The organism is Dermacoccus sp. MPR-E5 (assembly GCF_058809565.1).
Genome location: NZ_JBXASS010000008.1, coordinates 104,111 through 157,909 on the forward strand (window position 1 = coordinate 104,111; position 53,799 = coordinate 157,909).

Annotated in this window: 56 protein-coding genes and 1 pseudogene (1 of these 57 running past the window's edge); 38 read left to right on the plus strand and 19 right to left on the minus strand. The window is 68.1% G+C overall.

The window, feature by feature from the left end; all coding sequences use genetic code 11:
- The 17 genes from rpsH to truA all read left to right on the plus strand — a co-directional run.
- Positions 1 to 168, plus strand: partial view of a 30S ribosomal protein S8 gene (rpsH, locus tag AC1RS9_RS08030; protein WP_006946236.1) — the end only. It extends 231 nt beyond the left edge of the window; the window shows 168 of its 399 coding nt (coding positions 232–399); the start codon falls outside the window, past its left edge; it ends in the stop codon at positions 166 to 168.
- A gap of 23 nt (positions 169 to 191) precedes the next feature.
- A complete protein-coding gene (rplF, locus tag AC1RS9_RS08035; RefSeq protein WP_006946061.1) occupies positions 192 to 731 on the plus strand; it encodes a 50S ribosomal protein L6 in 540 nt (179 codons plus the stop codon).
- A 3-nt stretch (positions 732 to 734) separates the two neighbouring features.
- The gene (rplR, locus tag AC1RS9_RS08040) at positions 735 to 1,109 is read left to right on the plus strand and encodes a 50S ribosomal protein L18 (RefSeq protein ID WP_006946162.1); all 375 of its coding nucleotides are present in this window, start codon (positions 735 to 737) and stop codon (positions 1,107 to 1,109) included.
- A 37-nt stretch (positions 1,110 to 1,146) separates the two neighbouring features.
- Positions 1,147 to 1,794, plus strand: coding sequence for a 30S ribosomal protein S5 (gene rpsE / locus AC1RS9_RS08045; protein WP_062258619.1), 648 nt, complete (start codon positions 1,147 to 1,149; stop codon positions 1,792 to 1,794).
- Positions 1,794 to 1,976 (plus strand): 50S ribosomal protein L30, encoded by a 183-nt coding sequence (rpmD, locus tag AC1RS9_RS08050; RefSeq protein WP_038567114.1) that lies wholly within the window; start codon positions 1,794 to 1,796, stop codon positions 1,974 to 1,976. Before rpsE ends, rpmD begins: the two co-directional genes overlap by 1 nt.
- Before the next feature lie 2 nt (positions 1,977 to 1,978).
- The gene (gene rplO, locus AC1RS9_RS08055; protein WP_006946289.1) at positions 1,979 to 2,443 is read left to right on the plus strand and encodes a 50S ribosomal protein L15; all 465 of its coding nucleotides are present in this window, start codon (positions 1,979 to 1,981) and stop codon (positions 2,441 to 2,443) included.
- A 197-nt stretch (positions 2,444 to 2,640) separates the two neighbouring features.
- Positions 2,641 to 3,954 (plus strand): preprotein translocase subunit SecY, encoded by a 1,314-nt coding sequence (gene secY, locus AC1RS9_RS08060; protein WP_144707953.1) that lies wholly within the window; start codon positions 2,641 to 2,643, stop codon positions 3,952 to 3,954.
- The gene (locus AC1RS9_RS08065; RefSeq protein WP_006946273.1) at positions 3,954 to 4,532 is read left to right on the plus strand and encodes an adenylate kinase; all 579 of its coding nucleotides are present in this window, start codon (positions 3,954 to 3,956) and stop codon (positions 4,530 to 4,532) included. The genes secY and AC1RS9_RS08065 overlap by 1 nt, the downstream gene beginning before the upstream one ends.
- Positions 4,532 to 5,455, plus strand: a complete 924-nt coding sequence (locus AC1RS9_RS08070) for a type I methionyl aminopeptidase (protein ID WP_006946128.1) — start codon at positions 4,532 to 4,534, stop codon at positions 5,453 to 5,455. Before AC1RS9_RS08065 ends, AC1RS9_RS08070 begins: the two co-directional genes overlap by 1 nt.
- 216 nt (positions 5,456 to 5,671) lie before the next feature.
- Positions 5,672 to 5,893 (plus strand): translation initiation factor IF-1, encoded by a 222-nt coding sequence (gene infA / locus AC1RS9_RS08075; RefSeq protein ID WP_006946284.1) that lies wholly within the window; start codon positions 5,672 to 5,674, stop codon positions 5,891 to 5,893.
- Positions 5,894 to 5,981: 88 nt separating this feature from the next.
- On the plus strand, positions 5,982 to 6,095 hold the full coding sequence (rpmJ, locus tag AC1RS9_RS08080; RefSeq protein WP_006592630.1) for a 50S ribosomal protein L36: 114 nt from the start codon (positions 5,982 to 5,984) through the stop codon (positions 6,093 to 6,095).
- Positions 6,096 to 6,362: 267 nt separating this feature from the next.
- Entirely contained in the window at positions 6,363 to 6,737 is a 375-nt protein-coding gene (rpsM, locus tag AC1RS9_RS08085; protein WP_006946278.1) for a 30S ribosomal protein S13, read from the plus strand.
- Between the two features lie 65 nt (positions 6,738 to 6,802).
- Positions 6,803 to 7,210, plus strand: a complete 408-nt coding sequence (gene rpsK / locus AC1RS9_RS08090; RefSeq protein WP_006946182.1) for a 30S ribosomal protein S11 — start codon at positions 6,803 to 6,805, stop codon at positions 7,208 to 7,210.
- A 44-nt stretch (positions 7,211 to 7,254) separates the two neighbouring features.
- Positions 7,255 to 7,863: a 30S ribosomal protein S4 gene (rpsD, locus tag AC1RS9_RS08095; RefSeq protein ID WP_006946058.1), complete on the plus strand. Its 609-nt coding sequence runs from the start codon at positions 7,255 to 7,257 to the stop codon at positions 7,861 to 7,863.
- Positions 7,864 to 8,018: 155 nt separating this feature from the next.
- Complete coding sequence (locus AC1RS9_RS08100; RefSeq protein ID WP_006946192.1) at positions 8,019 to 9,038, plus strand: DNA-directed RNA polymerase subunit alpha; 1,020 nt, start codon at positions 8,019 to 8,021, stop codon at positions 9,036 to 9,038.
- Between the two features lie 78 nt (positions 9,039 to 9,116).
- Positions 9,117 to 9,632, plus strand: a complete 516-nt coding sequence (gene rplQ / locus AC1RS9_RS08105) for a 50S ribosomal protein L17 (RefSeq protein ID WP_006946084.1) — start codon at positions 9,117 to 9,119, stop codon at positions 9,630 to 9,632.
- Positions 9,633 to 9,722: 90 nt separating this feature from the next.
- Complete coding sequence (truA, locus tag AC1RS9_RS08110; protein ID WP_473956958.1) at positions 9,723 to 10,571, plus strand: tRNA pseudouridine(38-40) synthase TruA; 849 nt, start codon at positions 9,723 to 9,725, stop codon at positions 10,569 to 10,571.
- Between the two features lie 135 nt (positions 10,572 to 10,706).
- On the opposite strand, the gene AC1RS9_RS08115 is transcribed toward truA, so the two are convergent.
- Positions 10,707 to 11,276 (minus strand): winged helix-turn-helix domain-containing protein, encoded by a 570-nt coding sequence (locus AC1RS9_RS08115; protein ID WP_239304039.1) that lies wholly within the window; start codon positions 11,274 to 11,276, stop codon positions 10,707 to 10,709.
- 285 nt (positions 11,277 to 11,561) lie between these two features.
- Here AC1RS9_RS08115 and rplM point away from each other — a divergent pair, with 285 nt between their 5' ends.
- The 4 genes from rplM (at position 11,562) to AC1RS9_RS08135 (ending at position 15,370) form a co-directional block, all read left to right on the plus strand.
- Complete coding sequence (gene rplM / locus AC1RS9_RS08120; protein WP_006946227.1) at positions 11,562 to 12,011, plus strand: 50S ribosomal protein L13; 450 nt, start codon at positions 11,562 to 11,564, stop codon at positions 12,009 to 12,011.
- Positions 12,012 to 12,042: 31 nt separating this feature from the next.
- Positions 12,043 to 12,552 (plus strand): 30S ribosomal protein S9, encoded by a 510-nt coding sequence (gene rpsI, locus AC1RS9_RS08125; protein ID WP_006946115.1) that lies wholly within the window; start codon positions 12,043 to 12,045, stop codon positions 12,550 to 12,552.
- Positions 12,553 to 12,667: 115 nt separating this feature from the next.
- Complete coding sequence (glmM, locus tag AC1RS9_RS08130; RefSeq protein WP_492921090.1) at positions 12,668 to 14,023, plus strand: phosphoglucosamine mutase; 1,356 nt, start codon at positions 12,668 to 12,670, stop codon at positions 14,021 to 14,023.
- 162 nt (positions 14,024 to 14,185) lie between these two features.
- Complete coding sequence (locus tag AC1RS9_RS08135; RefSeq protein ID WP_459109566.1) at positions 14,186 to 15,370, plus strand: aminotransferase class I/II-fold pyridoxal phosphate-dependent enzyme; 1,185 nt, start codon at positions 14,186 to 14,188, stop codon at positions 15,368 to 15,370.
- A 140-nt stretch (positions 15,371 to 15,510) separates the two neighbouring features.
- Here the strand turns inward: AC1RS9_RS08135 and AC1RS9_RS08140 are convergent, their stop codons facing one another.
- The 3 genes from AC1RS9_RS08140 to AC1RS9_RS08150 form a co-directional block, all read right to left on the minus strand.
- Positions 15,511 to 16,494: a malate dehydrogenase gene (locus tag AC1RS9_RS08140; RefSeq protein ID WP_459109565.1), complete on the minus strand. Its 984-nt coding sequence runs from the start codon at positions 16,492 to 16,494 to the stop codon at positions 15,511 to 15,513.
- A 222-nt stretch (positions 16,495 to 16,716) separates the two neighbouring features.
- On the minus strand, positions 16,717 to 17,337 hold the full coding sequence (locus AC1RS9_RS08145) for a carbonic anhydrase (protein WP_492921093.1): 621 nt from the start codon (positions 17,335 to 17,337) through the stop codon (positions 16,717 to 16,719).
- A 30-nt stretch (positions 17,338 to 17,367) separates the two neighbouring features.
- The gene (locus tag AC1RS9_RS08150) at positions 17,368 to 19,101 is read right to left on the minus strand and encodes a fumarate hydratase (protein WP_074045769.1); all 1,734 of its coding nucleotides are present in this window, start codon (positions 19,099 to 19,101) and stop codon (positions 17,368 to 17,370) included.
- Between the two features lie 267 nt (positions 19,102 to 19,368).
- Here AC1RS9_RS08150 and AC1RS9_RS08155 point away from each other — a divergent pair, with 267 nt between their 5' ends.
- The 4 genes from AC1RS9_RS08155 to AC1RS9_RS08170 are packed head-to-tail and all read left to right on the plus strand — an operon-like array spanning position 19,369 to position 23,815.
- Positions 19,369 to 20,682 carry an extracellular solute-binding protein gene (locus tag AC1RS9_RS08155; RefSeq protein ID WP_040014836.1) on the plus strand — a complete coding sequence of 438 codons (1,314 nt, stop codon included), beginning with the start codon at positions 19,369 to 19,371 and terminating at the stop codon, positions 20,680 to 20,682.
- Between the two features lie 14 nt (positions 20,683 to 20,696).
- Positions 20,697 to 21,653, plus strand: coding sequence for a carbohydrate ABC transporter permease (locus AC1RS9_RS08160; RefSeq protein WP_006946255.1), 957 nt, complete (start codon positions 20,697 to 20,699; stop codon positions 21,651 to 21,653).
- Positions 21,653 to 22,519 carry a carbohydrate ABC transporter permease gene (locus AC1RS9_RS08165; RefSeq protein WP_006946055.1) on the plus strand — a complete coding sequence of 289 codons (867 nt, stop codon included), beginning with the start codon at positions 21,653 to 21,655 and terminating at the stop codon, positions 22,517 to 22,519. The genes AC1RS9_RS08160 and AC1RS9_RS08165 overlap by 1 nt, the downstream gene beginning before the upstream one ends.
- A gap of 27 nt (positions 22,520 to 22,546) precedes the next feature.
- Positions 22,547 to 23,815: an ABC transporter ATP-binding protein gene (locus AC1RS9_RS08170; protein WP_038567148.1), complete on the plus strand. Its 1,269-nt coding sequence runs from the start codon at positions 22,547 to 22,549 to the stop codon at positions 23,813 to 23,815.
- A 260-nt stretch (positions 23,816 to 24,075) separates the two neighbouring features.
- Here the strand turns inward: AC1RS9_RS08170 and AC1RS9_RS08175 are convergent, their stop codons facing one another.
- Positions 24,076 to 25,008: a carbohydrate kinase family protein gene (locus AC1RS9_RS08175; protein ID WP_492921096.1), complete on the minus strand. Its 933-nt coding sequence runs from the start codon at positions 25,006 to 25,008 to the stop codon at positions 24,076 to 24,078.
- A gap of 53 nt (positions 25,009 to 25,061) precedes the next feature.
- Positions 25,062 to 26,066: a class II fructose-bisphosphatase gene (gene glpX, locus AC1RS9_RS08180; RefSeq protein ID WP_006946101.1), complete on the minus strand. Its 1,005-nt coding sequence runs from the start codon at positions 26,064 to 26,066 to the stop codon at positions 25,062 to 25,064.
- A gap of 221 nt (positions 26,067 to 26,287) precedes the next feature.
- On the opposite strand from glpX, the gene AC1RS9_RS08185 reads away from it, so the two are divergent.
- A complete protein-coding gene (locus AC1RS9_RS08185) occupies positions 26,288 to 26,815 on the plus strand; it encodes a DUF4245 family protein (protein ID WP_376745320.1) in 528 nt (175 codons plus the stop codon).
- Positions 26,816 to 26,890: 75 nt separating this feature from the next.
- On the opposite strand, the gene AC1RS9_RS08190 is transcribed toward AC1RS9_RS08185, so the two are convergent.
- Positions 26,891 to 27,232: an exodeoxyribonuclease VII small subunit gene (locus AC1RS9_RS08190; RefSeq protein WP_131940643.1), complete on the minus strand. Its 342-nt coding sequence runs from the start codon at positions 27,230 to 27,232 to the stop codon at positions 26,891 to 26,893.
- On the minus strand, positions 27,229 to 28,662 hold the full coding sequence (gene xseA / locus AC1RS9_RS08195; RefSeq protein ID WP_131940645.1) for an exodeoxyribonuclease VII large subunit: 1,434 nt from the start codon (positions 28,660 to 28,662) through the stop codon (positions 27,229 to 27,231). The genes AC1RS9_RS08190 and xseA overlap by 4 nt, the downstream gene beginning before the upstream one ends.
- 164 nt (positions 28,663 to 28,826) lie before the next feature.
- Between xseA and AC1RS9_RS08200 the strand changes: the two genes are divergently transcribed.
- Positions 28,827 to 29,852 carry a 4-hydroxy-3-methylbut-2-enyl diphosphate reductase gene (locus AC1RS9_RS08200; protein ID WP_115296505.1) on the plus strand — a complete coding sequence of 342 codons (1,026 nt, stop codon included), beginning with the start codon at positions 28,827 to 28,829 and terminating at the stop codon, positions 29,850 to 29,852.
- A gap of 98 nt (positions 29,853 to 29,950) precedes the next feature.
- Here AC1RS9_RS08200 and AC1RS9_RS08205 read toward each other — a convergent pair whose 3' ends face one another.
- Both AC1RS9_RS08205 and AC1RS9_RS08210 read right to left on the minus strand, forming a co-directional pair.
- Positions 29,951 to 31,135: a DNA recombination protein RmuC gene (locus tag AC1RS9_RS08205; protein ID WP_038567159.1), complete on the minus strand. Its 1,185-nt coding sequence runs from the start codon at positions 31,133 to 31,135 to the stop codon at positions 29,951 to 29,953.
- Positions 31,136 to 31,250: 115 nt separating this feature from the next.
- Positions 31,251 to 32,267, minus strand: coding sequence for a DUF389 domain-containing protein (locus tag AC1RS9_RS08210; protein ID WP_062258639.1), 1,017 nt, complete (start codon positions 32,265 to 32,267; stop codon positions 31,251 to 31,253).
- Between the two features lie 84 nt (positions 32,268 to 32,351).
- Between AC1RS9_RS08210 and ychF the strand changes: the two genes are divergently transcribed.
- Positions 32,352 to 33,425, plus strand: a complete 1,074-nt coding sequence (gene ychF / locus AC1RS9_RS08215; RefSeq protein WP_006946293.1) for a redox-regulated ATPase YchF — start codon at positions 32,352 to 32,354, stop codon at positions 33,423 to 33,425.
- Positions 33,426 to 33,522: 97 nt separating this feature from the next.
- Here ychF and AC1RS9_RS08220 read toward each other — a convergent pair whose 3' ends face one another.
- Both AC1RS9_RS08220 and AC1RS9_RS08225 read right to left on the minus strand, forming a co-directional pair.
- Positions 33,523 to 34,467: a DMT family transporter gene (locus AC1RS9_RS08220; RefSeq protein WP_473956504.1), complete on the minus strand. Its 945-nt coding sequence runs from the start codon at positions 34,465 to 34,467 to the stop codon at positions 33,523 to 33,525.
- Entirely contained in the window at positions 34,464 to 35,030 is a 567-nt protein-coding gene (locus AC1RS9_RS08225) for a TetR/AcrR family transcriptional regulator (RefSeq protein ID WP_006946191.1), read from the minus strand. Before AC1RS9_RS08225 ends, AC1RS9_RS08220 begins: the two co-directional genes overlap by 4 nt.
- Positions 35,031 to 35,458: 428 nt before the next feature.
- Between AC1RS9_RS08225 and AC1RS9_RS08230 the strand changes: the two genes are divergently transcribed.
- Together AC1RS9_RS08230 and AC1RS9_RS08235 are read left to right on the plus strand one after the other, a co-directional pair.
- Positions 35,459 to 36,799 (plus strand): DUF262 domain-containing protein, encoded by a 1,341-nt coding sequence (locus AC1RS9_RS08230; RefSeq protein WP_492921101.1) that lies wholly within the window; start codon positions 35,459 to 35,461, stop codon positions 36,797 to 36,799.
- 1 nt (position 36,800) lies between these two features.
- The gene (locus AC1RS9_RS08235; protein ID WP_006946302.1) at positions 36,801 to 38,846 is read left to right on the plus strand and encodes a GmrSD restriction endonuclease domain-containing protein; all 2,046 of its coding nucleotides are present in this window, start codon (positions 36,801 to 36,803) and stop codon (positions 38,844 to 38,846) included.
- A gap of 153 nt (positions 38,847 to 38,999) precedes the next feature.
- On the opposite strand, the gene AC1RS9_RS08240 is transcribed toward AC1RS9_RS08235, so the two are convergent.
- Positions 39,000 to 40,160, minus strand: a complete 1,161-nt coding sequence (locus AC1RS9_RS08240) for a cation:proton antiporter (protein ID WP_074040640.1) — start codon at positions 40,158 to 40,160, stop codon at positions 39,000 to 39,002.
- 13 nt (positions 40,161 to 40,173) lie between these two features.
- Positions 40,174 to 40,473, minus strand: a complete 300-nt coding sequence (locus AC1RS9_RS08245; protein WP_006946179.1) for a hypothetical protein — start codon at positions 40,471 to 40,473, stop codon at positions 40,174 to 40,176.
- A gap of 471 nt (positions 40,474 to 40,944) precedes the next feature.
- Here AC1RS9_RS08245 and AC1RS9_RS08250 point away from each other — a divergent pair, with 471 nt between their 5' ends.
- From AC1RS9_RS08250 to AC1RS9_RS08275, 6 genes are all read left to right on the plus strand, one after another.
- Positions 40,945 to 41,241 (plus strand): nucleotidyltransferase family protein, encoded by a 297-nt coding sequence (locus tag AC1RS9_RS08250; protein ID WP_492921103.1) that lies wholly within the window; start codon positions 40,945 to 40,947, stop codon positions 41,239 to 41,241.
- A 14-nt stretch (positions 41,242 to 41,255) separates the two neighbouring features.
- Positions 41,256 to 41,375: a HepT-like ribonuclease domain-containing protein gene (locus AC1RS9_RS08255; protein ID WP_370447732.1), complete on the plus strand. Its 120-nt coding sequence runs from the start codon at positions 41,256 to 41,258 to the stop codon at positions 41,373 to 41,375.
- Positions 41,376 to 41,475: 100 nt separating this feature from the next.
- Positions 41,476 to 42,825, plus strand: a complete 1,350-nt coding sequence (gene gdhA / locus AC1RS9_RS08260) for an NADP-specific glutamate dehydrogenase (RefSeq protein WP_074040643.1) — start codon at positions 41,476 to 41,478, stop codon at positions 42,823 to 42,825.
- Between the two features lie 90 nt (positions 42,826 to 42,915).
- Positions 42,916 to 44,685, plus strand: a complete 1,770-nt coding sequence (locus tag AC1RS9_RS08265; RefSeq protein WP_074040644.1) for a circularly permuted type 2 ATP-grasp protein — start codon at positions 42,916 to 42,918, stop codon at positions 44,683 to 44,685.
- Positions 44,686 to 44,774: 89 nt separating this feature from the next.
- Positions 44,775 to 46,874, plus strand: coding sequence for a S9 family peptidase (locus AC1RS9_RS08270; RefSeq protein ID WP_492921106.1), 2,100 nt, complete (start codon positions 44,775 to 44,777; stop codon positions 46,872 to 46,874).
- The gene (locus AC1RS9_RS08275; protein ID WP_492921108.1) at positions 46,867 to 48,147 is read left to right on the plus strand and encodes an amidohydrolase; all 1,281 of its coding nucleotides are present in this window, start codon (positions 46,867 to 46,869) and stop codon (positions 48,145 to 48,147) included. The genes AC1RS9_RS08270 and AC1RS9_RS08275 overlap by 8 nt, the downstream gene beginning before the upstream one ends.
- A 133-nt stretch (positions 48,148 to 48,280) precedes the next feature.
- Here AC1RS9_RS08275 and AC1RS9_RS08280 read toward each other — a convergent pair whose 3' ends face one another.
- The 5 genes from AC1RS9_RS08280 to AC1RS9_RS08300 all read right to left on the minus strand — a co-directional run bounded on the left by AC1RS9_RS08280 (position 48,281) and on the right by AC1RS9_RS08300 (position 52,435).
- Positions 48,281 to 49,345, minus strand: coding sequence for an acyl-CoA dehydrogenase family protein (locus tag AC1RS9_RS08280; RefSeq protein ID WP_074040646.1), 1,065 nt, complete (start codon positions 49,343 to 49,345; stop codon positions 48,281 to 48,283).
- Positions 49,346 to 49,348: 3 nt separating this feature from the next.
- The gene (locus tag AC1RS9_RS08285) at positions 49,349 to 50,509 is read right to left on the minus strand and encodes an acyl-CoA dehydrogenase family protein (protein WP_006946290.1); all 1,161 of its coding nucleotides are present in this window, start codon (positions 50,507 to 50,509) and stop codon (positions 49,349 to 49,351) included.
- Between the two features lie 122 nt (positions 50,510 to 50,631).
- Complete coding sequence (locus tag AC1RS9_RS08290; protein ID WP_171969865.1) at positions 50,632 to 50,805, minus strand: hypothetical protein; 174 nt, start codon at positions 50,803 to 50,805, stop codon at positions 50,632 to 50,634.
- Between the two features lie 17 nt (positions 50,806 to 50,822).
- Positions 50,823 to 51,440, minus strand: coding sequence for an MBL fold metallo-hydrolase (locus AC1RS9_RS08295; protein WP_074040648.1), 618 nt, complete (start codon positions 51,438 to 51,440; stop codon positions 50,823 to 50,825).
- 116 nt (positions 51,441 to 51,556) lie between these two features.
- Entirely contained in the window at positions 51,557 to 52,435 is an 879-nt protein-coding gene (locus AC1RS9_RS08300) for a siderophore-interacting protein (protein WP_006946106.1), read from the minus strand.
- A gap of 130 nt (positions 52,436 to 52,565) precedes the next feature.
- Here AC1RS9_RS08300 and AC1RS9_RS08305 point away from each other — a divergent pair, with 130 nt between their 5' ends.
- Positions 52,566 to 53,354: an NAD-dependent deacylase gene (locus tag AC1RS9_RS08305; RefSeq protein ID WP_115296499.1), complete on the plus strand. Its 789-nt coding sequence runs from the start codon at positions 52,566 to 52,568 to the stop codon at positions 53,352 to 53,354.
- A pseudogene (locus tag AC1RS9_RS08310) lies at positions 53,351 to 53,799 on the plus strand (hypothetical protein); the annotation flags it as partial. The gene AC1RS9_RS08305 and the pseudogene AC1RS9_RS08310, both read left to right, overlap by 4 nt.

The window sequence follows — 53,799 nt, forward strand, 5'->3', positions numbered from 1 at the left end:
CGCCGCGTCTCGAAGCCCGGCCTTCGCGTCTACGCCAAGTCCACCAACCTCCCCAAGGTTCTCGGTGGCCTCGGCATTGCCATTCTTTCCACGTCCTCCGGTCTGCTCACCGACAAGCAGGCGGCGGCCAAGGGTGTTGGCGGGGAAGTCCTCGCCTACGTCTGGTAATCAGGAATTAGGAGGAGAAACAGATGTCACGTATTGGACGTCTCCCGGTTCCTGTCCCGTCCGGTGTCGAGGTGACCATCGACGGCCAGGACGTCACGGTTAAGGGCCCCAAGGGCAGCCTTGACCTGACGGTTCCCGCGCCGATCACCGTCGCCAAGGGCGAGGACGGATCCGTCGAGGTGACGCGACCCAACGACGAGCGCGACGCGCGCGCCCGTCACGGACTGACGCGGAGCCTGATCAACAACATGGTCGTCGGTGTCACCGACGGCTACACCAAGAAGCTCGAGATCCACGGCACGGGTTACCGCGTGACGGCGAAGGGCAGCGACCTCGAGTTCGCGCTCGGCTACTCGCACCCGATCCTCGTGAAGGCCCCCGAGGGCATCACGTTCGTCGTCGAGAACCCGACCCGCTTCTCGGTCTCCGGTATCGACAAGCAGCTCGTCGGTGAGGTCTCGGCCAACATCCGCAAGCTGCGCAAGCCCGACCCGTACAAGGCGAAGGGTGTCCGCTACGAAGGCGAGCACATCCGCCGCAAGGTCGGAAAGGCTGGTAAGTAAGCCATGGCAAAGATCGTCAAGCGTTCGACGAGCAAGTCCGCAGCTCGCGGCCGTCGTCACCTGCGCCTGCGCAAGAAGGTCACGGGGACCGCGGTTCGCCCGCGCCTGGTCGTCTCGCGTTCCAGCCGTCACGTCTTCGTCCAGGTCGTCGACGACACGGTCGGCAAGACCGTCGCGTCCGCGTCCACCATGGAAGCCGACCTGCGCACGTTCGAGGGTGACAAGTCCGCCAAGGCCCGCAAGGTCGGCGAACTCGTGGCCGAGCGTGCCAAGGCCCAGGGCATCGAGGCAGTCGTGTTCGACCGTGGCGGCAACCGCTACGCCGGCCGCGTCGCCGCGATCGCCGACGGCGCCCGCGAAGGTGGCCTGAGCCTGTGATGACCAACCAGAACAACGCCGAGAAGAGGAATGTCTGATGGCTGGACCCCAGCGTCGAGGCGCCGGTACCGCCCAGACGGGCGGCGAGCGCGACAACAACCAGCGTGACAACCGCCGCGATGGCGGTCGTCGTGACGGCGGCCGCGGCCGCGGCCGCGAGGAAGAGCGCAACCAGTACGTCGAGAACGTCGTCACCATCAACCGTGTCGCCAAGGTCGTCAAGGGTGGTCGTCGCTTCAGCTTCACCGCCCTCGTCGTCGTCGGTGACGGTGACGGCACCGTCGGTGTCGGCTACGGCAAGGCCAAGGAAGTTCCCGCAGCCATCGCCAAGGGTGTCGAGGAGGCGAAGAAGAACTTCTTCCGCGTCCCCCGCATCCAGGGCACGATCCCGCACCCCGTTCAGGGTGAGGCTGCGGCGGGCGTCGTCCTGCTGAAGCCGGCATCGCCCGGTACCGGTGTCATCGCCGGTGGTCCGGTGCGCGCCGTCCTCGAGTGCGCGGGCATCCACGACGTGCTGTCGAAGTCTCTGGGCTCCGACAACTCGATCAACATCGTCCACGCGACGGTCGCGGCCCTCCAGGGTCTCGAGCGTCCGGAGGCCGTGGCCGCTCGCCGTGGCCTGCCGATCGACGACGTCGTCCCCGCTGCGATGCAGCACGCGATGGCCGAGAAGGCAGGTGCGTGATGGCTCAGCTCAAGGTGACCCAGATCCGTTCCGAGATCGGTGGCAAGCCGCAGCACCGTGAGACCCTGCGTTCGCTGGGCCTCAAGCGCATCGGCCACACGGTCGTCAAGGAGGACCGCCCCGAGTTTCGGGGCATGGTCCGCGCGGTCGCGCACCTCGTGACCGTCGAGGAGGTTGACTGAAAATGCCTGACACCAAGGCCAACGGGTCGGCCCTGAAGATCCACAACCTGCGTCCCGCCCCGGGTGCCAAGACCGCGAAGACCCGTGTGGGTCGCGGTGAGGGCTCCAAGGGCAAGACCGCGGGTCGTGGTACCAAGGGTACGAAGGCTCGCTACCAGGTTCCCGCTCGCTTCGAGGGTGGTCAGACGCCGCTGCACATGCGTCTGCCCAAGCTCCGCGGCTTCAAGAACCCGTTCAAGGTCGAGTACCAGGTCGTGAACCTGGACAAGATCTCCACCTTGTTCCCCGAGGGCGGCGACGTCGACGTCGCGGCGCTCGTGGAGAAGGGTGCCGTCCGCAAGGGCCAGCCCGTCAAGGTGCTCGGCACTGGCGACATCACCGTCAAGGTGAACGTCACGGCGCAGAAGTTCTCGGCCACGGCCAAGGACAAGATCGAGGCCGCAGGCGGTTCCGTCACCGCTGAGTGACGCGTCTGAGACAGGACCCCGCCGGGGTGCCACGATGTGGTGCTCCCGGCGGGGTTCTTTCGTCGTCGGGGCGCGGGGGAGGGTATCGTCTATTCGTTGACGGTGGTCGCCCGCGTCGGGTGCGACGCCGTCGTCGGGGCCACCCGGCAAGCCCTTTACGTATTCAGCCGTGACGCGTCACGGCTCAGGAGGTTTTTGTGCTGACCAGTTTTGGACGCGCCTTCCGGACGCCCGAACTGCGCAACAAGATCCTGTTCACGCTGGCCATCATGGCGTTGTTCCGGCTCGGTTCGCACATTCCGACGCCGGGGATCAGCTTCGATCTCGTGGCCAAGTGTCAGGCCGCGGCCGGTGGTTCGAACAGCCTCCTCGGGCTCGCGAACCTGTTCTCGGGTGGCGCGCTGCTCCAGCTGTCGATCTTCGCGCTCGGCATCATGCCCTACATCACCGCGTCGATCATCATCCAGTTGTTGACGGTCGTCATCCCGCGTTTCGAGACCCTCAAGAAGGAGGGCCAGAGCGGGCAGGCGAAGATGACGCAGTACACCCGCTATCTCGCGATCGCGCTAGCGCTCCTGCAGAGTTCGACGCTCATCACCGCCGCTCGCAGCCCGTGGACGATTCTCGGTGGTAGCCCGACCACGTGTTCGACGATCATGACGGACGACTCGATCCCGACCGTCCTGCTCATGATCCTGACCCTGACGGCCGGCACCGGCCTCATCATGTGGCTCGGTGAGCAGGTGACGGAACGGGGTATCGGCAACGGTATGTCGCTGCTCATCCTGACCGCCGTCGCCGCTCGCGTGCCCCAGAGTCTGTGGGCGATCCACAACCAGGGCTGGGGGCGTTTCATCGCCGTCGTCATCATGTGCTTGGCCGTGACGACCGCCGTCGTGTTCGTGGAGAACAGCCAGCGACGCATCCCCGTCCAATACGCGAAGCGCATGGTCGGACGTCGATCCTACGGCGGGACGACGACGTACATCCCGCTGAAGGTCAACATGGCGAACGTCATCCCGATCATCTTCGCGACATCGTTGCTCTCCCTGCCCGTCATGGTTTCGCAGTTCACGGCGAACAAGACGAATCCGCCCGAGTGGGCGCAGTGGATCAACACCTACCTGGCGCGCGGCGACCACCCCGTATACATGGCGATCTACACGGTCATGATCCTGTTCTTCACGTTCTTCTACGTGTCGATCACCTACCAGCCCGACGAGGTGGCGGACAACCTCAAGCAGGCCGGAAGCTTCATTCCGGGCGTTCGCGCCGGCTCCGCGACGGCCAAGTACCTCAACTACGTCCTGACGCGCATCACCACCGTCGGCGCCATCTACATCGCGTTCCTCGCGCTGCTACCCCTGATCGCGCTGGCGCTCTTCGACGCGAACCAGAACGTTCCGTTCGGTGGCGCGTCCATCCTCATCCTCGTCGGCGTGGGTCTGGAGACCGTCAAGCAGGTCGACTCCAAGCTGCAACAGCACAACTACGAAGGGTTCTTGCGGTAATGCGACTCATCATTCTCGGACCCCCCGGGGCAGGCAAGGGAACGCAGGCGGAGCGTCTGGCCGAAAGTCGGGGCATCCCGCACATCTCGACCGGCGATATCTTCCGCACCAACATCAAGAACGAGACCGAGCTGGGTCTCAAGGTCAAGGACATCTTGGCCTCCGGCGGTTACGTCACGGACGAGATCACGAACGAGATCGTCAAGAACCGTCTCGACGAGGCGGACGCCGCGAACGGCTTCCTGCTCGACGGATACCCGCGCACCGCGGGCCAGGTCGTCGCGCTCGAGGAGATGCTCGCGGCGAAGGGCCAGGCCCTCGACGCGGCCCTGGAACTCACCGTCGATGGCGAGGAGCTCGTGCAGCGCCTGCTCAAGCGCGCCGAGACGTCGGGCCGTGCGGACGACACCGAAGAGGTCATCCGCGAGCGTCAGGAGCTCTACGTGCGCGAGACGGCGCCGCTGGCCGCCGCCTACACCGAGCGTGGCCTCCTCGTCCAGGTCGACGGCATGGGTTCGATCGATGAGGTCGAGGCGCGCATCAACGCCGCCCTCGACGAGGTGGCGGCGAAGAACTGATGTTCGGACGCACCCGACTGGATTTCAAGTCGAGTGACGACATCCGCGCGATGCGCCGGGCCGGTCTCGTGACCGGCTCGGCGCTTCGCGCGTCGGCACTCGGAACGCGCGCGGGCATGACGACGAAGGACGTCGACGCCATCGCCCACGCCCACATGCTCGAACGCGGTGCGACGCCGTCGTTCCTCGGGTACCACGGCTTTCCTGCCACGTTGTGCATCTCGGTCAACGACGAGGTGGTCCATGGCATCCCGGGGGAGCGTGTGCTCCACGACGGTGATGTCGTGTCGCTCGACTGCGGTGCGATCGTCGACGGGTGGCACGGCGATTCGGCGCTGACGTTCGTCGTCGGGGCCGACGAGTCGTCGCCGGTGGGCGCGACCCGCGTGGCGGCGCGGCATGCGGGTGAGGGGGCGCAGTTCGGCGTCGAGGATGTCGTCGCGACAGGCGAGGGGGATCCCGTTGCAGCGCTCGTGCTCAGCACCGAGCTGTCGATGTGGCACGGCATCACCTCGGTGATCCCAGGCCACCGACTCAATGACGTCGGCACGTCGGTCGAGGACTGCCTGCGCATTCACCTCGGCGCGCTGGCTGACTTCGAGATCGTGGACGGGTACACGGGGCACGGCATCGGGCGCGAGCTGCACCAGGAGCCGACGGTCTACAACGAAGAGGTGCCAGAGCGGCTGCCCAAGGTGAAGCCCGGTCTCGTCGTCGCCGTTGAGCCGATGGTCACACTCGGCACGTACGAGACGCACGAGCTCGCCGACGGTTGGACCGTCAAGACCGACGACGGCTCCCTCGCCGCGCACTTCGAGCACACCGTGGCGGTGACGGAGCGGGGCCTGTGGGTGCTGACGGCGCAGGACGGCGGACGTTCGCGTCTCGAGCCGCTCGGGTTGTACGGCGGCCTCGACGACTGAGGGCCCACGTGGACGCGGCGCCGTCGAGGTCGCCGTCGCTCGAGCCCCTCTCATCGGACTGGAGGTGGGTCGACGCGATTTGGGGAAGCCGTGCGCGTCTCGTAGACTGAGGGACGGTCTGTCGTGGTAGGTGACGCCCAGCGTCACGCGGTGCGACGGGCCGGCCAACAGATTCCGCCCATCCGGGGCGGTTTCGTGAAGCGAAATGCGGAGGCTATGGCCAAGAAGGACGGTGTCATCGAGATCGAGGGCACGATCGTCGAGGCTCTCCCGAACGCGATGTTCCGGGTCGAGCTCACGAACGGTCACAAGGTTCTCGCTCACATCTCGGGCAAGATGCGTCAGCACTACATCCGGATCCTCCCCGAGGACCGGGTCGTCGTCGAGCTCTCGCCCTATGACCTGACCCGCGGCCGTATCGTCTTCCGTTACCGCTGATTCAACCCAGTTCTCGCTCCCCGCGCTGCGTCCGCATGGTCGCAGCGTGTCGGTGTGTCGAGAGCGCGATCGACAAGACAGCAGGCAGATGAAGGTTCAGCCGAGCGTCAAGAAGATCTGTGACAAGTGCAAGGTGATTCGCCGCAACGGCCGAGTCATGGTGATCTGCGAGAACCTGCGCCACAAGCAGCGCCAGGGCTGATCCACCGAGCACCAGCTCACAGCGTCTTCACCAGGACGCAACACATGAAAACTGCAGCACCCGGCCCCACTGGGCTCTGACGAGGATCCGACAGGATGAATCGTCGAGATCTCTCAGAGCGATCTGATCCAGAGACACGCCAGTGGACGTCACCCTCGGCGCGGAGGCCGAGGACCCGCGAGTCCCACCGCTCATCACGAGCATCGAGGCTCACGCCATAGCGGGAACGGTGCTGCCCCAGACCTCCGCTCATGATCAGGAGAACACATGGCACGTCTCATCGGTGTCGACCTGCCGCGCGAGAAGCGCGTCGAGGTCGGCCTCACCTACATCTTCGGCGTCGGGCGTACCCGTGCCCAGGAGACGCTGGCCGCGACCGGCGTCAACCCGGACACGCGCGTCCGCGACCTCACCGAGGAAGAACTCGTCAAGCTGCGTGACCACCTCGAGGCAAGCTTCCGCCTCGAAGGTGACCTGCGCCGTGAGATCGCCGCCGACATCCGCCGCAAGGTGGAGATCGGAAGCTACGAGGGTCTGCGCCACCGCCGTGGCCTGCCCGTGCACGGTCAGCGCACCAAGACGAACGCTCGTACCCGCAAGGGCCCGAAGCGCACCGTGGCCGGCAAGAAGAAGGCCAAGTGAGTCGAGCAGCTTCGGCTGATCACGACTACTTCCTCAACTGAGCGTCGAAACAGGAGATTCGAACTATGCCTCCCAAGAGCCGTATGGCCGCGGGCGCCAAGAAGGTGCGCCGCAAGGAGAAGAAGAACGTTGCTGCGGGCCAGGCCCACATCAAGAGCACGTTCAACAACACCATCGTTTCCATCACGGACCCCACCGGCGCCGTGATCTCGTGGGCGTCCGCCGGCCAGGTCGGCTTCAAGGGCTCCCGCAAGTCGACCCCCTACGCAGCGCAGATGGCCGCCGAGGCCGCTGCGCGTCGTGCCATGGACCACGGCATGCGCAAGGTCGACGTCTTCGTCAAGGGCCCGGGTTCCGGTCGTGAGACCGCCATCCGCTCGCTCACCGCGACCGGCCTCGAGGTCGGCGCGATCAGCGATGTCACGCCCACGCCGCACAACGGCGTCCGCCCGCCCAAGCGTCGCCGCGTCTGATCACCCAGACACCGCGAACGAAGACGAACTAGGAGACACCCCACATGGCCCGTTACACCGGCCCGATCACCAAGAAGTCGCGTCGACTCAAGACCGACCTCGTCGGTGGTGACAAGAACTTCGAGATGCGCCCCTTCCCGCCCGGCCAGCACGGCCGCGGTCGAATCCAGGAGAAGGAGTACCTCCACCAGCTGCAGGAGAAGCAGAAGGCCCGCTTCACCTACGGCGTCATGGAGAAGCAGTTCGTCCGGTACTACAAGGAGGCGGCGCGCCGCCCCGGCAAGACCGGTGAGAACCTGCTCATCATCCTCGAGTCCCGCCTCGACAACGTCATCTACCGCGCCGGCCTCGCCCGCACGCGTCGCGCTGCTCGCCAGCTCGTCACGCACGGTCACTTCGAGGTCAACGGCGTGCGCGTCGACGTCCCGTCCTACCGCGTCGAGCAGTACGACATCATCACGGTCCGTGAGAAGTCGCGCGAGGCGTTCCCGATCCAGCTCGCTCGCGAGACGTTCGGCGAGCGTCCCGTTCCGGCGTGGCTGCACGTCGTCCCGGGCACGCTGCAGGTGCTGATCCACCAGCTCCCGACGCGCGAGCAGATCGACAGCCAGCTCACCGAGCAGCTCATCGTCGAGCTCTACTCGAAGAACTGATCCGAGCTTCGCATCGGAAGGTGGCGCTTCGCGCCGCGTGAGGCGCCACCTTCCACCTGCCGGTCCGAGAGACAGAGCTCGCACCGGCGCAGGACTCGATTCCTGCTCGTTCACCCGGCGTCAAATAGTGGTCGCCGTAGGAAAGGACAACGAGAGTGCTCATCGCACAGCGCCCCACGCTCTCCGAGGACGTGGTTTCCGAGAGCCGTTCGCGGTTCGTCATCGAGCCCCTGGAGCCGGGTTTCGGCTACACGCTCGGCAACTCGCTCCGCCGCACCCTGCTCTCGAGCATCCCGGGTGCCGCCGTCACCAGCATCCGCATCGACGGCGTCCAGCACGAGTTCTCGACGATCCCCGGCGTCAAGGAAGACGTCACCGAGGTCATCCTCAACATCAAGGGTCTGGTCGTCTCCTCGGAGCACGACGAGCCCGTCGTGATGTACCTGCGCAAGCAGGGCGCGGGTGTCGTCACCGCTGCTGACATCGCGCCCCCGGCCGGTGTCGAGGTGCACAACCCCGACCTCGAGATCGCGACGCTGAACGACAAGGGCAGCATCGAGATGGAGCTGACGGTCGAGCGCGGCCGCGGCTACGTCTCGGCGGCGCTGAACAAGTCGGCGGAGCAGGAGATCGGCCGCATCCCGGTCGACTCCATCTACTCGCCGGTGCTGGCCGTGACCTACAAGGTCGAGGCCACGCGTGTCGAGCAGCGCACCGACTTCGACAAGCTCATCGTCGACGTCGAGACGAAGAACTCGATGGCCCCGCGTGACGCCATGGCTTCGGCCGGCTCCACGCTCGTCGAGCTGTTCGGTCTCGCGCGCGAGCTCAACGTCGAGGCCGAGGGCATCGACATGGGTCCGTCCCCGACCGACGCAGCGCTCGCCGAGGACCTCGCTCTGCCGATCGAGGACCTCGACCTCACCGTCCGCTCCTACAACTGCCTCAAGCGCGAGGGCATCCACACCGTGGGTGAACTCGTGTCCCGCAGCGAGGCCGACCTGCTCGACATTCGCAACTTCGGTTCGAAGTCGATCCACGAGGTCGCCGACAAGCTGCGCGACATGGGCCTTCAGCTGAAGGACAGCCCGCCCGGGTTCGACGCCAGCGTCATCGCCGACCGCTACGACGAGGACGCCGACGGCGCGGACCTCGCCGAGGACGAGCAGTACTGAGCAGCTTTTCGGTACAGCGGTGAGCCTGCTCGCTGAGTTGAGCATTCTCGCAGCTGACCGGTAGACCAAGGAGAAAACATGCCTACCCCCACGAAGGGCGCCCGCGTCGGCGGCAGCCCGTCGCACGAGCGGCTGATCATGGCCAACATGGCCACTCAGCTGTTCACCCACGACCGCGTCACGACGACGGAGGCGAAGGCCAAGCGCCTGCGTCCGTACGCCGAGCGCCTCATCTCGTTCGGCAAGCGCGGCGACCTCGCCTCGCGTCGACGCGTGATGCGCAAGATCTCGGACAAGTCGGCCGTGCACCGTCTCTTCACGGAGATCGCACCCGACATGGCCGAGCGTCCCGGCGGCTACACGCGCATCACCAAGATCGCGCCGCGCAAGGGCGACAACGCCCCCATGGTCGTCATCGAACTGGTTCGCGAGGCCTACTCCGCGAAGCAGTCGACGGTCAAGGAGGCCGAGGCCGCCACGCAGCGCGCGGTCAAGGAAGACGCTGCGGCCGCTCCGGCAGCGGACGTCACGCCCGAGACCCCTGCCGCGACGGAGACGTCCGGCGGTGCCTCGAAGGCTGACGGCGACGCCTGATCGACCTGTCACGCACGATGCCCGCTTCCTCCTCGGGGGAGGCGGGCATCGTCGCGTCCGGGCTCGAGTTCGCGGGATAGGTTGGGCGGCATGCGTTTCAGGATCGACTTCGCCTACGACGGCACCGACTTCTCGGGGTGGGCCCGCCAGCCCGGACGTCGCACTGTCGAGGAAGAACTGACGGGTGCGCTCACGCGCGTCCTGCGCCGCGAGGACGTCCGGCTGACGGTGGCCGGGCGCACCGACGCCGGCGTCCACGCGCGCGGTGGGGTGTGCCACGGCGACATCGACGCCGACGCGTGGGCTGCGCTGCCGGGGCGAAGCGAGCGTGCGCCCGCGCAGGCGCTCGTCACGCGCCTCAACGGCGTCCTGGCGGGGGACGTCGTCGTCAAGGCCGCCAGTGAGCAGCCCGCGAGTTTCGATGCTCGCTTCTCGGCGCTGAAGCGCCGCTACAGCTATCGCCTGCTCGACGATGCGGCGCGCCTCGACCCGCTTCGCCGGCGCGACACCGTCGTCGTCAAGCGAACCCTGGACGTCGACGCGATGAACGCCGCGTCGGCCCTGCTCATCGGGTTGCACGACTTCGCGGCCTACTGCAAGCCCCGCGAGGGTGCGACGACGATCCGCACGCTGCTCGACTACGCGTGGACGCGCGAGGCGGACGGCGTGCTAACCGCGCGGTTGGAGGCCGACGCGTTCTGCCACTCGATGGTGCGGGCCCTCATCGGCGGCGTCGTGCCCGTGGGGGAGGGGCGTCGCCCGATCGACTGGCCCGCGCAGGTGCTGACGGCGGGGCGACGCGACCCGGGCGTCGTCGTGATGCCGCCGCACGGGCTGTGCCTCGAGGAGGTCAGCTACCCGAGCCCCGATCAGTTCGCGGCGCGCGATGCGGCGTCGCGCGTCATGCGTTCGGCGGCTGACCTCGATGGGGCAACCTGACCGCGTCGCGACCGCTGGCTCGACGTCAGCGCGGCGAATACGAGCGGAGTGGCCGGACGCGAGTGTCAGGACGCGTGGATTCGGCCCGTTCGCTCGCATTCATCGGCCGGTCATGGAGCTCGCCTGGGCCAGTGCTCACGTGACGTTCGGCAACGGCAGCGGGACGACGGTGACGGCGACCCGTCGCGCACCCGGGGTGCCGGCGCCGGCTCGGCGATACCGCGCAAGAAGCGCCTCCATCTCGGAGCGCAGAGCGCTCATCTGCTCCTCGCTCACGAGGACGGGGGAGTCGAATGCGCGGCACTCGTCCTGCCACACGTAGGGCCAGGCGTCCTGCTCGTCGACCCAGGCGTGGGCGCGCTCACTGACGTGCGTGATGAAGTCGTGCTCGAGCCAGCGCGCGTCGTCGGCGTCGGCGTCGTCGAGGAACTCGAGGGCATCGCTGGGATTCGCGTCATCGGTGTCGTCCGATTCGTCGACGAGAGCCCAGACGCGCGTCTTCGCGTTGCCGAGCCCGGTGTCCTCGACGAGGCCTGCGCTCTCGAGCACGCGCACGTGGTAGCTCGTCGCCCCGGTGTGCGTGCCGAGGGCTCGGGCCAGTTCGGCAGACGTCGAACCGCCGTGCAGACGCAGGTGGGCGAGGATGCGCGAACGCATCGGATGGGCGATGACGCGGTAGGGGTCGCTGCCCGCGGCCGTGTTCATGGCCCGAGGCTACCGGAGTCGACAGCGCGACGACGGAGGCGTCCATTTTGCACAATTGTTGTGCGATCGACCCGGAGTGCGTCGATCGACGGGTGTGGCGATCCGTGAAAGACATTGCGGCGCAAGGGGATACGTCATGACTGCACGATTTCGACCGGGTGTGCATCTGCCGTAGACTGGATGACTGTTGCTTCGTCGCAGCTGGTCGCATGCGGGCTGTCGCCCGGGCGGTGACCGCGCACGAAGTGGCCGCCCATCGTCAACGACAGAACGAAGGGAACGACCGTGCGTACGTTCACCCCCAACCAGGAGTCGGCTCAGGCTGACCGCACCTGGCACGTCATCGACGCCACCGACGTCGTTCTGGGTCGCCTCGCGTCCCAGACTGCATCGCTGCTGCGTGGCAAGCACAAGCCCACGTTTGCGCCGCACATCGACACCGGTGACTTCGTCATCATCATCAACGCCGACAAGGTCGCCCTCACCGGCGCCAAGCTCGAGAAGAAGAAGGCCTACCGTCACTCGGGCTTCCCCGGCGGTCTGACCTCGACCTCCTACACGGAGCTCATGGCGAAGGACCCGGAGAAGGCCGTCGAGAAGGCCGTCCGAGGCATGCTGCCCAAGACGAAGCTGGGCCGCGCCCAGATCGCCAAGCTCAAGGTGTACCGCGGTGCCGAACACCCGCACGCCGCGCAGCAGCCCAAGCCGTTCGAGATCACCCAGGTCGCGCAGTAATCGCGCGCGCTGCTGAATTCTTAGGAGAACCGTGGCAGACCAGAACGTTGAGCTCGACGTCCTCGAGACGGACGAGCCGCAGCTGACCGAATACACGAGCGAGTCGACCGGCCCCGTCGGCGAGAACGGCGAGGTTCGTCGCCCGTCCGCTTCCGCGCCCGGCGCCGCGACCGGCCGCCGCAAGCAGGCTATCGCCCGCGTCCGCATCGTCCCCGGTACGGGCGAGTGGAAGATCAACGGCCGCACCCTCGAGGAGTACTTCCCGAACAAGGTGCACCAGCAGATCGTCAACGAGCCCCTCACGGTGCTCGAGCTGGACGGTGCGTACGACGTCCTCGTGCGCGTGCACGGCGGTGGCCCCTCGGGCCAGGCCGGTGCCGTTCGCCTCGGCGTCGCCCGTTCGCTGAACGGCGTCGACGAAGAGCTGAACCGTCCGATCCTCAAGAAGGCCGGCTTCCTCACGCGTGACGCACGCGTTCCGGAGCGCAAGAAGGCCGGTCTCAAGAAGGCCCGCAAGGCGTCGCAGTTCAGCAAGCGCTGATCCACGCGCTGCACTGCTCGAATCGCTCCGTATCCGGCCCATGCGCCGGGTGCGGAGCGATTCGCGTACCGCCGCGTATTGTGGAGAGAGATTCCGAAGACCTCAGGAGGGGCACATGGGCCGCATGTTCGGCACTGACGGTGTGCGTGGCGTCGCCAACCAGGACGTCACGGCAGAGCTCGCACTCGGGCTGTCCGTCGCAGCAGCACGGGTACTCGTCGAGGCCGGGGAGGTCTCGGCCGATCACGAGCGTCCTGTCGCCGTCGTCGGACGCGACCCGCGCGCGTCGGGGGAGTTCCTCGGTGCGGCCACCGTCGCCGGGCTCGCGAGCGCGGGCGTCGACGTCTACGACGCGGGCGTGCTGCCGACGCCGGCCATCGCCTACCTGACGGCGACGATGAACGCCGACCTCGGCGCGATGCTGTCGGCCTCGCACAACGCGATGCCCGACAACGGCATCAAGTTCTTCAGCCGCGGCGGCCACAAGCTGCCCGACGCGCTCGAGGATGCGATCGAGGCGCACCTGCATGAGGAGTACGAGCGTCCGACGGGTGCGTCGGTCGGGCGTGTGCATTCCTACGCCGAGGGCGGTGAGAAGTACATCGGTCACCTGCTCGGCGCGCTTCCGCACCGCCTCGAGGGCCTCAAGATCGTCGTCGACTGCGCGCACGGCGCGGCCTCCGTCGTCGGGCCCGAGGTGTTCCGCCGCGCCGGCGCGGACGTCGTCGTCATCGGTGCCACGCCGGACGGGCTCAACATCAACGACGGCTACGGCTCGACGCACCTGGAGAAGCTGCAGGAAGCGGTCGTCGCGAATGGAGCCGACTTCGGTGTGGCCTTCGACGGTGACGCCGACCGCTGCCTCGCCGTCGACGGAACGGGTGCGGTGGTCGACGGTGACCAGATCATGGCGATCCTCGCGCTCGACCTCAAGGAGCGCGGCGTGCTCGCCGAGGACACGCTCGTCGCGACGGTCATGAGCAACCTCGGCATCATCAAGGCGATGGAGCGCGAGGGCATCACCGTCAAGCAGACCGGTGTCGGCGACCGCTACGTGCTCGAGGAGATGCGCCGCGGGCCGTACTCGCTCGGGGGCGAGCAGTCCGGGCACGTCATCGCACTCGACCACGGCACGACCGGTGACGGCGTGCTCACGGGCCTGCTCCTCGCTGCGCGCGTGGCCTCGAGTGGGCGCTCGCTCGCCCAGCTCGGCGCCGTCATGCAGCGGATGCCGCAGAAGCTCATCAACGTCAAGGGCGTCGACAAGTCGGCCGTCGATTCGCACGACGGCGTGCAGGCCGCTGTGCGCGCCGCCGAGAGCGACCTCGCCGGCGCCGGGCGCGTGCTGCTGCGCAAGTCGGGCACCGAACCGGTCGTGCGCGTCATGGTCGAGGCCGACACCGCCGAACGCGCGCAGGCCGTCGCGACGCACCTCGCCGACGTCGTCAAGCGCGAGCTGTCGATCGACTGAACTGCCGGCTGCGCGCTTTCGTCCTGCGCCCAGATGCACCCTGGTGCATCTGGGCGCAGTCGTGTGCCTCCCAGTCGTGTGGTGGCCCGGCGAGTTGTCGACGGGAGCTGACGGACAGCGCCGACGGCCGTCACGCGTGCGGGGTGTGTCACAGTGGCAGGCATGAGCCTGCCAGCCGCCCAGCCGAGTCGACGCAGCGACGTCGAGCCGTTCCACGTCATGGAGGTGCTCGCCGCGGCAGCGGAACGTCAGCGTACGCACGGCGACGTCATCAGCCTGTGCGCCGGCCAGCCCTCGACGGGCGCGCCGCGCGCAGCCCGGGAGGCGGCCGTCGCGGCGATCGAGGCCGATGCGCTCGGGTACACCGAGACGGTCGGCATCCGGCCGCTGCGTGAGGCGATCGCCGCGTATCACCGCGGCCTCGGCGTCGACGACGTGAGTGCTGACGACGTCGTCGTCACGACCGGGTCGTCGGGCGCGTTCACGCTGCTGTTCCTCGCTGCGTTCGACGGCGGCGACGAGGTGTGGATGACCCGCCCGGGCTACCCCGCCTACCGCAACACGCTGCGGGCGCTGGGGACGTCCGTCGTGGAGCTCGCGTGCGGCGCCGAGGTGCGCTACCAACCCACCGTCGCGATGCTCGAGGCGGAACGTGTCGCGCGCGGCGCCGCGCCGAAGGGGCTCGTCGTCGCGAGCCCCGCCAACCCGACGGGCACGATCATCGACGCTGACGAACTCGCAGCCATCGCGCGCTGGTGCGACGCGCACGGCGTGCTGCTCGTCAGCGACGAGATCTACCACGGCATCTCGTTCGGACGCGCGACGTCGAGCGCGTGGCAGACATCGCGCCAGGGCGCCGTCATCGGTTCCGTGTCGAAGTTCTCCTCGATGACGGGTTGGCGCGTCGGGTGGATGCTCGTGCCTGCGCACCTGCGCCGACGCGTCGCCATCCTTGCCTCGAATCTCACGATCTGCCCGCCGGCCGTGTCACAACATGCGGCGCTCGCGGCCCTCGGCGAGGCGGCACGCGGTGAGCTGGAGGAGCACGTCGAGACGTACCGGCGCAATCGTGAGTTGGTGCAGCGGCGCCTTCCAGAGATCGGGGTGACGACCTACGCGCCACCGGACGGCGCGTTCTACGCCTGGTGCGACGTCGCGCACCTCACCGACGACTCCGCGCGCTGGTGCGCCGACGTGCTCGCCGCGACGGGCGTCGCCATCACCCCCGGGATCGACTTCGACCCCGTCGACGGGCACCGGTTCATGCGGATGAGCCTCGCTGCCGCGAGCGATGAGCTCGACGAGGCGTTCGAGCGGATGGCGAGGTTCGTCGGTAGCTCGTCCTGACGCTGTGACGTCCTGCGGTTCACCAGTCGTGCCGGCTACGTCAGACGGCTCCGGTCGCTCGGGCCCTACTGTTCGTGGGATGCACGTCGGGGCGTCAGGAACCCCCTGGTCTCCTGACGCGCCGCCGCGAGTCGTTGGGCTCAGATGAGCCCGAGGGCTCGGACGGCGTCGCGCTCGCTCTCGAGCTCGGCGACGCTCACGTCGATGCGGGCGCGGCTGAACTCGTCGATCGTGAGGTCGGGAACGATCCGCCAGGCGCGCTCGGTGACGGTGACGGGGAAGCTCGACACGAGCCCCTCGGGCACGCCGTAGGAGCCCTCAGACGGCACGGCCATGGAGACGATCCGGTCGGTGCCGAGAGCCCAGTCTCGGGCGTGATCGATCGTCGCGCTCGCGGCGCTCGCCGCTGACGACGCGCCTCGGGCGTCGATGATCGCGGCGCCGCGCTTCGCGACCGTCGGGATGAAGACGTCGTTGAGCCAGGCGTCATCGCCCACCTCGAGGCGCGCGGCACGGCCATGGATCGCCGCGTGCGTGACGTCCGGGTACTGCGTCGCGCTGTGGTTGCCCCAGATGATGACGTCGTGGATGTCGGTGACGCTCGCACCCGTCTTCGCTGCGAGTTGGGCGACGGCGCGGTTCTGGTCGAGGCGGGTCAGCGCGCTGAAGCGCTCGTTCGGGATGTCCCGTGCCGCATGCATCGCGATGAGGCAGTTCGTGTTCGCGGGGTTGCCGGTGACGGTGACCTGCACGTCATCGGACGCCGAGTCGTTGAGCGCCTCACCCTGCGGGCCGAAGATCCGGCCGTTGACCTCGAGCAGATCACCGCGTTCCATGCCCGGGCCGCGCGGCTTAGCCCCGACGAGCAACGCGTGGGAGACGCCGTCGAACATGCGGCGCGCGTCGGAGCCGGTCTGCATGCCCGCGAGCAACGGGAACGCGCAGTCCTGCAGTTCCATGACGGTGCCCTCCAGCTTGCCGAGCGCTTCGTCGACCTCGAGCAGGCGCAGCTCGACGGGCTGGTCGGGGCCGAGCAGTTCACCCGCGGCGATGCGGAAGAGGAGGCTGTAACCAATGGCGCCAGCGGCTCCGCTGACGGCGACGCGAACGGCGGGCTTGGGCATGACGGCTCATTTCGTCGGCGGGTTCTCGGACGAGACCTCGGGTCACCACTGACGGTAGGCCGAGCCGGCCCGCCGCGTCAGGGCCGAACGTCCGTGCGGGCCCTCCCGAGGCCCCGGAGTGTGCGAGTGGCCCGGGAGGGGCGCACAGCAGCCTGTGCGTGCCGCGACATCAGGCGTGCCGCCACCCGCTGGGGGTGGCGGCATGGCGACAGCGGCGGACGATCAGGCCGTGATGTCACCCAGGGTGCCGACGACGTGCGCCTCGCCCTCACCGATGTCGTAGTGCACGGCGACGACGGCGAGCCGGCCGGCGTCGATGCGATCACGGATCAGCTGACTGCGCTGGGGGAGGAGCTCGCTCGTCGCCCGGGCATGCTCGGCCTCGAACTGCTCGCCGGTCGTCAGCCCGTGCTTGCGCCCGTGCAGGATCGACGGCATGACGCGCTCGATGATCGTGTGGAGGTACCCCGGCGGCATGTCGCCGGTCTCCTCGGCGGCGAGCGTCGCGTTGATGGCGCCGCAGCTCTTGTGCGCGAGCACGACGACGAGCGGTGCGCGCAGCACCTCGGTGCCGAACTCGATCGAGCCGAGCACGCTGGGGTCAAGCACGTGGCCCGCGGTGCGCACGACGAACAGATCGCCGAGGCCCTGGTCGAAGATCATCTCGGCCGGCACGCGGGAGTCGCCGCACCCGAAGATGACGGCCTGGGGTGCCTGCCCGGCGACGAGCTCGCGCCGGCGCTCGCCGTCACTGTGCGGGCGGTGCGTCGTGCCGGAGACGAAGCGTCGGTTGCCCTCGACGAGGGTGTCCCAGGCCTGCTGCGGCGTGAGGGTGCTGCTCATGGTGGTTCCTTGGTGATGACGTCGGCGCCGTCAGCTCAGGCCGGGGCGGGTGGTGATGGTCATGGCGGTGGGCTTCGCCGTGGCGGCGAAGAAGTCGTTGCCCTTGTCGTCGACGACGATGAACGCGGGGAAGTTCTCGACCTCGATCTTCCACACGGCCTCCATGCCGAGCTCAGGGTATTCGAGCACCTCGACCTTCTTGATGCAGTCGAGGGCGAGACGCGCGGCCGGGCCGCCGATCGAGCCGAGGTAGAACCCGCCGTACTCCTGGCAGGCCTCCGTCACCTGGGCGCTGCGGTTGCCCTTGGCGAGCATCACCATCGAGCCGCCGGCGGCCTGGAACTGCTTGACGTACGAATCCATGCGCCCGGCCGTCGTCGGCCCGAACGAACCGGACGCCATGCCCTCCGGCGTCTTCGCGGGGCCTGCGTAGTAGACCGGGTGGTCCTTGAGGTACTGCGGCATCTCCTCGCCGGCGTCGAGGCGCTCCTTGATCTTCGCGTGCGCGATGTCGCGCGCGACGACGAGCGTCCCCGTCAGCGAAAGGCGAGTCTTGACGGGATGCTTGCTCAGCTCGGCGCGGATCTCGTCCATCGGGCGGCTCAGGTCGATGTCGACGGCGGCGCCCTTGCCGGTCGAGCCCGCGCCGGTTGCCTCGTCGCCGCTCTCGATGAGGTGCGCCTCGGTGACGTCGGGCAGGAACTGCGCCGGGTCGGTCTCGAGCTGCTCGATGAACACGCCCTCGCGCGTGATCTTGCCGAGCACCTGACGGTCGGCCGAGCAGCTGACGGCGATCGCGACGGGCAGCGACGCGCCGTGGCGCGGGAGGCGGACGACGCGCACGTCGTGACAGAAGTACTTGCCGCCGAACTGCGCGCCGATGCCGAAGTTGCGCGTCAGTTCGAGGATCTGCTCCTCGAGCTCCGGGTCGCGGAAGCCGTGGCCGGTGGCGGCGTCACCGGACGTCGGCAGCTCGTCGAGGTACTTCGCGCTCGCGTACTTCGCGGTCTTGAGCGCGAACTCGGCGCTCGTGCCGCCGATGACGACGGCGAGGTGGTACGGCGGGCACGCGGCGGTGCCGAGGCTGCGCAGCTTCTCGTCGAGGAACTCGAGCATGCGCTTGGGGTTGAGGATCGCCTTCGTCTCCTGGTACAGGAACGACTTGTTGGCGCTGCCGCCGCCCTTGGCCATGAAGAGGAACTTGTAGGTGGTCTCGTGGCCCGGCTGGCTGTCGGCGTAGATCTCGATCTGCGCGGGCAGGTTCGAGCCGGTGTTCTTCTCGTCCCACATCGTCAGCGGCGCCATCTGGCTGTAGCGCAGATTGAGTTTCGTGTACGCGTCGTAGACGCCCTTCGCGAGCGACGCCTCGTCGGGAGCGGGGTCGTGCTCGTCACGCGCGACGAGCACCTGCGAACCCTTCTTGCCCATGACGATCGCCGTGCCCGTGTCCTGACACATCGGCAGGACGCCCGCCGCCGCGATGTTCGCGTTCTTGAGCAGGTCGAGCGCGACGAACTTGTCGTTGTTGCTCGCCTCGGGATCGTCGAGGATCTTGCGCAGCTGCGCGAGGTGAGACGTACGCAGGTAGTGCGCGATGTCGTGCATCGCGGTGGCCGACAACGTCTCCAGGGCCGAGGGGTCGACCTCGAGGAAGGTGCGCCCGCCGGGGCCCTCGAGCGTGCGCACCCCGTCGCTCGTCAGCTTGCGGTAGGTGGTCGTGTCCTCGCCGGTGGGCAGCAGGTCGGAGTACGCGAAATCAGCCATGCGTGGAGACTATCGGAGCGCGACGCGGCTGCGGCCCGACGAGCCGGCGGCGCCGCCGTCAGGGCATGCGCGGGTGGGGTGTGAATGCGGACGAAAATCGCAGATGTGCACGCAGATCGCAGGAGGGGAGGGGGAACGTAGCACCCCTGATCGCGCGGTCGGGTAACGGCTCAATAACCGTTTGGTCTCCATGGCGGCGCGGGTATGGCGCCCATCACAGCGTGCGTGGATGATGAGTTGTCGATTAACAAGGATGGAGCGGTGTTCATGAACACATCCAAGTCACGCAGGCGAGTGGCTGCCGCAGCATCGATGGCGATGCTCGCGACGACCGCGCTCGCCGGGTGCGGTGGCGACAGCGGGGGCGGCACGCCCACGCTGACCTGGTACATCAACCCGGACGTCGGCAACTCCGACGCCTCCAAGGGTGGCCAGGCCACACTCGCCGCGAACTGCACGAAGGCCTCCGGCGGCAAGTACAAGATCAAGGTCGAGCTGCTGCCGAACTCGGCCTCCGACCAGCGCACGCAGCTGCTGCGTCGCCTCGCCGCGGGCGACAGCTCGATGGACCTCATGAGCACCGACCCGGCGTTCGTCACCGAGTTCGCTGCTGCGGGCTACCTCGCGCCCGTGCCGGAGTCGATGCAGAAGAACTTCACGGAGGACCGCGTCCAGAGCTCCATCGACGCCTCGATGTACAAGGGCAAGCTGACGTCCGTGCCGTTCTGGGCGAACACGCAGCTGCTCTGGTACAAGAAGTCGGTCGCGCAGAAGGCCGGTCTCGACATGAGCAAGCCGGTGACGTGGGATCAGGTCATCGACGCCGCGAAGAAGACGAAGACGAACGTCGGCGTCCAGGGCAAGCTCTACGAGGGCTACGCCGTGTGGATCAACGCGCTCGTCGCGGGCGGCGGCGGCAAGATCGTCGAGGACCCGAGTGCGACGTACGAGAACATCAAGCTCGGCCTCGACTCGGACGCCGGCAAGAAGGCCGCGTCGATCATCAACAAGGTCGCGACGTCGGGCGTCGGCGGCCCCGCGATCGGTTCGTCCGACGAGACGGCGTCGCTGACGCTGTTCCAGTCGCCGAGCGGCGGTTTCCTCGTCAACTGGCCCTACTCCTACGGTGCCATCCAGAAGGCCGCGCCGAAGGTGGCCGAGGACGTGGCGGCCGCGGTCTACCCGCGCACCGACGCCTCGCACGACGCCGCGCCTCCGTTCGGTGGTATCCAGCTCGCCGTCGGCAAGAACTCGAAGCACACCGACCTCGCCTACCAGGCGGCGGAGTGCATCACGAACGAGAAGAACACGACGGCGTACATGGTTGCCTCGGGCAACCCGAGCAGCCGCAAGGCCTCGTACGACTCGGCGGACGTCAAGAAGGCCTTCCCGAACGGGATCGCCGCCCAGATCCGCACCTCGCTGGACAAGGCCGTGCCGCGTCCGCTCTCGCCCTACTGGGGTGACATCTCCGGGGCTCTGCAGCAGCAGTTCTCGCCGCCGTCGAAGGTGACGCCGAACACTCCGGCCGAGGCCCAGAAGTTCATCCTCGACGTCCTGAAGGGGAAGGCCCTGCTGTGAGTACCGCTGCATCCATGGAGAAGAGTGCGGCCACCGGTGTCGCAACGGGGGCGAAGCGCAAGAAGGCGCCGCTCTCCGATCGCGCACGCGCCGAGCGCAACCTCGGGTGGAAGCTCGCGGGGCCGGCGTTCGTCGTCATGTGTCTCGTGACGCTGTACCCGATCCTCAACGCGCTGTACCTGTCGTTCTTCAAGTACCGCCTCACCGACCCGGCGGGCAAGAAGTTCGTGTGGTTCCAGAACTACGCCTCCGCGCTCAAGGACTCGCTGTTCTGGAACGCCATGGGCACGACGCTCATCATCACGATCGTCACGGTCGTCGTCGAGCTGATCCTCGGCTTCGCCATCGCGATGCTCATGAACAAGATCGTCATGCCACGACGCACGCTGCGCACCGTCGTCCTGCTGCCGTACGCGATCATCACGGTCGTCTCCGCGTTCGCGTGGAAGTTCGGCTTCGACGTCAGCACCGGCTTCGTCAACCACTGGCTGCACACCCTGACGTTCGGCTCGTTCCCGCTCGACTACGACTGGTTCGGTCAGCGGGGCAGCTCGCTGTTCGTCATCTGCCTGTCGGAGATCTGGAAGACGACGCCGTTCATGTCACTGCTGCTGCTGACGGGCCTCGCACAGGTCGACTCCTCGATGGAGGAGGCCGCCAAGGTCGACGGCGCCACCTGGTGGCAGCGCCTCACGAAGGTGATCCTGCCGAACATGAAGGCCGCCATCATGGTCGCCCTGCTGTTCCGCACGCTCGACGCCTTCCGCATCTTCGACAACCCGTACGTCATGACCGGCGGCGCCAATGACACGACGAGCCTTTCGATGCTCGTCTCCCGTGAGGCGATCGATCGCGTGGAGATCGGCATGGGCTCCGCCCTCGCCGTCATCCTCTTCCTCTGCGTGCTCATCATCGCGGCGATCTTCGTCAAGGGCTTCAAGGTCGACCTCGCTGCCGGGAGGAACAACTGATGGAAACCAACGTCTCGAACAAGGCCAAGTGGGGGATGTTCGGTTTCGCCATCCCCGTCATGATCTGGACGCTGCTGCCGCTCGTGTGGATCTTCGCGCTGTCGCTCAAGAGCGACGCCGCCCTCACGGACACGACGGGCAAGGAGAACAGCTTCGGCAACTTCTTCCCGACGCACCCGAGCTGGGACAACTACGAGTTGATCCTCAAGGGCGGGGCGTCCGACCTGTTCATGCCGGCGCTGTGGCACTCGATCGTGGTGTCGCTGCTCGCCACGCTGATCTCTGTCATCCTCGCGACGTTCTGCGCCTACGCGATCGCCCGCCTCGACTTCCCGGGCAAGAAGATGATCCTGACGATGGCGCTCGCCGTCTCGTTCTTCCCCGTCATCGCGATGGTGACGCCGCTGTTCAACATGTGGCGTCAGATCGGGCTGTTCGACACGATCCCCGGCCTCGTCATCCCGTACCTCGCGCTGACGCTGCCGCTGGCGATCTGGACACTGTCCGCTTTCTTCCAGCAGATCCCGTGGGAGATGGAGCAGGCCGCCCAGGTCGACGGTGCGACGTCGTGGCAGGCGTTCCGCAAGGTCATCGCGCCGCTCGCCGGCCCGGGTGTCTTCACGACGGCCATCATCACGTTCTTCACGGCGTGGAACGACTTCGTGTTCGCCATCTCGCTGACGTCGGGCAACGCCCGCACGGTGCCCGCCGCGCTGAGCTTCTTCACCGGCGCCAGCCAGTTCACGCAGCCGACGGGCGCCATCGCCGCGGCCGCCGTCATCGTGACGATCCCCGTCATCATCCTCGTCCTGATCTTCCAGCGTCGGATCGTCTCCGGCCTCACCTCCGGCGCCGTCAAGGGCTGACGCCCGCCTCTTTAGGAGAGACACCTCATGTCCAGCATCCAGCTCAAGAACATCGTCAAGAAGTACGGCGACGGATTCCCGGCCGTCAACGACGTCAGCCTCGACATCGCCGACGGCGAGTTCATGATCCTCGTCGGCCCGTCCGGCTGCGGTAAGTCGACGCTGCTGCGCATGGTCGTCGGCCTCGAGGACATCACCTCCGGTGACCTCGAGATCAACGGCACGCGCGTCAACGACCTCGCACCGCGCGACCGCAACCTCGCGATGGTGTTCCAGAACTACGCCCTCTACCCGCACCTGACGGTGTTCGAGAACATCGCGTTCCCGCTGCGGCTCAACAAGGGCAAGGTGAGCGATGACGAGATCCAGCGCAAGGTGCGCGAGGCGAGCAAGATGCTCGAACTCGACGAGCACCTCGAGCGCAAGCCCGGCAACCTCTCCGGTGGTCAGCGTCAGCGTGTCGCGATGGGCCGCGCGATCGTCCGCGACGCCGACGCGTTCCTGTTCGACGAGCCGCTGTCGAACCTCGACGCCAAGCTGCGCGGGCAGATGCGGACGGAGATCGCGCGCATGCAGCGTCGCCTCGGCATCACGACGATCTACGTCACGCACGACCAGACCGAGGCCATGACGCTCGGTGACCGCGTCGCCGTGCTGAAGAAGGGCGTGCTGCAGCAGTGCGCGAGCCCGCGCGAGCTGTACGAACAGCCCGCCAACCTCTTCGTCGCGGGCTTCATCGGCTCGCCGCCGATGAACTTCGTACCCGCACGCGTTGAGGGCACCACGCTGCGTCTGCCGTTCGCGACCGTGCCGATGACGGAGCAGCTTGCCCGCGACGTCGCGGGCAAGGACATCGTCATCGTCGGCATCCGCCCCGAGTACATCAAGGACGCCGAGGTCAACCCGGTCCCCGGTGGCGCGACGTTCAAGGCCGTCGTCGACCAGACGGAGTGGCTCGGCAACGAGCAGTACGCCTACATCCCGTTCGAGCAGGACCCGGCCGCGAAGCAGCACCTCGACGCGCTCGAGAAGGACCTCGACGGTGAGGGCGCTCGCAGCCAGCTCGTCGTCAACCTCGACGCTCGCTCGCAGATCTTCGAGGGCGACGAGGTCGAGTTCGCGTTCGACCCGGCACACATGCACGTGTTCGACCCGGAATCGGGCCACAACTACACGCGCAACGAGGAGAAGGCCACCCAGATCGCGGCGAACTCGGAGAAGCAGCGCAAGGCCGCGCTGCAGCGTGCCAAGGAGCGTGACGCCCGCGGCGCCATCTCCGGAGGAACGGACGTCTGAGCGTTTGATGTGAGCCTCATGCTCGGGTTCACCCCGAGCATCGGTTGAGGTCACGCTCCAGTAGAGGTCGAGGGCCCGCATCGGTGACGATGCGGGCCCTCGTGCTGTGTTCGTGCGGCATCCGAATACTGCGCGGTGGGGCTGCGTTGCAAGGACGCTGCCCTCGCAAGGACGGTGCTCGGCATGGCTGTGCTGTGTCGCCGTCGGGCCGTGGTTGTGCGCCGGGTGCACTGGCGCAAGCGTCGAGACCTGGTGCGAGCTCAGAGGCCGGCGATCTCCTCACGCGTGGGCGGGTTCGAGCCTGCGCGCGTCACCGTCGTCGAGGATGTGGCGATGGCGCGCGCGAGGGCGGGGCGCACGTCGTCCTCGCGGGCGTGCGCGAGGCGCTGACGGGCCTCGACACCGCCGAGCAGCCCGAGGTCGAGCAGCCCCGAGATGAGCCCTGACATGAACGAGTCGCCGGCGCCGACGGTGTCGGCGACCTCGACGGAGCGCCCGGCCACCTCGAAGGTGCCGCTCTCGGCGAGGCGGACGTGCGCTCCGTCACCGCCGCGGGTGATGATGACGAGTCGCGGCCCGAGGCCGGCCCACAACTCGGCGACCTCCTCGACGCTGCGGCCCGGGTAGAGCCACTGCGCGTCCTCGTCGGAGGACTTGATGACATCGACGTACCCGCAGAACTGCTCGACGCGCTCGCGCTCGTCGTCGGGGCTGCCCATGAGGGAGGGGCGCACGTTCGGGTCGAACGACGTCGTCGCGGACGCGTGAGCGGCCTTCAAAGCCTCGAAGACCGACGCGGAGCCCGGGGTGAGCGAGGCGCCGATCGAGCCGGTGTGGACGTGCGCGACATCCGTCGGCAGGCCCGTGACCGCCGGCCAGTCGATGGCGAAGTCGTACGTTGCGGCGCCGTCGTCATCGAGGTGGGCCTGAGCTGTCGACGTGGCGTCGAGGTCGAAGCTCGCGACCGTCAGCTCGACGCCCTCGTCGGTGAGCAGGCGCTGGATGCGGTGACCCCGCTCGTCCTCGCCGAGGTGCGTGGCGAGGACGGCGGGGTGGCCGAGGCGCGACAGCCCGACCGCGACGTTGAGCGGGCTGCCACCGACGTGTTCCGCGCTCTCGCCGTCGCGAGGATGGACGACGTCGATGAGGGCCTCACCGATGACGAGCGTGGTGGCGGTACTGGGCTGGGTCATGCGTCGGCTCCTGGCGTCTCGTCGCCGCGGCCGGCGTCATGCGCTGCCCCGACTTACTGGTACTGCTCCGAAGCGTATTCAGCCACCTTGCTCAGGCGGTGCTCGGCCTCGATGGTTCGTACGGTACCGCTCTTGCTGCGCATGACGAGCGAGCTCGTCGTGCAGCCGTTCTCGCGGTAGCGCACACCCTTGAGCAGTTCACCGTCGGTGATGCCCGTCGCGACGAAGAAGCAATTGTCGCCGCGGACGAGGTCGTTCGTCGTCAGCACACGATTGACGTCGTGGCCCGCGTCGAGGGCGCGCTGCTTCTCCTCGTCGTCCTTCGGCGCGAGACGGCCCTGGATGACGCCGCCGATGCACTTGATCGCGCACGCGGTGATGATGCCCTCAGGCGTGCCGCCGATGCCGAGCAACAGGTCGACACCCGTGTTGGGGCGGGCAGCCATGATGGCGCCGGCGACGTCGCCGTCGGAGATGAACTTGATGCGCGCGCCGGCGTCGCGGATCTCCTGCGCGAGCGGCTCATGGCGCGGGCGATCGAGCAGCACGACCGTGACGCCGTTGTTCGTCGTGTTCTTCGCCTTCGCGATGCGGCGGATGTTCTCGGCGACGGGCAGGCGGATGTCGACGACGTCCGCGGCCTCGGGGCCGGTGACGAGCTTGTCCATGTAGAACACGGCACTCGGGTCGTACATCGAGCCGCGCTCGCTGACGGCGAGGACGGAGACGGCGTTCGGCATGCCCTTCGCCGTCAGCGTCGTGCCGTCGATCGGGTCGACGGCGACGTCGACGTCAGGGCCCGTGCCGTCGCCCACCTGCTCACCGTTGAACAGCATCGGGGCCTCGTCCTTCTCGCCCTCGCCGATGACGACGGTGCCGTTCATGCTCACCGTCGAGATGAGGGTGCGCATCGCCTCGACGGCGGCGCCGTCCGCGAGGTTCTTCTCACCGCGACCGACCCAGGGGCCGGCGGCCATGGCGGCTGACTCGGTGACGCGCACGAGTTCGAGCGCCAGGTTGCGGTCGGGGATCTGGTAGGTGGGCAGCTTCGATGTCACGGTCGGTGTCTCCTCGATGTCGCACTGGTGTGGCGGCTGGCTCCCGCGGTGCTCGAGGCGGCGTGGCCGGGGCGGCGGGCCGCCCCGGTTTCCGCTGACGCAGGTGCGTCGGCGAACATGGGGGAGTGAGTACCCCGCACGAGAAGGCCACGACCACCGAGCCGACACAGCCTGCGTCAGCGCCGGCCATGCCCCCGCCCCCTCCGCCGAAGCGGCGCGGGATGCAGGGAAACGCCAAGAGCATGGTCCTGTCCATGATCGCTTGTATCGCCGGCTGTTTGGTGATTTTGGCCCTCATTCCTCGTCAGGGGGCCACGAAACTGCCCACCGTGCAGGCGTCACAGATCGCGCGCGAGGTGTCGTCGACGAAGCACTGGGACGTCGCCGTCGCCGACGGGCTCGGTTCGCCGTGGCGTGCCGTCAACGTCGCGATCGTGCCGGGCGACAAGGATCACGCGGAGCGTTGGCGCGCGGGCTATCAGGGTGACGGTGAGGACTACGTCTCGATCCAGCAGCGCAAGGACGGCGGCGCGGCGTGGATCAAGGACGTTGCATCCGGCTCTGATGCCGGCAGCGTCGACCTCGGGGGCGTGAGCTGGCGCAAGGTCGAGATGCAGTCGGGCCAGAAGGGGCTCGTGCGCTCGCAGCCGCTCGCCGGGCTCGACACCGTCGTCACCGGCAAGGGCTCGTGGGCCCAGTTGCAGCAGATCGCCACGGCGGCCAAGCCGTACAGCCAGATCGCGAAGTGAGCGAACGCGAGCGTCGGGAACGCTGAACTCGGACGCGCTCAGGCCGGGCGCGCGTAGTGCCCGGCGCGCGGCGCGTCAGGCTCGTTCGCTGCCGTTCTCTCGGCGCGCGACGGCTTCTTCGATGCGCGACTGTGCCCCGTCGAGCCACCGCGTGCAGTGATCGGCGAGGGCCTCGCCGCGCTCCCACAGCCGCATGCTCTCCTCGAGCGGCGCGCGACCACCTTCGAGCGTCGTGACGATCTGGGCGAGCTCGTCGCGAGCCTGTTCGTAACCCATGCTCGCGATGTCGGCGTTTGTGGCATCGGTCGCGCTCGCGGGCACGGTGCCAGGGGTGCCGGCCTGGGCGGCATCGGTCGAGTCGTGGTTCATGACGTCCTCGGACGCCTCGTTCGCGGGTGCCTCGTGCGTGTCGCTCATGCGTCGTCCTCGGTGGTCTCGGATCGGGTGGTGGGCGTCGCATCGTCAGCCGTCGCCGGTGCATTCTTCTTCTTGGCCTTCGGGGCATCGGACGCGCTTCCCTGCGTCGCTTTCTTAGACGATGCAGCCGTGCGCGCCTTCGTTGTCGCAGGCGTCCCCGCTCGGCGCGTCCGCGGTTTGCCGCTGTAGGGCGTGACGGCGAAGTTGCCCTGCGACACGGTCACCTTGAGGATGTCGTCGACGCTGACGTCGTCGCGAGCCATGACGAGGGAGCCATCGGCGTGCTGGACGACGGCGTACCCGCGATCGAGGGTCTTCTGCGGGGACAGGGCGATCACCTGGGCGCGCCCGTGAGCGATCTGGTCGCGCGCGCGGGTGAGACGTTGCCGCATCGCGTAGGCGCTGCGGTTCGTGAGGCGGTCGACCTCGTCGCGTTGCTGGGTGACGAGGGTGCCCGGTTCGCGCAGCACGGGCCGCCCGACGAGGGAGTTGAGGTGGCGCCGTTCGGCGGCGAAGCGGCCGCGCAGGCCTTGGCTGAGCCGCGTGCGGTGTTGCGCGAGGGCGGCCTGTTCGGCGGCCAGATCCGGTACGACGAGCTTGGCGGCGTCCGTCGGGGTCGAGGCGCGTCGGTCGGCGACGTGATCGAGCAGCGGCGTGTCGACGTCGTGCCCGATGGCGCTGACGACGGGAGTGCGCGCGGCGCTGACGGCCCGCACGAGCGTCTCGTTGCTGAACCCGAGCAGGTCCTCGAAGGAGCCGCCGCCGCGCGCGATGACGATGACGTCGACGTGGTCGAGACCGTCGAGTTCGCGCAGGGCGCCGCTGACGGCGGTGACGCAGTCGGGGCCCTGGACGGGAACGTGGCGGATCTCGAAGTGGGCGGCCGGCCAGCGGCGTCGCGCGTTCTCGACGACGTCGTTCTCGGCTGCGCCCTCACGCCCGGTGATGAGCCCGATGACGCGGGGCAGGAACGGCAGCGGCCGTTTGCGGTCGGGGGCGAACAGGCCCTCTGCGGCGAGCGTGCGCTTGAGCTGTTCGAGGCGCAGGAGCAGTTCGCCCTCGCCGACGGGCCGCATCGTGCGGCCCTCCATCATGAGGCTGCCGCGCTTCGTCCAGAACGTCGGTTTGGCGTGCACGACGACGCGCGCCCCTTCACGAACCGCGGGGCCCATCGCGTTGAGCGTGTTCGTCGGAACGGTGAGGGAGAGGGACATGTCGACGTCGGCGTCCCGCAGCGTCAAATACGCCGTGCGGGCGCGGATGTTGAGTTGCACGATCTGCCCCTCGACCCACAGCGGCGACATGCGATCGACGTACTGCGCGATCTTCATGCTGAGCACGCGCACCGGCCACGGCTGCTCGGCGGTCGTGTCGCCCGCGAGGGCCGGAAGGCCCGCCGGCGTGCCCGTGCCTGGGGGTGTGCTCGTCACGGGGCAACTCTACGGGGGCGAGGCGCCACGCTCGGGTGCGAAGGACGAATGCGGCGGTGAGGTGCGCTCTGCGGGAGCGAACAGTCTGCGGCGCTCGCGTTCGCGACCCCACGACGCGTGATGCCGCTCCCACTCGCTCGGCCTCGGAGGCCGTGGTCGTTACGATGGTGGGCGTGGATACCCAGACGAAGCGAGTTCTCCTGGCCGCGCCGCGCGGATACTGCGCGGGCGTGGATCGGGCCGTCATCACCGTCGAGAAGGCTCTCGACCTCTACGGCCCGCCGGTGTACGTGCGCAAGGAGATCGTCCACAACAAGCATGTCGTGACGACGCTCGAGAAACGCGGCGCGATCTTCGTCGACGAGACCGACCAGGTGCCTGAGGGCGCGACCGTCATCTTCTCTGCGCACGGGGTCGCTCCCGTCGTTCACGAGGAGGCGAAGGCGTTGAGCCTCAAGACGATCGACGCCACATGCCCGCTCGTCACGAAGGTGCACCGCGAGGCCACGCGCTTCGCGAGCCAGGACTACGACATCCTGCTCATCGGGCACGAGGGGCACGAGGAGGTCGTCGGCACTGCGGGTGAGGCGCCCGAGCACATCACGCTCGTCGACGGGCCCGACGATGTCGTCAACGTCGAGGTGCGCGACCCGGAGCGCGTCGTGTGGTTGTCGCAGACGACGCTGAGCGTCGACGAGACGATGGAGACGGTGCGCCGGTTGCGCGAGAAGTTTCCGCACCTGCAGGATCCGCCGAGCGACGACATCTGCTATGCGACGCAGAACCGTCAGCTCGCCGTCAAGCAGATGGCGCCCGAGTGCGACCTCATGATCGTCGTCGGCTCGCGCAACTCGTCGAACTCGGTCCGTCTCGTCGAGGTGGCGCTGGAGCACGGTTCGCGCGCCGGGCACCTCGTGGACTACGCCGATGAGCTCGACGAGGCATGGCTCGACGGGGTCACGACCGTCGGTGTGACCTCGGGGGCATCGGTGCCGGAGATCCTCGTGCGGGGCGTGCTCGACTACCTCGCCGCCCGCGGCTATGAGGACGTCAAGCCGATCGTCGCCGCCGAGGAGAGCCTGCTGTTCGCGCTGCCCAACGAACTGCGCCGTGACCTCAAGGCGCGCGGCATGTCCGACTCGATGCGCGGCGGCGAGCAGGTCGTTCAGGGCGCCGACTCGCTTCACTGAGACATGCCGCCACGCTGACGCGTGCGGGCGCCGGGCCCTCGCTCCGTGTCGGAGCGGGGGCCTTCGACATCCCATCCAGCATGCCCGGCCGCGCACCGTCAGCCCCGCTCGTCCGAGGGGTTGCCCGGCGCGGGTTCGGCGAGCACGGGCTCGAGCAGCGCCTCGTGGGTGAGTGGGCGCGGCGTCACGTCGAGGGGCGCGACGCCACGCGGCGGGGTGGCGGAGACGTCGAGGTCGTGCATCCGGCGCGCGGTGACGAGCACGCGGCTCTCGAGCGAGCCGACGAACAGGTTGTACGCCTCGACGCTGCGTCGCAACGAGCCGCCGAGATCGTGGGTGTGCTTGGCGAGCACTCCGATGCGGTCGTAGAGCTCGCGGCCGAGCGTCAGCAGCTCACGCGCGTTCTCCTCGAGCGTCGCCTGCTGCCACATCGCGCTGACGCTGCGCATCGTCGCGATGAGGGTGCTCGGCGAGGCGAGCACGACGTGACGCTCCATCGCCTCCTCGAGCAAACCGGGGTCGGCATTGAGCGCGGACGCGAGAATGGCGTCGCCCGGCACGAAGCAGATGACGAACGCGGGCGCCTGCGGCAGTGCCGTCCAGTAACGCTTCGAGGCGAGCGTGTCGACGTGCGAGCGCAGCTGCTTGGCGTGGCGCCCCAACGCGGCGCTGCGGGCGCGTTCGTCGAGGTCCGCCTCCTGCGCCGCGAGGAACGCACTCAGCGGCGCCTTGGCATCGATGACGAGCGAACGCTCGCCCGGCAGATGGACGACGACGTCGGGGCGCACGTCGTCACCGGTGTCGTTGCGCCCGCGCCACTGCTCGTCGAAGTCGCAGCGACGCAGCATGCCCGACAGCTCGAGGATGCGCCGCAACTGCGATTCGCCCCACTGCCCGCGCACGCTCGAGGCGTTGAGCGAACCGGCCAGCGATGAGGTCTCGCGCCGCAGCTCGTCCGTCGTGGCAGTGACGCGGCGCAGGGCGACGTCGACAGAGCTGAACTGCTCGACACGGTCGCGTTCCAGCGTCGCGACCTGGCGCTCGACGCGGCTCAGGGCGTCACGCAGGGGCCCCAGAAGGGCGGCCGTCTGCGCGTCGTCGCTCACCGTCGCCTCGAGGTCGACGATGCGTTCACGCAGCACGTCGCGCTCGGCCTGCGCCGCGGCGAGCTGTGCGACGTCGTCCGTCGGGGTCACGGCCGTGCGTCGCAGGGCGACCCACATGGCGAGGGCTCCGAGGGCGAGGCCGGCGACGAACGTCACGAAGATGGCTGTTGTCTGCACGGGTGAAACTCAAGCATCTGCCGCCGACAACCCCGGAACGGCGCGGTTTGTCGGTGCGCTGCGTGTGCGGTGGAGGTGCCAGGTCGGTGCCTGTCACCACCGTGCGGTGGCGGGGTCAGTGCTCCCGTGTGGCGACCGCGGCGGGTGAGGTCGGGCTCGGCCCGAGTTGCGCGCGTAGCCACCGTTCGGAGGAACGGTGGCGCATGGCGTCGCTGAGGTGGCGCCAGACGAGGCGTTGCACGACGAGCGTCAGCACGCCCGCGATGATCATTCCGGCCAGGTTCATCCCGAGCTGCGCGGCGGATCCGGTGATCTCGGCCGCGTCGAAGATGGCGAGGCCGAGGGCGAGGTTTCCGGCGGCGGGCACCGTCGTGACGGAGATGAAGACGCCCACCATGGCGCTCGTCTTGTCGGTCGCCAGGGCGAGCACCCCGGCCGTGCCGGCGAGCAGCGCCACGATGAACGACCACAGGTCGGGGCGCCAGATGAAGCCCGTCTGAGGGCGGGGGCGTGTGACGTCGGCGGCCGAGACGACGTCGAGCGAGGCCGCGAGCAGTGCGGCGAGCATGATGACGACGATGGCGAACGCGAACGTCCACAGCAGGGTGGCGGCGCTGCGTGCGGCGAGGCGCCAACGTCCGAGGGCGATGCCGGTGCAGATCGCGGCGATGACGGCGAACTCGGGCCCGACGACCATCGCGCCGACGACGAGGACGGCCGAGTCGGTGATGACGGCGATGCTCGCGAGGGCCGTTGCGATGCAGAGGAACACGAGGTAGGTCGCCGTCGGTGAGCTCGCCTTCTCTGCCTCTCGTTCGACGAGGTGCCAGATCACGGCGTCGTCCGGGTCGCCGTGCGCGGCTTCTTCGACGTCGTGCGCGGCGTCGAACGGGGTGCCGAGGGGTTGGCCGATGACGATGCCGCCGCGGTGGCCGAGGCCGACGGCGTTGAGGTCGTCGAGGACGGCGGTGGCGGCTTCGCGGGCGACGTCGGCTTCGAAGACGTCGCCGGCCGGTTTGAGGGACGCGCCGCGCAGGTGGGTGAGGTTGGTGAGGCGGGCGTCGTCGCTCAGGGTGTCGCGGACGGCGTCGGTGAGGTCCGTCGGCACGTTGAGACGCAGGTGCACGAGCATGGCGTCATTGTGTCAGCGCCGCTGATGTCGAAGGCGTCCGTCGGATGAAGCCGGCGCGGGCGGTGGCACGTAGACTCTTCTCTCGTGGCTCTTACCATCGGAATCGTCGGTCTCCCCAACGTCGGCAAGTCGACCATGTTCAACGCTCTGACGAAGAACAACGTGCTCGCTGCCAACTATCCCTTCGCAACGATCGAGCCGAACGTCGGTGTCGTGCCGTTGCCGGATCCGCGGTTGAAGAAGCTCGCGGAGATCTTCGGTTCGGCGGCGATCCTGCCGGCGACGGTGTCGTTCGTCGACATCGCGGGCATCGTCAAGGGTGCGTCCGAGGGGGAGGGGCTGGGGAACAAGTTCCTCGCCAACATTCGTGAGGCGGACGCGATCTGCCAGGTCGTGCGCGCGTTCGTCGATGACGACGTGCACCATGTCGACGGCAAGGTGTCGCCGAGTTCGGATCTGGAGACGATCAACACCGAGCTGATCCTCGCCGATCTGCAGACGCTGGAGAAGGCTGTGCCGCGTCTGGAGAAGGAGGTCAAGGGCAAGAAGACCGAGAAGTCGGTCTATGACGCTGCCCTGGCCGCGCAGAAGGTGCTCGAGGAGGGCAAGACGCTGAGCTCCGTCGGTTTCGACACGAGCGAGATCCGCGAGCTCGGGCTGCTGACGGCGAAGCCGTTCATCTATGTGTTCAACGTCGACGAGTCGCAGCTGACGGACGAGGCGTTCCAGGCCGAGATGCAGGCGCTCGTCGCGCCGGCGGAGGCGATCTTCCTCAATGCGCAGCTCGAGTCCGAGGTCGCCGAGCTCGACGAGGACGACGCGAAGGAGCTGCTCGAGTCGGTCGGTATCACCGAGCCGGGCCTGGAGCAGCTCGCGCACAAGGGTTTCAACACGCTCGGGCTGCAGACGTATCTGACGGCCGGGCCGAAGGAGACGCGCGCCTGGACGATCGGCAAGGGCTGGACGGCGCCCATGGCCGCCGGCGTCATCCACACCGACTTCCAGAAGGGCTTCATCAAGGCTGAGATCATCTCATTCGACGATCTCGTCGAGTGTGGTTCGGTGGCCGAGGCTCGCGCGAAGGGCAAGGCCCGCATGGAAGGCAAGGACTACGTCATGCAGGACGGCGACGTGGTGGAATTTAGATTTGCGCTTTAGCCTCTCCACAGAGCTATTTGGGCCGCACCAAGTGATTTGATCCCGGTCCTGGGCGGATCTCCAGGTCTTGCCCGACGTCTATCTCAGGCCGACTGATTCAGACTTCCTGACCTATCGGGAGCTCGCTAGAACGCGACGGTTCGGCGGCACGCGCCTGTGTCGCAGGTGCGAGCGAGAGGACCAGGAGCGAGGCGCAGATGCCCGCCAGTCCAACCCAGCCGAGGGCGGGGAGGCGCTCACCGACGATGACCACCGCCAGGAGGGCGGCGATTGCGGGTTCAGCGAGGGTGAGCGTTGTCGCGGCGCTTGGAGTGACGCGCGTGAGGCCGTACCCGAAGAGCAGATAGCCCAGGAACATCGGGACCATTGCCATGTAGAGCCCGACCATCATGGGCTGGGCGGAAGCGATGAGTGGTGCGCCGGTGAGCATGAGTACGGGCATCAGCGCAATGCCGCCCAGACCGAAGACAGCGCCCATCGCTGCCGCGCGCCCGACGCCGCGGTTCATGAGGCGGTGAGCGCTCCACGAGTACATGGCGTAGGTTGCGCCAGCAACCAGGCCGAGGATGACGCCGGCGACCGTGGGGAGCGTCTCGCTCGGCGAGTCGTGCATCTTCGCAGCGCACAGTACTGCGCTGCCCGCGATGCCGAGCGCTACGGCGAGCATCCACCAGCCGCTGAGTCTGCGTCGCTCGATCACTCGTTCCAGAAGGCCCGAGGCGATGGGGGCAGAGCCGAGGGACACAACAGTGCCGACCGCGACGCCAGCCAGATGCATCGAGCTGTAGAAGGCCAGCGGGTAGATCAGCACGGCTGCGGCTCCGACGAGCACTGTCCCACGTTGCGAAGACAGTGCGGGTCGTTCCCGGCGGAGCGAGGGGGCCGCGATGGCTGCCTGCAGGATCCCGCCGATGCCGAGCGCGGCCGCGCCCATGGCCAGCGGGCCGACTGTCGGTGCGAACGTCGCCGCAGTCCCCGTGGTACCCCACAGGAGGGCGGCGGCGAGCACCGCGAAGATGCCGGTGGGGGAGCCTCGCTTCACAGTGCGGCCAGCATCCGCGATGCGATGGCTCGGGCGTGCTCCAGGCGCGCCGGGGTGCCCTCGAGACCTGCCCGTGCGACGGCTCCTTCGAGGAGGAAGCTGAAGTGCTCGGCCAGCTCCAGCGCCTCGGCGTCGGTGGCCATGACTTCCAGGTTCTCGACGAGAATCCGCTCCACCTGCTCCTTGTGCGCGCGCACGGCCGAGCGAGCAGGGTGTCCGGCCGGGAACTCGGCGGCCGCATTGAGCAGCCCGCATCCCCGGAAGCCCTTGCCGTAGGCATCGTTCGCGTGGTCGATGTAGGCGTCGAACACTGCCAGCACTCGGTCTGCTGCCGTAGACGCCTTCACCGCACGTGCCTGGTGGAGGCCGAGCCACTCCTCGTGGCGGGAATCGATATAAGCGCTGACGAGCTCTGCCTTGGACGAGAAGTTGTTGTAGAGGCTCTTCTTCGCGACCCCGGCCTCAGAAGTGATCGTGTCGATCCCTGTCGCGTGCACGCCGTCCTCGTAGAAGCGTCTCGCTGCGGCATCGAGCAGCCGCTCTCGCGCTGATCCTTGATTCATGTCGCCCTCCGGTAGTAGGTAGGTCAGTCTACCTACTACCGAGAGTTGTCTCAATCTCTGTGCGCTTGGATGCTTACGAGCACGGGCGCGAGGTCCTAACAGCATGCGTGAGCCCGAGATGGGGATCGTTCTTCGCGACTGGGCTGTGGGGAGACGGCATGACGGGGTCCAGGAAGCTGTGCACGCGCAGAGGTTGGTATGTGCGGCGACGTGGTGGAATTTAGGTTCAATGTGTAGTCGAGTTCCGGTCTAACCTAAGGGGGTTCAGTGATCCAGCTCTGGAGTGTTATCGCAGTTGCGATCTTGACCGTTTTGTCGTTGTTGCCCGCACACCATGCTCCTGCATGCACTCCAGCACTGACTGCACGATGCAATTTCGGATCCCGACCCCTGGTACAGCGTCCTACCTATCGATTACCGTCGACACCATGACGATCAACACCGAGATGCTGCAGTTCGTCTCCGTCGACGAACTGCTCGGCACTCAAGGTCCCGACCTGCGCATACCGGATTTCCAGCGCCCGTACTCCTGGTCCCCACGCATCGCGGCACAGCTGTTCACGGATGTCGCGGAGGCTCTCGATAGCAGGCCGGAGCATTCGTACATCATGGGCACCGTCATCCTCCTGAGGCGTCCCCAGGAGTCGCATTTCGAGGTGGTCGATGGACAGCAGAGAATCCTGACCCTCCAACTGCTGCGGGCGCTTCTGCGCGGCCAGAGAATCCCCCATCTCCAATCAGGGGACACCCCGATCCACCACGTCCATCAGGAACTCTCGCGACGGGTCGCCGACCTCGAACGTTCTCCGGGGCGCCTCGACAGGTACCGGGAATTCCTCGACGCCGAAGCCAAAGTTCTGAAGATCGTCACCGATGACGAGGATGAGGCATTCCAGTTCTTCGACTCGCAGAACTTCCGAGGCAAATCACTGCGCCCGCACGACCTGCTCAAGGCCTTCCACCTGCGCGAAATGGCAGATGCCAGCACTGCCGAGCAGCGCGCCGTGGTCGAGCAATGGGAGAAGGCCGACGAGAACGAGCTGGACCGGCTCTTCGGCACCTACCTGGCCCGCATCCACTGGTGGAGCCGCAACATGCCAGCGCATGCATATACCACCGATGACCTCGACCTCTTCAAGGGAGTCGGCAGATCCACTCGCCGCCTGCCGGGGGCCGAATACCATCGCGCTGCCAAGGCGGTGCTTCCCGGCCTGCAGGAGTGGTCCTATCCTGATGCCGACTCGGTGACCCGCAGAGATCTCAAGCGGGCCCAGCACCAGCTCGATGCTCCGGTCGCTGCGGGTAAGTCCTTCTTCGACTACGCCGCGTTCATGCTCGAGGAGTATGAGCGGCTGGACGAGGAACTCTTCTCCGACGCCAACACAGCCGGTCTCACGACTGCGGATCGCACGGTCTTCCACGACGGGGCGCGATTCAGGTACTGCCGGGAGCTGTACGTCGCCGCGGTCCTGTACTACACGAACAAGTACTCCGAGGCCGATATGCCGCAGGTACGACGCCACCTCTTCCGCTGGGCATACTCCCTCCGCTTGGCGTACGAGCGTCTGGGCTGGAGAACCACGGACAACTACGCACGAGGGATCAGCACCAATATGGACGGCCTGAACAAGGTGAACCTGTTCTCCGCCATCCGCGACAGTCTCGATCCGCGGGAGATCGAGCTGGAGAACATGAGCGCCCCGCGCACGGCGCGGACTGACAACCCGGAGGATGCACGGCTCCTCACCCTGCTGAAGGAGTCCCGCTGAGATGACACAGACCATCGCTCAGGATGACGTCCAGGCCATCCCCGTCGGGCAGCTCTTCAGCCCGGACGCTCCCAGCTATTCGATTCCCCTCTACCAGCGCAATTACACCTGGGGCGAGGAGCAGATACACCGCCTGATCCACGACGTCTTCGACGAGGCCGAGCAGGAGGAGGCCAAGGACTACTTCCTTGGCAACCTCGTGGTCGCCCCTCCGCAACGGGCCGATGAGCCGCTCGACGTGATCGACGGACAGCAGCGCCTGACCACCTTGTATATCCTGCTGGTCAAGCTCTCTTCCCGGCCGGGTTTGAAGGACCGCATCGGTCCGCTTCGGCCGCTCACCTACGAGGCTCGGGAGAAGGCCACCCGCGCTCTCCGCGGCGTCGCCGATACGATCGATGAGCCGGCGGAGGATGAGAAGGATCGAGAGGACTCCGGCATCCTCCGCGCATCGATGATTATCGAACAGCTACTGGACGGCGGGGCCGACGGTGACCGTTTACAGACTCCCCAGGTGATCGACTATCTGCTCACCAGGGTCCTCGTCGTCCGCATGCCGATCGACCGGAGCACCGATCTGAATCGGTACTTCGAGATCATGAATACGCGCGGTGCGCAGCTCAGTCCCGTGGACATCGTCAAGGCGCGACTCCTCCGATACCTGTCTGACCCCCTCGATCGCGCCCTGCTGAACCGCGTCTGGACAGCATGCTCCGACATGGAGCACTACGTGGGGATGAGCGCCACTGCCGGAAACACCTCCCAACGCGCAGAAGTCTTCGGCCCCGACTGGGACCAGATGCCGACAGCAGATTTCTCCCGCTTGCGTGCACAACTCATCGACACCACCTCCGAAGCGGCCTCGCCCGCCGCCGACGACGCTTCGAACACACCCGAATCCACCGCGCTGACCCTCGACGATGCGGTGGCTGCCTACTCCCAGACCACGGTCAGGACCGAGTCGGAAGATGCCGACGGCGGCGAGCGATTCACATCGCAGATCACGTTCCCGACTCTGCTGCTGCAGGTTCTCGCGGTGGAGGGAGCAGGCAGGGGCTCCGCACGGGAGGATGATCGTCAGCTCGACGACAAACTGCTAGTGCAGCGCTTCTCTGCACGCGTCGATTCACTACCGCCGCCGGAGCGGATTGACTGGGTGCGCAAGTTCACCACGGACCTGCTGCGCATCCGCTACCTGTTCGATCATTTCATTCTCAAGCGTGATGCGACGCTGACCACCGGGCACGAATCCACCACGGACGAGGAACCTGGCAGCTGGTCGTTGTACCGGCTCGCGCGAGGATCGTCCCGTCGCGGCAACAACGGGCAGGACACTCCCCGGTACCCCTCGACCTTCGCCGCTGACGAATCCGGTGCCGGCCCGCGCAGCCTGCACCGACGGATCCTGCTGCTGCAGTCGGCGCTGCGCATCACCTACACCTCCCCGCGCACGATGCACTGGATGACCGATGCACTTCGCTACGTCACCGAGCTCACCGATCACGATGAGCCGATCACAGCTCAGGGCTTCCTCCACTGTCTCGAGTCCCATGCCCACGAGCGCCTGCGCGAGGCGGTGACCCCGGACCCGGACAAGGAGGAGACCGGCCCGGATGGGATGGCGCTCGGCTTCGCCATCCCGCGCATCGTGTTCACGTACCTGGACTACCTGCTGGTGGAGGAGATGAACCAATGGGACTTCACCTTCAGCTACCGCACCTCCGTGGAGCACTTCTCCCCGGGCACCGAGGACATCGAGCACTCCTCCTTCGCATACCGCCTGGAGGATCCGCACCTTCTCGACTGGTTCGGGAACTTGGCGCTGGTCACTGTGAGCACCAACTCGAAGTTCAGCAACTACCTCCCTGCGCAGAAGGCGAACAACCACGATGCTCGCCGGCAGAGCCTGAAACTCGAGCTGATGGCACGGCGGGCGGAGACCGGGAGTTGGAACGACGCAGATGTGCGCACTCATCATGAGGAGATGGTGGAGTTGTTGCGCCGGGCGCTTGCAGGAGAGCGAGCGCGATCAGATTCTGACATCTGATCGCCCCCTGTCCCCGTGAGAAGTACGTCAGGTCGAAGAATGGAAACGGGGTCTGGACCGAGCTACGGCATTGGGTGCCGCTCGGGGATGATGTGGAGCGGTGGGTCGAGAGGTTATTCGGCTACGGAACGTGGTCGAGTTCCGCTTCAATGTTTAAGGGGTGGGTGGCGGATCGACGCGGTCGTCCTGCTGCGCCACCTTCGCCAGCGGACCGCTGAGGGCCGCCGTCGCGACGATCGTCACGAGCGCGCCGAGCAGCATCGCCGTGTCCTCGCCAGGTCGCAGCAACCCGAGATGCGTCCCCGTCGTCGCGGCTGCCACGGGCACCCCCATCTGCGCCGCGGTCGTGACGGCGACCGGCCACGGCTGCTTCGTCATCGCCATCGCGCCGTGCACGACAAGAGCGCTCAACCCCAGGGCGAGACCGAGCGCGAGGGCATCCGGATGCGCCGCGAGGTCACGCAGGTTGAGCGACGCCCCGAGCCACACGAAGAAGATCGGCGCGAACAGCCCGTCAGTCAGCGCGAACACCTGCTTCGCGACGCGCTTCGGCTCACCGACCCCCGCAACGGCCAACCCGACGCAGAATCCCGCGAGCATGATCGACACGTGCCGCCACTGCGCGAGCGCCGCGACTGCGAACAGGATCGTCAGCGTCACCCGCAGCTCGAGCGCGAGCCCGCGATTCTCCGACACCTCGTGCACCCGCCGTCGATACCCGCGCTGCTCGACGAACCGCAGCACGACGAACACGACGAGCGACACCGTCACGACCGCCACAGCGCCGATCGCCGCCCGCGACATGTGCGCCGGATCGATCGCGAACGGCAACGCGACGATGCACGCCGCGTCCGCGAGCGCCAACTGCGGCAGCATCGCGACGATCGAGGGCCCCGTCAGCGGCATACCCTGCAGCGCCGGCATGACGATCGACGCCGAAGAACTCGCCAGCAGCACCGCGTACAGCCCCGCGTGCCCCGTGCCGAACACGTGCGCGATCGCCCATCCTGCGGGCGCGGCGAGCACCCCGACGGCGACCGCCCGCGCCACGCCGATCGACGCACCCGTGCGCAGCGCCTTGTCGCGCACCGGCACGTGCGTGCCGGCGACGAACATGACGAGCGCGAACCCGACGTCCGCGAGAAACGCGAACGTGCCGTCATGCGGGTCGAGCACCCGCGCGCCGGTCTGCCCGAGCGCGAGCCCGACGACAAGCTCGCCGATGACGACCGGCAACCTCACCGCGCGCGGCAACGACAACAGCGGCCCGAGCACCGCGACGAGACAGATGAGAGCGAGTTGCGCGAAGTTCACGTCCGTCGCGACCTCAGGCGGAACGGTGCGCGAGGTCGACGATGCGCACAGGCACGTCGGTGTTCTCGTCCGTGTGATAACTCGCGCAGACCCGGTGATAACCGTCGGCGATGATGGCGTCGCGTCCGCTCGTCGCGTCACCACGCACGAGCAGCACCGGGCTGAGCGCCCTGCCGTCGGCGATCTTCTTCAGATCCGACGTGACGTGCGGGTTGTCCGTCGGCAGCAGGGCGAAGCGCGAGGCGCCCAGAATGTCCTTCGCCTTGAAGTGCGCCGATTCGACGTTCTCGAACGCCTCGACGGTCGTCGTCATCGTCGCCTCACCGGCGAGCAGCGACAGATACGCCGCCGCCGACGTGCCTCGGGGCCAGCCTGAGCATGTACACGTCCGATTCCCCGTTTCATCGTGCGGTGTCACACGATATCGGTCGTGAGTTGGCTGCGCACCTCACTTCTATCGGCGAGGACGAGTCTCTGAGGAGTGCGCTCGACGATGGTGGGCGGAGCGGGAGAATGGTTAGGCAGAGAATCCACACGGGCTATTCTTGCCCCCAATGCAGGCGTGGGAAGAACCGCGAAATCCGGCAGGCGTTCGCACGCAAGCTGCGGCGCCGGCAGAAGGTGCAAACTGCTGACACTCGGCGACATCGCCGACGTCGACATGCGCATCGGCTACACGGACTGACTCGATCCCTGTGGTGGACGCAGGCGACCCGTCGCGGGCGTCCGCCGTTGCTGTGGTCGATCCAGCCTGCGGTGCGATACGCAGGGCATGCCTTCCGTCGTGAGCCTGGACCACGAGGCGATCAGCCGCGTCGCAGAACGTCCCGGCGTGGCCGAGTTGTCCCTGTTCGGCTCAGCTGCTGCGGGGACTTCTCATCACAACAGCGACGTCGACTCTCTGGTCGATTTCCTCCCTGATCGCCCCGATCCGCTGGAGGACTTCTGCGCCCTCCGTGACGACCTGAGCAGGATCCTCGAACGCGATGTTGACCTCGTGGCGAAGCGCGCCATCCGCAACCCGTACTTCCGCGACTCAGCTCTCGCGCAGGCGGAGGTTGTCTATGTTGCCGACGTCTAGAGCGCATCTATGGGATGCGAAACATCCGTGCCCGTGAGTACGGGGTGGTCGAGCACGAGATCGTGTGGGCGGTCGTCGATTCGCGTCTCACTCCGTTGGCGCAGGAGCTGGCAAGGCTTCTCGGCGAGTCATGACTCGCCCACACTCGAGTGGAATTACGAACCGGGCCAACGTCACATGGCCGTCGCAGGCATCCGCTCGTAAGGTGGCGGGACACCACGATGAGGAGAACACATGCCTGAGCGGCTCGAACCCCAACTCGAAACCGTGCGCGAGACGATCCTTCGCCGCAACCCCGGCGAGTCAGAATTTCACCAGGCCGTCGACGAGGTGCTCGCCAGCCTGGGCCCGCTGCTGAAGCGTCGCCCCGACTACGTCGAGTCGAGCATCATCGAGCGTCTGGCGGAGCCCGAGCGTCAGATCATCTTCCGCGTGCCATGGGTCGACGACGACGGCCGCGTGCAGGTGAACCGAGGATTCCGCGTCGAGTTCAACTCAGCGCTCGGGCCATACAAGGGTGGCCTGCGCTTCCACCCCAGCGTCTACCTCGGCATCGTCAAGTTCCTCGGCTTCGAACAGGTCTTCAAGAACGCGCTCACCGGCATGCCCATCGGCGGCGGCAAGGGCGGCTCCGACTTCGACCCGAAGGGCCGCTCCGACGCCGAGATCATGCGTTTCTGCCAGTCGTTCATGACGGAGCTGTACCGCCACATCGGTGAGTACACGGACGTACCCGCCGGCGACATCGGCGTCGGCGGCCGCGAGATCGGCTTCCTCTTCGGCCAGTACAAGCGCATCACCAACCGCTACGAGGCCGGAGTGCTCACGGGCAAGGGCCTCACCTGGGGTGGCGCGCAGGCGCGAACCGAAGCCACCGGGTACGGCCTCGTGTTCCTCACCGAACGGATGCTCGCGACGCAGAACCGTTCCTTCGACGGCGCGAAGGTCGTCATCTCCGGCTCCGGCAACGTCGCCGTCTACGCCGCACAGAAGGTCACCCAGCTGGGCGGCACCGTCGTCGCGATGAGCGACTCCGGCGGGTACGTCGTCGACGAGCGGGGCCTCGACATCGACGCCATGCGCGAACTCAAGGAATCCAGGCGCGGACGCATCAGCGAATACGCGGACGAGCACGAGGGCGCCCGATTCGTCGCCGAAGGAAGCATCTGGGACGTGCCGTGCGACGTGGCCCTGCCCTGCGCCACCCAGAACGAGCTCCCGGACGACGCAGCTCGCACCCTCGTGGCCAACGGCTGCATCGCCGTCGCCGAAGGCGCCAACATGCCGACGACGCCCGCAGCGACCGCCCTGCTGCAGGAGGCCGGCGTCCTGTTCGCGCCCGGCAAGGCGTCGAACGCCGGCGGCGTCGCGGTGAGCGCCCTCGAGATGCAGCAGAACGCCTCCCGCGACTCGTGGTCGTTCGACCACACCGAAGAACGCCTGCGCGCCATCATGAACGGCGTCTTCCGCACCTGCGAGGAGACGGCCGACGCCTACGACGTGCCGGGCGACTACGTGCGCGGCGCCAACATCGCGGGCTTCGTCAAGGTGGCCGACGCGATGCTCGCGCTCGGCGTCGTCTGATCGTCGTCCGAGCATCGAACGCCCCGAATCGGTGTGGTGGAAAAGCCGATTCGGGGTCTGCGCGGTCCGGCGGCGGCGTATAAACGAGGCATGCCCGCCTCTGAGAACGACCCGTCGTCAGGCCTGTCTAACGAGGGCGCCCTGCTCGGGCTGCACGACAACGGCCCCACCGACGTGCACCCGGGCGCGAACGCCGAAACACAGACGCTCGAAGCCACCGAAGCCGGCCTCACGTCGGTCGCGAAGGCCTGGGACGAAGCCGTCGACGCGGACGGCGCGCCCCGCCTCGCCTACGTCGCAGCCCTGGCAGCGATCGCGGCGCTCAGTGATGACGAGCGGGCGGCCCGGCAAGAACGAGCAGAGGCCATGGAGAAGGCGGAGGGCATCACCTTCCGCGTCAGCGGTGAGGACGAACCCCGGATCTTCCCGACGGACTTCATCCCCCGCATCATCGACGCCGACACGTGGGCCGACCTGAGCGCGGGCCTCGAACAACGCGCCCGCGCCCTCAACGCGTTCCTCGACGACATCTACGGGGCGCGACGCATCATCGAGGCTGGGGTCGTCGACGCCGACGACATCGAACGCTCACCGGGCTACGTCGACGAAGGCCGCCTCCAACCCTCCGGGTCCGTGCGAGCCCACATCTGCGGCATGGATCTCGTGTGCGCCGACGGACGATGGCTCGTCCTCGAGGACAACCTTCGCGTTCCCTCCGGCGTGGTGTTCTCGCACTTCCTTCGCGCGATGGCGAACGACACGTTCGCCGACGTGATCAGCGAGTACGACCTGCTCAACCCCCGCGACGGATTCGCGATGCTGCGCGAGACGCTGCAGGCCGCGGCACCTGCGCACGCCGCGAACCCCGACGACCCAGGGCTTGCGCTCGTCTCGACGGGCGAGAGCGACTCCGCCTGGTTCGAGCACCGCCGCATCGCCGAGTTCGTCGGCATGCCCGTCTGCACGCCCGCGGACCTCTGCGTCGTCGACGGGCGCCTGCACCTGCAGGACGCGACGACGCTGCGCCCACTCGACGTCGTCTACGCGCGCATCGAGAAGGATCAACTGTTCGCAGCCCTCGGCTGCGACGGTCAGCCACTCGGCCCCGGACTCGAGGACGCCCTTGCCCACCACCGTCTCGCGTTCGTCAACACATTCGGCAACGGCGTCGGCGACGACAAGGCCGTCTACGCGCTCGTGCCCGACATGATCCGGTTCTACCTCGACGAGGAGCCCCTGCTCGAGCAGGTCCCCACCGATCTGTGCCACAAACCCGGCAAGGTCGAGGAGGTCATCGCACGGCTCGACGAACGCGTCGTGAAACCCGTCGACGGCTACGGCGGCGCCGGCATCACCATCGGGCCGGAGTGCTCCCCAGCCGAGCTCGACGAACGCGCCGAGCAGCTGCGGGCGCATCCCGACCACTTCATCGCGCAGGACATCGTGCGCCTGTCGACGCTGCCCACCTACGCCGCCGACGAGAGCGGACGCACCTGCATCCACCCGCGGCACGTCGACCTGCGGGCGTTCGTGCACGTTCGCGCCACCGAGCAGCCCGGGAGTGCGCCCGGCGAGTCGGGGGAACCCAGCGTCCTCGATGCGCGCAAGCTGAGCGCCCACACCGTCCCCACCGCCCTCACCCGAACGGCCCCGGCTGGTTCGCTCATCGTCAACACCTCCCGCGGCGGTGGCGGCAAGGACACGTGGATCCTGCGCTCACCTGCACCGACAGCGCCGGCTGCAGCCTCCTCGCAGACCCCGTCAGAGACCGCGGTGGGCGCCGATCGCGGTGACGCCGCCACGGTTGCGTCAGGTGATGTTCCTGGCCCCGACGACTCCGCGGCACCACCTCGATCATGACCCGCGAGGTCGGTTCTCCGGCATCCGGAGACGAACCAGGCGCGCTCGCTCTGGAGGTCTGGCCCCCCGGGCGCCTAGGATCGGCTGACGTGAACGACGTCAGCCCGCCCGAACCCGAGCATGCCCACGTCCTGACCTCCTACGCGCCGCCCGCCGAGCACCGCGCCCCCCCACGCCCGCGCACGCTGGACCGCTACGTCAAGGACCCTGCGCTCTCGCCCGACGGGCGGCTGCTCGCGTGCGTCGTCGTCGAACAGGATCGTTTTCCCTTCGCCCTGCAGATGCCGCTCGACGACGACGGGGTTCCGATCGTCGGCGAGGAGCGCGAGGTGCGTCTTCCCGTCGAAGGCGGTGTGCGGCGCGTCCTGTACTCACCCGACGGGCACTGGCTCGCCTGCGAGGTAGCACCCGACGGTGGTGACCGCGAGCAGATCTGGTTCGTCACCTCCGACCCGGACGACGCGAACTCGTACACCGTCGACCTCGCCGCGTACGAGACGGTCGAGCTCGTCAGCTGGGACGACGACTTCGTCGCCGTCTCCGTCTTCGACCGCGAGGGCACCGTCGAGGGCCGCCTGTTCAATCCGGTGACGGGGGAGACCCGCGTCGTCGACCGGCGCACCGGCGGCGCCCTGACGCACTCGCGTGGCAACGTCTCGTTGTTCCGCGTGGGTTCGCGCGGCAACCGTGAGCTCCTGGCCGTCGACGGCGGCGGCACCTGGCGCCCCATCATGCCGGTCGACAACGGCTCGACGACCGACCGCGGATTCGTCACGTTCGAGGGGGATCGCCCCAGCTTCATCGTGCGCAGCGACCACAGCGCCGAACGCTTCCGACTGCTGCGGCTCACCCCCACCGAGCACGCCCACGACGTCGAGGTGCTCCTCGAACGTGAGGACGCCGACGTCGAGGAGTTCGCCGTCTCCCTCGACGGTTCCGTGGCGGCCGTCCTGTGGAACGACGAGGGGTGGTGCGACCTGCAGATCGTGGACCTGACGGGTGGGCGCGCCCGCGTCGTCGACCTGCCCGAGCTGCCGTCGCTCATCGCGACGACGCCGTCGCTGACGGCGGACGGGTCGCTGCTCGCCCTCACCGTCGCCGGACCCGAGTTTCCGCCCACCGTCGTCGTCTACGACGTGGCCGCCCGACGCTGGGTCGGCGACGAGTTCCGCGCTGTCGCAACGGCGGTCGACGACGCGGTGAGCGACGCCGTCGGTGAGAGCGTGGCCGAGAACCGTCCCCGTGAGAGCGGCTCGGACGACGAGACGGCCGGGCACGCAGCGACCGGTGACGACGTCGGCGCGAGCGGCGCTGACGCACTGGCCGACCAGGACGGCCTCGACACGATGTCACCCGCGCGCCCGACGGACGAACGTGGCCGGCCGGTGTTGTCCGCGTGGGGCGAAGCGGACATCATCCCCGAGCTGCTCCACTACGAGGCGCGCGACGGCATGCGCTTGTCCGGGTGGCTCTACCGGGCCGTCGGGCCTGCGCCGAGCGAGCCCGCCCCGACGATCGTCTACTTCCACGGCGGCCCCGAGGGACAGGCGCGCCCCGACTACAACAACGTGCTGCGCAAGCTCGCGGCGACCGGGCACTCGGTGTTCCTGCCGAACGTGCGTGGCTCAGCAGGACGCGGGCGGCGCTTCTCGCAGGCCGACGACCGTTACGGCCGGTTCGCGGCGATCGACGACGCCGAGGACACGCTCGACCACCTCATCGACGCAGGGATCACCCGCGACGGCCAGGCCGTCATCATGGGCCGCTCGTACGGCGGATACCTCGTGCACGCGTCGCTCACCCGGCACGCCGGGCGTTGGGCCGGCGGCATCGCGGCGTGCGGCATGTCGGATCTCGAGACGTTCTACCGTGACACCGACCCGTGGATCGCCTCCGCGGCGATGCCCAAGTACGGCGACCCCAAGCTCGACCGGCACCTGCTCGCGCAAGCCTCCCCGCTGCGTCAGTTCTCCCGCGTCGACGTGCCCGTGATGTTCATCCACGGCCAGCTCGACTCGAACGTCCCCGTCTCCGAGGCTTACCAGGCGCTGGGCGTGCTCGCGTCGCGGGGCGTGCCGACGGAGATGCTGTTGTTCCCCGACGAGGGGCACGAGTTCGAACGTCTCAACAACCGCTGGGACATGGAACAGCGGGTCTTGGCTTTCTGCGAAAGGATCTTCGGTGAGTGACTCCGACAAGAACGACGCGAACACGGGTGGGACGAACTCCGAGCCCGACGTCGACGCGGCACACGAGGCCGCCATGGCGTACGACGGCATCGACGACGACCTGCGGGACAAGCTCGTCGAGTGGCGCCGCCACCTGCACACCAATCCCGAGCTCAGCTATGAGGAGAAGGCGACGACGGACTACGTCGCCGAACAGCTCGAAGGTCTCGGGTTCGAGGTGCGACGCTTCTCCTTCGGCACCGGCTTGATCTGTGACGTGCCCGCCGCCGACGACGCGACGGCCGACGACCTCGTCGCGTTGCGCGCCGACATCGACGCGCTGCCGATGGATGAGGAGACCGACCTCGAGTTCGCCTCGACGAACGAGGGCGTCAGCCACTCCTGCGGCCACGACGCGCACACGGCGATGCTGCTCGGCGCCGCGACGCTGCTCGCGAAGAACCCGCCGCCGCGCCCCGTCCGCCTCATCTTCCAGCCCGCCGAGGAGCAGATGCCCGGCGGCGCCGTCGACTGCGTCGAGGACGGCGCGATCGAGGGCGTCGACCGCATCATCGCGCTTCACTGCGACCCGCACCGCGTCGTCGGTGACGTCGGTGTGCACGCGGGCGCCATCACCTCCTCGAACGCGAAGATCGAGGTGACGCTGACCTCCGACGGCGGGCACACCGCGCGTCCGCACGAGACCGGCGACCTCATCTACGCGCTCGCGAGCATCGCGACGGGCGCGGCCCAGGTCATCGACCGCCGCATCGACCCGCGCTCGGGCACCGTCATGACGTGGGGCTCGATCGAGGCCGGCGGCAGCGCCGCGAACGTCATCCCGTCGAAGGGGACGCTCGTCGGCACCGTCCGCTCCGCGAGCCGCGACACGTGGGCGCAGCTGCCCGACGTCGTGCCGCCCGCGATCTCGGGCATCGCCGAGCTGTACGGCGTGAAGGCCGAGGTCAACTACGTGCAAGGTGTGCCGCCGGTCGTCAACGACGAGGCGTGCGCGCAGCTCGCAGCCCAGGCGGTCACCGACGTCCTCGGCGAGGACGGCGTCGGCGAGGCCGACCAGTCGTCCGGTGGCGAGGACTTCGGCTGGTACACCGAAGAGATCCCCGGCATCTACCTGCGCCTCGGCGTCTGGGACGGCGACAGCGACGAGACCGACCTGCACCACCCTGCGTTCATGCTCGACGAGCGCGCGCTGCCCATCGGTGCGGCCGTGTTCGACCGGTTCGCGCGACTCGACCGCGATGCCGCGAGCGACGAGTCGTCGAACGCGTCGTGATGACGATCGGCTGACGCTGCGCGGCGGGCCGGATTTGTCGGCGACGAGCGCATGACACACGAACGGCGGGACGAGTTTGGATGCTCGTCCCGCCGTTCGTCATTCGTCGTCGGCCGCCGTCGTGCGAGCAGTCTCAGACGACGTCGACCGACGTGTGATCGCCGACGCCGGCCGCCAGGGCCGCGAGGTGCTGACGGGTGTCGCCGAAGGTTCGCTCGATCGTCGCGAGGCGCGAGGTGTAGTGGCCGACGGCGTACTCGGCCGTCATGCCGATGCCGCCGTGCAACTGGATCGCCTCCTGGCCGACGAGCCGGCCGTAGGTGCCGACGAGGTACTTCGTCCGCGACACGATGGCGTCGAGGTCGAGCGCGTCGTCGCCCTCACCGGGGTCGGCGAGCGCCATCGCGGCGTAGAGCACGGCGCTGCGCGTCAGCTCGACGCCGACGTACATGTCGGCGGCGCGTTGCGTGAGGGTCTGGAACCGCATGATCGGCACGCCGAACTGCTTGCGCGTCTTGAGGTACTCGACCGTCAGCGCGAGCGCGGCTCCCATCGCTCCGAGCGCCTCGCCGCACTGTGCGACGTTGCCCAGTGTGAGCGCGGCGTCGAGCACCTCGCGGCCGCCGAGCCGCGTCGCGGGAGCGCCGTCGAGCGTCACCTTCGGGCCGTCGACGGTGGGGGATTCGACGAGGTAGACCCCGACGTCGTCGCCCGTGCCGGCGGTCGTGACGATGGCGTCAGCCGACGACAGGTCGGTGTTGCCGCGAGCCTCACCCGCCAGCTCGCTACCCGACGCGGTGCGGGCGCTCGCGGCCGGTGACCACGTCGCACCCGACTCGCCGAACGCGGTGAGCACGAGCTTCTCGCCGCTGATGACGTCGGCGAGCAGCGGCGAGTTCGCCGCGTCGAGGGCCGCCGCAGCCGCCATCGCATCGGCGTAGGGGAGCGTGACGCGAGCCGCGCCGAGCTCGACGGCGGCGAGCGTCACCTCGATGGCCGACGCGCCGAAACCGCCCTTGTCCTCGGCGAAGGCGAGCCCGAGCAAGCCCATCTCGGCGAGCTTGCCCCAGGCGTCCGCGTCGAACGGCTGCGGGCCGGCGGGGGCGCCGGATCCGGTGTCCTTCGGCGTGAGGCTCGAGGCAAGGTCGCGCACCGCGCTCTGCAACGCGCGCTGTTCTTCGGTGGGTGTGAAGTCCATGATTCAGCCCTTCAGTCCAAGGATGCCGCCGGAGATGATGTTGCGCTGAACCTCGTTGGAACCGCTGTAGATCGACGCCTTGCGGTAGTTGAGATACCGCGGCAGCGTCTCGCTGCCCCACTCGCCCGTGTACCAGGTGAGGGCGTCGACGCCGGCCACGTCGACCATGAGTTCGTAGACGTCCTGCTGCAGCTGGCTGCCGCGCAGCTTGAGGATCGACGACGCCGGGTCGGGGCGCCCGTCACGCGAGTCACCCGCGACGCGCAGCACCGTCAGTTCGAGCGCCATGACCTCGGCCTCGAGCTGGGCGAAGCGCGCGGCGAGCAGGGGCTCGTCGAGCGCGGTGCCGTGAGGGCTGCGTGTGGCCTTCGCGTGCTCCTTCGCCGCGGCGAGCGCGGCCTTGATCGAGCCGACGGGCGCGGCGCTCGTGCGCTCGTTGCCGAGTAGGAACTTCGCGTAGTCCCAGCCGCGGTTCTCCTCGCCGACGAGCTGGTCGGCGGGCACGCGGACGTCGTCGAAGAACACCTCGTTGACCTCGTGACGGCCGTCGATCAGCTTGATCGGGCGCACCGTGAGGCCGGGGGAGGACATGTCGATGAGGAGAAAGGAGATGCCCTTCTGCGGCTTGTCGGCGCTCGGGTCGGTGCGCACGAGGGTGAAGATCCAGTCACCGAACTGCCCGAGCGTCGTCCACGTCTTCTGTCCGTTGACGACGTACTCGTCGCCCTCGCGCACCGCCGTCGTGCGCAGGGACGCGAGGTCGGAGCCGGCGTCCGGCTCGGAGAAGCCCTGCGACCACCAGATCTCGCAGCTCTTCGTCTTCGGCAGGAAACGCTCCTTGAGCTCCTGCGAGCCGAACGCGGCGATGACGGGGCCGACCATGCTCGTGTTGAACGCGAGCGGCATCGGCACGCCGGCACGCTGCAGTTCGGAACGGTAGATGTGCAGCTGCAGTTCGTCCCAGCCGCGCCCACCCCATTCGGTCGGCCAGTGGGGTGCGGCCAGGTCGGCGTCGTCGAGGATGCGCTGACCTTCGCGCAGCAACTCGGGCACGACCTCGCCGTCAGCGATGTATCCGGTCTTGATGTGGTCGGGGAAGCTCTCGGCAAAGGCGCGCAGCTCGCGCTGCAGGGCCTTGTCCTCGTCTCGTAGTGTCCGTTGCACCGTGGCTCCTTGCTCGGGGACGTGGCGCCATGACGCGCCTCACCCTGTCTATCACTCTTGTTGAGCATCGCTCAATAGGGCGAGGCCCGGCGGTGACAGACCTACGGTGTCGGAGGAGGGGCTCAGGCGAGGTCGCAGTTCGACTTCATGAGTTCGGCGTACGTCGTCGAGGCGTCGTGGCTGTTGTATCTGCGCGCATCCGAGGGGAACGTCAGCTTCTTGAACTTCGCGATCGACGCGGTGCGCGAGGCCTCGTTGCCGCCCGGGTGCGAGGCGCTGCCGATTTTCGTGCTCATGACCGTGTCGCCGCCGATCATCGTGCTGTCGTCCGGGAACCAGAAGATCGTGCTGCCCTCGGTGTGGCCGGCAGGTGGATGAGCGGGACGCGGTGGCCGGCGATCGTCGTCGTGGACTCCTCGAAGGTGGAGGTCTTCGCGTCGGTCGTGCGCGAGGTGCCTTCCTCGACGGAGCAGTTGCGCTTCGGATCGTGCAGGTAGGGCTGGTCGAGTTGGTGGATGCACGCGACGACCTTCGGGTTCGTCTTCATCGCCGCGGCGAGGCCGCGCAGCTTGTCGCAGTGCCCGTGGGTGATCACGATCGCGTCGACGCCGCCGATCGACTTCACGTAGTCGGCGACCTCCGTGTCTCGTATGCCGGGGTCGACGAGGATGTTGCCGGCCGGCGAGCTGAGCACCTGGAACGTGGCCGTCCAGCCCGAATCGCTGGTGCTGTCGAACTGCGTGACGGTGAACGCCGACTGCTTGTTCGTGCTCGACGCGCTGATCGCCGGCGTGACGGGCAGCGACGACGCAGCCGCAGCCCTGGGGGACGCACTGCTGGGCGACGAATCCGCCGCGTCCGTTCCGCAGGCCGCCAGGGTGAGCCCGCCGATGAGGACGAGGGCTGAAGCAGTGCGACGAGTGTCGCGCATGGGGTCTGCATCCGAATGTGTGAGGTGTTGCTCACATCATGGTCGTCGCGCTCGGTGTGCATGGCTATGTCGCCCCACATGATGAGATGCCCAGCGCCGGCCGCATGGGCGAGGCCTCACGGGCGCGGACGGCCCACCGACCAGAAGCCACTCGCCGTGATGGCGCGCCGTGACAGGCCGCGCTCTTTCGTCAGGTGACGCTTGATCGCGGCCACCGCGCCGCCCTCCGCACACACCCACGCGTAGTCGGCGTCGTCGACGTCGAGGTCTGCGAGTGCCGCGACGGCGGCCGAACCGGACGCATCCGTGCCGCGCTGCACGACGGTGATGCCGGCGTCGGCGACCTCCGGGTGCAGGTATGTCGCATCAGGGACCTCGACGACGCAGGTGAGGCGGGGTTGCGTGTTCTGCGAGTCTTCACCTTTTCCAGTCGCCCGTTCGCGGGCTGCGTCGACGATGGCGAGCATGCCCGGCAGGCCCGTCTCGTCGGCGACGAGCACGTGATGCCCGCCCGCGGGCGCGGCGCTGTAGAGCGCAGACTGGACGCGCACCCCGACCTCGTCACCGACCCTGACGTCGCGCAGCCAGCGCGCGCCGGGCCCGTCGTGGCCGACGTCCACGATGTCGACGTCGATCTCGGCGTGCTCGGGGCGCAGCATCCGGATCGTGTACCAGCGCAGCTGCGGGCGCACGGCATCGTCCATGGCGGCGACGGCGCTGCGGGGGTCGCGTTCGTCATCAGGCGGGGTGACGACGGGTGCGCCGGCCGGCGGCATGAAGAGGCCGAAGTACTCGTCGGGACCGGTGAGTTCGAGCGTGCGGAACATCTCGGCGTGCAGGGTGACGCGGGTGAAGGCCGGGCACAGCGCTTCGACGGCGCGCACCTCGGCGGGTGTCGTCGGCCAGGTCTCGCGCTCCGGTGGCAGGGCCATGGTGAGCGAGGCGGCCGCCGAGTACGCCGCATGCAGCCCGCGTTCGATCGTCCTGAGTGGCATGAGAGCCTCCGCGTCGTCGCGATGAATGAGGTCTACCTAACCTAGGCGATCGTCTGATCTGGGGCACGTTCGGTCGGGCGTCTCGGCGGCGCGGGCGACCTCGCAGCTGGGGTGGCGCCTACGCTGAGGCATGCCCACGCCAGCTTCGGAACCCCTCGACGCAGTCCTCGACCTGGCGCGCGATGCGCGTGACGTCGTCGTCCTCACGGGCGCGGGGATGAGCGTCGAGAGCGGCATCCCCACGTTCCGCGACGCGCAGACGGGCCTGTGGGAGCGCCATGACCCGGAGGAGCTCGCGACGATCGACGCGTGGGAGCGCGACCCCGACTTCGTCTGGGCCTGGTATCGCTGGCGGGCCAAGCTCATTCGCGATGTCCAGCCCAACGTCGGCCATCGCGCACTCGCCGACTGGGCCGACGCCGAGCGGGCGAACCTGTGGATCGTCACGCAGAACATCGACGACCTCCACGAACGCGCGGGCAGCAGCGTCCTCGCGCACCTGCACGGCAGCATCTTCGCGTTGCGCTGCTCTGAGTGCGACACCCCCTTCGACGAAACCGACGCCCCGGCACTCGCGCTGCCGTCCGACCCCGTCGAGCGGTTGGCCCCGCCGCGTTGCCCGGTGTGTGGCGCAGCGGTGCGCCCCGGCGTGGTGTGGTTCGGCGAAGAACTGCCGCAGGAGCCGTTCGCGCACGCCGAGGCCGCGCTCGAGCGCGCCGATCTCGTCCTCAGCGTCGGCACGTCCGGGGTCGTGCAGCCCGCGGCCGGGCTGCCGTACCGGGCGCTGACGCGGGGCGTGCCCGCCGTCGAGATCAACCCCGCCGAGACCGAACTGAGCGACGACGCGACGCTCGTCTGGCGTGCGCCCGCCGCCGCCGCGCTGCCCGCGCTCGTCTCGGCACTCCGGGGTGAGACGTGACGCGTCGGGGCGCCCGCTGGTCAGTGCAGGGCTGGGCCGACGCTGCGCGTCGCGGGCCACGCGGCAGGCTTGCGTGCTCGTCGGCGGGCTCGATCCACCTGAAGGCGCACCATCACGACCTCGCGCACGTCGGGCTCGTCATCAGCCTGCACGTCGGCGCGATGTATCTGCCGTCGCTGCTGACGGGTCGCCTCGTCGACAGGGTCGGCCCGATTCCGATGGCGTGGGCGTCCGGCGGCATCCTCGCGGCTGCGGCGCTGTTCGCCGCCGTCGCGCCCGGTGACTCGTTCGCGGCGCGTGGCCAGCACGGCACGCCCACGACGGGCCGCATCAAGGCTCGAGCTCGTCTCGCGCGAGAGCACGCCGCCGTCGCCCAGCACCGCGCGAGCACACTGCACGCCATCACGAAGCAGCTCGCGACCTCGCACGCCGTCGTCGCTGTCGA

Bases quoted from the DNA above. Each gene is read 5' to 3' on its own strand.
- rplF (WP_006946061.1), top strand. From the start codon at position 192: ATGTCACGTATTGGACGTCTCCCGGTTCCTGTCCCGTCCGGTGTCGAG.
- rplR (WP_006946162.1), top strand. From the start codon at position 735: ATGGCAAAGATCGTCAAGCGTTCGACGAGCAAGTCCGCAGCTCGCGGC.
- rpsE (WP_062258619.1), top strand. From the start codon at position 1,147: ATGGCTGGACCCCAGCGTCGAGGCGCCGGTACCGCCCAGACGGGCGGC.
- rpmD (WP_038567114.1), top strand. From the start codon at position 1,794: ATGGCTCAGCTCAAGGTGACCCAGATCCGTTCCGAGATCGGTGGCAAG.
- rplO (WP_006946289.1), top strand. From the start codon at position 1,979: ATGCCTGACACCAAGGCCAACGGGTCGGCCCTGAAGATCCACAACCTG.
- AC1RS9_RS08065 (WP_006946273.1), top strand. From the start codon at position 3,954: ATGCGACTCATCATTCTCGGACCCCCCGGGGCAGGCAAGGGAACGCAG.
- AC1RS9_RS08070 (WP_006946128.1), top strand. From the start codon at position 4,532: ATGTTCGGACGCACCCGACTGGATTTCAAGTCGAGTGACGACATCCGC.
- infA (WP_006946284.1), top strand. From the start codon at position 5,672: ATGGCCAAGAAGGACGGTGTCATCGAGATCGAGGGCACGATCGTCGAG.
- rpmJ (WP_006592630.1), top strand. From the start codon at position 5,982: ATGAAGGTTCAGCCGAGCGTCAAGAAGATCTGTGACAAGTGCAAGGTG.
- rpsM (WP_006946278.1), top strand. From the start codon at position 6,363: ATGGCACGTCTCATCGGTGTCGACCTGCCGCGCGAGAAGCGCGTCGAG.
- rpsK (WP_006946182.1), top strand. From the start codon at position 6,803: ATGCCTCCCAAGAGCCGTATGGCCGCGGGCGCCAAGAAGGTGCGCCGC.
- rpsD (WP_006946058.1), top strand. From the start codon at position 7,255: ATGGCCCGTTACACCGGCCCGATCACCAAGAAGTCGCGTCGACTCAAG.
- rplQ (WP_006946084.1), top strand. From the start codon at position 9,117: ATGCCTACCCCCACGAAGGGCGCCCGCGTCGGCGGCAGCCCGTCGCAC.
- truA (WP_473956958.1), top strand. From the start codon at position 9,723: ATGCGTTTCAGGATCGACTTCGCCTACGACGGCACCGACTTCTCGGGG.
- AC1RS9_RS08115 (WP_239304039.1), bottom strand. From the start codon at position 11,276: ATGAACACGGCCGCGGGCAGCGACCCCTACCGCGTCATCGCCCATCCG.
- glmM (WP_492921090.1), top strand. From the start codon at position 12,668: ATGGGCCGCATGTTCGGCACTGACGGTGTGCGTGGCGTCGCCAACCAG.
- AC1RS9_RS08135 (WP_459109566.1), top strand. From the start codon at position 14,186: ATGAGCCTGCCAGCCGCCCAGCCGAGTCGACGCAGCGACGTCGAGCCG.
- AC1RS9_RS08140 (WP_459109565.1), bottom strand. From the start codon at position 16,494: ATGCCCAAGCCCGCCGTTCGCGTCGCCGTCAGCGGAGCCGCTGGCGCC.
- AC1RS9_RS08145 (WP_492921093.1), bottom strand. From the start codon at position 17,337: ATGAGCAGCACCCTCACGCCGCAGCAGGCCTGGGACACCCTCGTCGAG.
- AC1RS9_RS08150 (WP_074045769.1), bottom strand. From the start codon at position 19,101: ATGGCTGATTTCGCGTACTCCGACCTGCTGCCCACCGGCGAGGACACG.
- AC1RS9_RS08155 (WP_040014836.1), top strand. From the start codon at position 19,369: ATGAACACATCCAAGTCACGCAGGCGAGTGGCTGCCGCAGCATCGATG.
- AC1RS9_RS08160 (WP_006946255.1), top strand. From the start codon at position 20,697: ATGGAGAAGAGTGCGGCCACCGGTGTCGCAACGGGGGCGAAGCGCAAG.
- AC1RS9_RS08165 (WP_006946055.1), top strand. From the start codon at position 21,653: ATGGAAACCAACGTCTCGAACAAGGCCAAGTGGGGGATGTTCGGTTTC.
- AC1RS9_RS08170 (WP_038567148.1), top strand. From the start codon at position 22,547: ATGTCCAGCATCCAGCTCAAGAACATCGTCAAGAAGTACGGCGACGGA.
- AC1RS9_RS08175 (WP_492921096.1), bottom strand. From the start codon at position 25,008: ATGACCCAGCCCAGTACCGCCACCACGCTCGTCATCGGTGAGGCCCTC.
- AC1RS9_RS08185 (WP_376745320.1), top strand. From the start codon at position 26,288: ATGCAGGGAAACGCCAAGAGCATGGTCCTGTCCATGATCGCTTGTATC.
- AC1RS9_RS08190 (WP_131940643.1), bottom strand. From the start codon at position 27,232: ATGAGCGACACGCACGAGGCACCCGCGAACGAGGCGTCCGAGGACGTC.
- AC1RS9_RS08200 (WP_115296505.1), top strand. From the start codon at position 28,827: ATGGTGGGCGTGGATACCCAGACGAAGCGAGTTCTCCTGGCCGCGCCG.
- AC1RS9_RS08210 (WP_062258639.1), bottom strand. From the start codon at position 32,267: ATGCTCGTGCACCTGCGTCTCAACGTGCCGACGGACCTCACCGACGCC.
- AC1RS9_RS08225 (WP_006946191.1), bottom strand. From the start codon at position 35,030: ATGAATCAAGGATCAGCGCGAGAGCGGCTGCTCGATGCCGCAGCGAGA.
- AC1RS9_RS08230 (WP_492921101.1), top strand. From the start codon at position 35,459: ATGACGATCAACACCGAGATGCTGCAGTTCGTCTCCGTCGACGAACTG.
- AC1RS9_RS08235 (WP_006946302.1), top strand. From the start codon at position 36,801: ATGACACAGACCATCGCTCAGGATGACGTCCAGGCCATCCCCGTCGGG.
- AC1RS9_RS08245 (WP_006946179.1), bottom strand. From the start codon at position 40,473: ATGACGACGACCGTCGAGGCGTTCGAGAACGTCGAATCGGCGCACTTC.
- AC1RS9_RS08255 (WP_370447732.1), top strand. From the start codon at position 41,256: ATGCGAAACATCCGTGCCCGTGAGTACGGGGTGGTCGAGCACGAGATC.
- gdhA (WP_074040643.1), top strand. From the start codon at position 41,476: ATGCCTGAGCGGCTCGAACCCCAACTCGAAACCGTGCGCGAGACGATC.
- AC1RS9_RS08265 (WP_074040644.1), top strand. From the start codon at position 42,916: ATGCCCGCCTCTGAGAACGACCCGTCGTCAGGCCTGTCTAACGAGGGC.
- AC1RS9_RS08280 (WP_074040646.1), bottom strand. From the start codon at position 49,345: ATGGACTTCACACCCACCGAAGAACAGCGCGCGTTGCAGAGCGCGGTG.
- AC1RS9_RS08290 (WP_171969865.1), bottom strand. From the start codon at position 50,805: ATGAGCACGAAAATCGGCAGCGCCTCGCACCCGGGCGGCAACGAGGCC.
- AC1RS9_RS08295 (WP_074040648.1), bottom strand. From the start codon at position 51,440: ATGCGCGACACTCGTCGCACTGCTTCAGCCCTCGTCCTCATCGGCGGG.
- AC1RS9_RS08300 (WP_006946106.1), bottom strand. From the start codon at position 52,435: ATGCCACTCAGGACGATCGAACGCGGGCTGCATGCGGCGTACTCGGCG.
- AC1RS9_RS08305 (WP_115296499.1), top strand. From the start codon at position 52,566: ATGCCCACGCCAGCTTCGGAACCCCTCGACGCAGTCCTCGACCTGGCG.